General features: G+C 47.3%; 52 protein-coding genes (2 of these 52 cut by a window edge). 19 read left to right on the plus strand and 33 right to left on the minus strand.

Annotated features, from left to right (window positions below; translation table 11 throughout):
- On the plus strand, positions 1–781 hold the 3' portion of the coding sequence (locus tag RIG68_RS25005) for a DEAD/DEAH box helicase (RefSeq protein WP_201568434.1). It extends 437 nt beyond the left edge of the window; only the last 781 of its 1,218 coding nucleotides appear in the window; its start codon lies beyond the left edge, outside the window; the stop codon is at positions 779–781.
- Between the two features lie 2 nt (positions 782–783).
- Here RIG68_RS25005 and RIG68_RS25010 read toward each other — a convergent pair whose 3' ends face one another.
- Positions 784–1,167, minus strand: a complete 384-nt coding sequence (locus RIG68_RS25010) for a DUF3127 domain-containing protein (RefSeq protein WP_350096049.1) — start codon at positions 1,165–1,167, stop codon at positions 784–786.
- A gap of 332 nt (positions 1,168–1,499) precedes the next feature.
- Here RIG68_RS25010 and RIG68_RS25015 point away from each other — a divergent pair, with 332 nt between their 5' ends.
- From RIG68_RS25015 to RIG68_RS25035, 5 genes are all read left to right on the plus strand, one after another.
- On the plus strand, positions 1,500–1,877 hold the full coding sequence (locus tag RIG68_RS25015) for an arsenate reductase family protein (protein WP_350128889.1): 378 nt from the start codon (positions 1,500–1,502) through the stop codon (positions 1,875–1,877).
- A gap of 81 nt (positions 1,878–1,958) precedes the next feature.
- Positions 1,959–2,108 (plus strand): hypothetical protein, encoded by a 150-nt coding sequence (locus RIG68_RS25020; RefSeq protein WP_193217925.1) that lies wholly within the window; start codon positions 1,959–1,961, stop codon positions 2,106–2,108.
- 7 nt (positions 2,109–2,115) lie between these two features.
- Complete coding sequence (locus RIG68_RS25025) at positions 2,116–2,580, plus strand: DUF2452 domain-containing protein (RefSeq protein ID WP_350128892.1); 465 nt, start codon at positions 2,116–2,118, stop codon at positions 2,578–2,580.
- A gap of 141 nt (positions 2,581–2,721) precedes the next feature.
- The gene (locus tag RIG68_RS25030) at positions 2,722–3,525 is read left to right on the plus strand and encodes a hypothetical protein (protein ID WP_350128897.1); all 804 of its coding nucleotides are present in this window, start codon (positions 2,722–2,724) and stop codon (positions 3,523–3,525) included.
- Positions 3,526–3,575: 50 nt separating this feature from the next.
- On the plus strand, positions 3,576–4,253 hold the full coding sequence (locus RIG68_RS25035) for a DUF7255 family protein (protein WP_350128900.1): 678 nt from the start codon (positions 3,576–3,578) through the stop codon (positions 4,251–4,253).
- On the opposite strand, the gene RIG68_RS25040 is transcribed toward RIG68_RS25035, so the two are convergent.
- Both RIG68_RS25040 and RIG68_RS25045 read right to left on the minus strand, forming a co-directional pair.
- A complete protein-coding gene (locus RIG68_RS25040; protein WP_350129043.1) occupies positions 4,221–4,850 on the minus strand; it encodes a deoxynucleoside kinase in 630 nt (209 codons plus the stop codon). The two genes, RIG68_RS25035 and RIG68_RS25040, sit on opposite strands and share 33 nt — an antisense overlap.
- Before the next feature lie 102 nt (positions 4,851–4,952).
- Positions 4,953–5,912 (minus strand): ROK family protein, encoded by a 960-nt coding sequence (locus RIG68_RS25045; RefSeq protein ID WP_152000154.1) that lies wholly within the window; start codon positions 5,910–5,912, stop codon positions 4,953–4,955.
- A 122-nt stretch (positions 5,913–6,034) separates the two neighbouring features.
- On the opposite strand from RIG68_RS25045, the gene RIG68_RS25050 reads away from it, so the two are divergent.
- Entirely contained in the window at positions 6,035–7,003 is a 969-nt protein-coding gene (locus tag RIG68_RS25050; RefSeq protein WP_152000155.1) for a YheT family hydrolase, read from the plus strand.
- 170 nt (positions 7,004–7,173) lie between these two features.
- On the plus strand, positions 7,174–7,374 hold the full coding sequence (locus tag RIG68_RS25055; RefSeq protein WP_152000156.1) for a hypothetical protein: 201 nt from the start codon (positions 7,174–7,176) through the stop codon (positions 7,372–7,374).
- Between the two features lie 34 nt (positions 7,375–7,408).
- On the opposite strand, the gene RIG68_RS25060 is transcribed toward RIG68_RS25055, so the two are convergent.
- The 7 genes from RIG68_RS25060 to RIG68_RS25090 all read right to left on the minus strand — a co-directional run bounded on the left by RIG68_RS25060 (position 7,409) and on the right by RIG68_RS25090 (position 14,866).
- A complete protein-coding gene (locus RIG68_RS25060) occupies positions 7,409–8,329 on the minus strand; it encodes a sugar phosphate isomerase/epimerase family protein (RefSeq protein ID WP_350128903.1) in 921 nt (306 codons plus the stop codon).
- 98 nt (positions 8,330–8,427) lie between these two features.
- On the minus strand, positions 8,428–9,720 hold the full coding sequence (locus RIG68_RS25065) for a Gfo/Idh/MocA family protein (RefSeq protein WP_152000158.1): 1,293 nt from the start codon (positions 9,718–9,720) through the stop codon (positions 8,428–8,430).
- A gap of 92 nt (positions 9,721–9,812) precedes the next feature.
- Complete coding sequence (locus RIG68_RS25070) at positions 9,813–11,663, minus strand: gamma-glutamyltransferase family protein (RefSeq protein ID WP_350128906.1); 1,851 nt, start codon at positions 11,661–11,663, stop codon at positions 9,813–9,815.
- Between the two features lie 91 nt (positions 11,664–11,754).
- A complete protein-coding gene (locus RIG68_RS25075; RefSeq protein WP_350128909.1) occupies positions 11,755–12,201 on the minus strand; it encodes a hypothetical protein in 447 nt (148 codons plus the stop codon).
- A 61-nt stretch (positions 12,202–12,262) separates the two neighbouring features.
- The gene (locus tag RIG68_RS25080; RefSeq protein WP_350128912.1) at positions 12,263–13,216 is read right to left on the minus strand and encodes an aldo/keto reductase; all 954 of its coding nucleotides are present in this window, start codon (positions 13,214–13,216) and stop codon (positions 12,263–12,265) included.
- A complete protein-coding gene (locus tag RIG68_RS25085; protein ID WP_350128914.1) occupies positions 13,213–14,148 on the minus strand; it encodes a DUF6807 family protein in 936 nt (311 codons plus the stop codon). Before RIG68_RS25085 ends, RIG68_RS25080 begins: the two co-directional genes overlap by 4 nt.
- Before the next feature lie 238 nt (positions 14,149–14,386).
- Positions 14,387–14,866, minus strand: a complete 480-nt coding sequence (locus RIG68_RS25090) for a hypothetical protein (protein ID WP_350128917.1) — start codon at positions 14,864–14,866, stop codon at positions 14,387–14,389.
- Positions 14,867–15,070: 204 nt separating this feature from the next.
- On the opposite strand from RIG68_RS25090, the gene RIG68_RS25095 reads away from it, so the two are divergent.
- Both RIG68_RS25095 and RIG68_RS25100 read left to right on the plus strand, forming a co-directional pair.
- The gene (locus RIG68_RS25095) at positions 15,071–16,141 is read left to right on the plus strand and encodes a Gfo/Idh/MocA family protein (protein WP_350128920.1); all 1,071 of its coding nucleotides are present in this window, start codon (positions 15,071–15,073) and stop codon (positions 16,139–16,141) included.
- A gap of 82 nt (positions 16,142–16,223) precedes the next feature.
- Positions 16,224–16,964 carry a hypothetical protein gene (locus tag RIG68_RS25100; protein ID WP_350128923.1) on the plus strand — a complete coding sequence of 247 codons (741 nt, stop codon included), beginning with the start codon at positions 16,224–16,226 and terminating at the stop codon, positions 16,962–16,964.
- Between the two features lie 7 nt (positions 16,965–16,971).
- Here the strand turns inward: RIG68_RS25100 and RIG68_RS25105 are convergent, their stop codons facing one another.
- From RIG68_RS25105 to RIG68_RS25145, 9 genes are all read right to left on the minus strand, one after another.
- Positions 16,972–17,673 carry a carbohydrate-binding family 9-like protein gene (locus RIG68_RS25105; protein ID WP_350128926.1) on the minus strand — a complete coding sequence of 234 codons (702 nt, stop codon included), beginning with the start codon at positions 17,671–17,673 and terminating at the stop codon, positions 16,972–16,974.
- 83 nt (positions 17,674–17,756) lie between these two features.
- On the minus strand, positions 17,757–18,407 hold the full coding sequence (locus RIG68_RS25110) for a ClpP family protease (protein WP_350128929.1): 651 nt from the start codon (positions 18,405–18,407) through the stop codon (positions 17,757–17,759).
- A gap of 1 nt (position 18,408) precedes the next feature.
- Positions 18,409–18,684, minus strand: coding sequence for a hypothetical protein (locus tag RIG68_RS25115; protein WP_350069410.1), 276 nt, complete (start codon positions 18,682–18,684; stop codon positions 18,409–18,411).
- Positions 18,665–19,234, minus strand: a complete 570-nt coding sequence (locus RIG68_RS25120; RefSeq protein ID WP_350128932.1) for an RNA polymerase sigma factor — start codon at positions 19,232–19,234, stop codon at positions 18,665–18,667. Before RIG68_RS25120 ends, RIG68_RS25115 begins: the two co-directional genes overlap by 20 nt.
- 70 nt (positions 19,235–19,304) lie before the next feature.
- Complete coding sequence (locus RIG68_RS25125; protein ID WP_350128935.1) at positions 19,305–21,035, minus strand: cellulase family glycosylhydrolase; 1,731 nt, start codon at positions 21,033–21,035, stop codon at positions 19,305–19,307.
- Complete coding sequence (locus RIG68_RS25130; RefSeq protein ID WP_350128938.1) at positions 21,032–22,120, minus strand: bile acid:sodium symporter family protein; 1,089 nt, start codon at positions 22,118–22,120, stop codon at positions 21,032–21,034. Before RIG68_RS25130 ends, RIG68_RS25125 begins: the two co-directional genes overlap by 4 nt.
- 74 nt (positions 22,121–22,194) lie before the next feature.
- A complete protein-coding gene (locus RIG68_RS25135; RefSeq protein WP_350128941.1) occupies positions 22,195–22,953 on the minus strand; it encodes a DUF8737 domain-containing protein in 759 nt (252 codons plus the stop codon).
- Between the two features lie 87 nt (positions 22,954–23,040).
- Positions 23,041–23,985, minus strand: a complete 945-nt coding sequence (locus RIG68_RS25140; RefSeq protein WP_350128944.1) for a helix-turn-helix domain-containing protein — start codon at positions 23,983–23,985, stop codon at positions 23,041–23,043.
- A 56-nt stretch (positions 23,986–24,041) separates the two neighbouring features.
- Entirely contained in the window at positions 24,042–24,803 is a 762-nt protein-coding gene (locus tag RIG68_RS25145; RefSeq protein ID WP_350128947.1) for a creatininase family protein, read from the minus strand.
- A gap of 174 nt (positions 24,804–24,977) precedes the next feature.
- Here RIG68_RS25145 and RIG68_RS25150 point away from each other — a divergent pair, with 174 nt between their 5' ends.
- Positions 24,978–25,469, plus strand: coding sequence for a DinB family protein (locus RIG68_RS25150; RefSeq protein ID WP_350128950.1), 492 nt, complete (start codon positions 24,978–24,980; stop codon positions 25,467–25,469).
- Positions 25,470–25,527: 58 nt separating this feature from the next.
- Here the strand turns inward: RIG68_RS25150 and RIG68_RS25155 are convergent, their stop codons facing one another.
- From RIG68_RS25155 to lhgD, 5 genes are all read right to left on the minus strand, one after another.
- On the minus strand, positions 25,528–26,268 hold the full coding sequence (locus RIG68_RS25155) for a copper homeostasis protein CutC (RefSeq protein ID WP_350128952.1): 741 nt from the start codon (positions 26,266–26,268) through the stop codon (positions 25,528–25,530).
- A gap of 14 nt (positions 26,269–26,282) precedes the next feature.
- Positions 26,283–26,723 carry a PIN domain-containing protein gene (locus RIG68_RS25160; RefSeq protein ID WP_350128955.1) on the minus strand — a complete coding sequence of 147 codons (441 nt, stop codon included), beginning with the start codon at positions 26,721–26,723 and terminating at the stop codon, positions 26,283–26,285.
- Positions 26,701–26,943 (minus strand): UPF0175 family protein, encoded by a 243-nt coding sequence (locus RIG68_RS25165; protein WP_350128958.1) that lies wholly within the window; start codon positions 26,941–26,943, stop codon positions 26,701–26,703. Before RIG68_RS25165 ends, RIG68_RS25160 begins: the two co-directional genes overlap by 23 nt.
- 88 nt (positions 26,944–27,031) lie before the next feature.
- Positions 27,032–28,126 (minus strand): ThiF family adenylyltransferase, encoded by a 1,095-nt coding sequence (locus RIG68_RS25170; RefSeq protein ID WP_350128961.1) that lies wholly within the window; start codon positions 28,124–28,126, stop codon positions 27,032–27,034.
- A 71-nt stretch (positions 28,127–28,197) separates the two neighbouring features.
- Positions 28,198–29,394, minus strand: a complete 1,197-nt coding sequence (lhgD, locus tag RIG68_RS25175) for an L-2-hydroxyglutarate dehydrogenase (protein WP_502880695.1) — start codon at positions 29,392–29,394, stop codon at positions 28,198–28,200.
- A gap of 140 nt (positions 29,395–29,534) precedes the next feature.
- Between lhgD and RIG68_RS25180 the strand changes: the two genes are divergently transcribed.
- Positions 29,535–30,812 (plus strand): acetyl-CoA hydrolase/transferase family protein, encoded by a 1,278-nt coding sequence (locus RIG68_RS25180; RefSeq protein ID WP_350128964.1) that lies wholly within the window; start codon positions 29,535–29,537, stop codon positions 30,810–30,812.
- A gap of 2 nt (positions 30,813–30,814) precedes the next feature.
- On the opposite strand, the gene RIG68_RS25185 is transcribed toward RIG68_RS25180, so the two are convergent.
- A complete protein-coding gene (locus tag RIG68_RS25185; protein WP_350069448.1) occupies positions 30,815–31,102 on the minus strand; it encodes a DUF6958 family protein in 288 nt (95 codons plus the stop codon).
- Positions 31,103–31,501: 399 nt separating this feature from the next.
- On the opposite strand from RIG68_RS25185, the gene RIG68_RS25190 reads away from it, so the two are divergent.
- Genes RIG68_RS25190 through RIG68_RS25200 form a run of 3 tightly spaced genes read left to right on the plus strand, consistent with a single transcriptional unit; the run spans position 31,502 to position 37,198 of the window.
- A complete protein-coding gene (locus tag RIG68_RS25190; RefSeq protein WP_151997002.1) occupies positions 31,502–32,632 on the plus strand; it encodes an efflux RND transporter periplasmic adaptor subunit in 1,131 nt (376 codons plus the stop codon).
- Between the two features lie 10 nt (positions 32,633–32,642).
- Positions 32,643–35,816 (plus strand): efflux RND transporter permease subunit, encoded by a 3,174-nt coding sequence (locus RIG68_RS25195; protein ID WP_151997001.1) that lies wholly within the window; start codon positions 32,643–32,645, stop codon positions 35,814–35,816.
- Positions 35,817–35,836: 20 nt separating this feature from the next.
- Complete coding sequence (locus RIG68_RS25200; RefSeq protein WP_350128967.1) at positions 35,837–37,198, plus strand: TolC family protein; 1,362 nt, start codon at positions 35,837–35,839, stop codon at positions 37,196–37,198.
- Between the two features lie 77 nt (positions 37,199–37,275).
- On the opposite strand, the gene RIG68_RS25205 is transcribed toward RIG68_RS25200, so the two are convergent.
- Positions 37,276–38,637, minus strand: a complete 1,362-nt coding sequence (locus RIG68_RS25205) for a D-alanyl-D-alanine carboxypeptidase (RefSeq protein ID WP_350128970.1) — start codon at positions 38,635–38,637, stop codon at positions 37,276–37,278.
- 230 nt (positions 38,638–38,867) lie between these two features.
- Between RIG68_RS25205 and RIG68_RS25210 the strand changes: the two genes are divergently transcribed.
- The 4 genes from RIG68_RS25210 to RIG68_RS25225 all read left to right on the plus strand — a co-directional run bounded on the left by RIG68_RS25210 (position 38,868) and on the right by RIG68_RS25225 (position 45,583).
- Positions 38,868–39,944 (plus strand): N-acetyltransferase DgcN family protein, encoded by a 1,077-nt coding sequence (locus tag RIG68_RS25210; protein ID WP_350128973.1) that lies wholly within the window; start codon positions 38,868–38,870, stop codon positions 39,942–39,944.
- Positions 39,925–40,992 carry a mandelate racemase/muconate lactonizing enzyme family protein gene (locus RIG68_RS25215; RefSeq protein WP_350128976.1) on the plus strand — a complete coding sequence of 356 codons (1,068 nt, stop codon included), beginning with the start codon at positions 39,925–39,927 and terminating at the stop codon, positions 40,990–40,992. The genes RIG68_RS25210 and RIG68_RS25215 overlap by 20 nt, the downstream gene beginning before the upstream one ends.
- Before the next feature lie 63 nt (positions 40,993–41,055).
- A complete protein-coding gene (locus tag RIG68_RS25220; RefSeq protein WP_350128979.1) occupies positions 41,056–44,025 on the plus strand; it encodes a serine hydrolase domain-containing protein in 2,970 nt (989 codons plus the stop codon).
- Between the two features lie 148 nt (positions 44,026–44,173).
- On the plus strand, positions 44,174–45,583 hold the full coding sequence (locus RIG68_RS25225; protein WP_350128981.1) for a DUF1593 domain-containing protein: 1,410 nt from the start codon (positions 44,174–44,176) through the stop codon (positions 45,581–45,583).
- A gap of 57 nt (positions 45,584–45,640) precedes the next feature.
- On the opposite strand, the gene RIG68_RS25230 is transcribed toward RIG68_RS25225, so the two are convergent.
- The 7 genes from RIG68_RS25230 to RIG68_RS25260 all read right to left on the minus strand — a co-directional run.
- Positions 45,641–46,048 carry a nucleotidyltransferase family protein gene (locus tag RIG68_RS25230; RefSeq protein ID WP_350128984.1) on the minus strand — a complete coding sequence of 136 codons (408 nt, stop codon included), beginning with the start codon at positions 46,046–46,048 and terminating at the stop codon, positions 45,641–45,643.
- Positions 46,049–46,147: 99 nt separating this feature from the next.
- A complete protein-coding gene (locus tag RIG68_RS25235) occupies positions 46,148–46,546 on the minus strand; it encodes an RDD family protein (protein ID WP_350128987.1) in 399 nt (132 codons plus the stop codon).
- Positions 46,547–46,571: 25 nt separating this feature from the next.
- Complete coding sequence (locus tag RIG68_RS25240) at positions 46,572–47,390, minus strand: CPBP family intramembrane glutamic endopeptidase (protein WP_350128990.1); 819 nt, start codon at positions 47,388–47,390, stop codon at positions 46,572–46,574.
- Between the two features lie 23 nt (positions 47,391–47,413).
- Positions 47,414–53,161, minus strand: a complete 5,748-nt coding sequence (locus RIG68_RS25245; RefSeq protein WP_350128993.1) for an InlB B-repeat-containing protein — start codon at positions 53,159–53,161, stop codon at positions 47,414–47,416.
- A gap of 10 nt (positions 53,162–53,171) precedes the next feature.
- Entirely contained in the window at positions 53,172–53,585 is a 414-nt protein-coding gene (locus RIG68_RS25250) for a hypothetical protein (RefSeq protein ID WP_350128996.1), read from the minus strand.
- 342 nt (positions 53,586–53,927) lie between these two features.
- Positions 53,928–54,839 carry a PorP/SprF family type IX secretion system membrane protein gene (locus RIG68_RS25255; protein WP_350128999.1) on the minus strand — a complete coding sequence of 304 codons (912 nt, stop codon included), beginning with the start codon at positions 54,837–54,839 and terminating at the stop codon, positions 53,928–53,930.
- Between the two features lies 1 nt (position 54,840).
- Positions 54,841–57,671, minus strand: the 3' end of a protein-coding gene (locus RIG68_RS25260; RefSeq protein WP_350129002.1) for an Ig-like domain-containing protein. It continues 3,127 nt past the right edge of the window; the window shows 2,831 of its 5,958 coding nt (coding positions 3,128–5,958); the start codon falls outside the window, past its right edge; its stop codon occupies positions 54,841–54,843.

Consider the following 57,671-nt stretch of genomic DNA (forward strand, 5'->3'; position numbering starts at 1 on the left):
CAACCTCCGTCACCTGATCCTTGACGAGGCGGATAGAATGTTGGACATGGGCTTTATTGATGACCTGATCAAGATCGTCAACATGCTTCCGGCTAAACGCCAGAATCTGATGTTCTCTGCTACTATGCCACCAAAGATCAGGACGCTCACCGCCCAAATGCTGAACAACCCGGTGGAGATAAGCATAGCTATCTCGAAGCCAGCTGAGAAGATTTTTCAGGCTGCTTTCTCGGTCTACAATCCTCAGAAAAATTTGCTGCTTAGCCATATTCTGGACGCCAGGCAGCTACCCCGAATACTGATATTTTGCTCACGCAAAACTACAGTGAAAGAGCTCGACAGACAGCTGCGAAAAGACGGTAGGAAAGTGGAGTCCATTCACTCGGATCTTGAGCAAAATGAAAGGGAGTCCGGCCTATTGAAATTCCGTAACAAGGAGATCAATATTCTAATCGCTACAGACGTGCTGAGCAGGGGTATTGACATCGAGAATATCAACCTTGTTATCAACTACGACGTGCCGCAGGATCCGGAAGATTATGTGCACAGAATTGGCCGGACGGCAAGGGCAGAAACGGATGGTATTGCGTTCACCCTGGTGAATGAAGATGACCAGAGAAAGTTCAGCCGGATAGAGAATCTTATTGGCAAGAGCATACGCATGGTGAAGCTTCCGTCGTCGATAGGTGAGGGACCAGTGTATGATGCTAAGCACCCTAAAAGCTCTCCGAGAGAAAGAGGCGGAGGAGGCGGGGGTGGCCGAAGGAAGGTAAGACGATAACCTTAAAACGGAAGATCGTCGTCCTCTGATGAGGCACTCAGCCATTCCGGTTCTTCCGCCGGTGGGGGTGCCTCTCCCGAAGGAGAACTACCTGTTGCAGCCTGGGCACCGACCGGCAAAATCCTCCACGCCTGAAGGGAATTAAAGTACTTCACTTCACCCTTAGGGTCGGTCCATTTTCTACCCTTCAAATTAAAGTGTACTTCAATTTCCTGACCCGGCTCAAAGTCATTGATCAGGTCACACTTGTCTTGAATTAACTCGAACTTAACGTACTCTGGATACTGGGGGTTCTCCGCAAATTCCACAACAAATTCACGCTTTTTGAAAGAGGCCGTTACGTTAGCTGTTTCACTTTTTTCGAGAAGCTTTCCCTTGATATCCATAAGTCAGTTGTGTTTAGCCACCAAAGGTAGCCACTATCTTGAATGAGGCCAATTTGAATTGAAAAAAATGATGTTTGTCATTATGTCATACATTAAAGTATTGACTACGAAGAGTTATCATATTCATTTATTAGCGAGTGATTTAAGTGTTAGTATCTCAAGTAATATTAAGGTTGAATTTTTTTCTATTTTCACTGGGCAGTGCCTCTTTGAGAAAGTGAACATTTTCTGATTGTTTGACTAAAGTCATCCCTTTGCAGGCCCATTGCTGATCTTCATCAAGTTTAATGAAAGGGCCACCCTGTAACTTCGATGTCTGAATTACATGAACCATGGCAATGATAGAGGGCGGATCCAGCGAGATGATTTTTGTGTACAATAGCAAGCGTGATCTTGACAAGCAGGCGCTTGCCTACATCAGTGTTTTTTCTGACAAAATTGTGAAGCTGGACGTGCAGTCGTCGGTGCTGGAACGCTCATTTCTTGTTGACCTTTCATCCAGGCTTGGGGTGGGGTATCAAGACCTCGTAGATCATGAGTGCGAGCAGTTGAAGAGCCAGGAATACTACCTCCACCTGAGCACCCCGAAGCAGTACATTGACCTGATCGTGAAGCACCCCGATTACCTGAAAACCCCGGTGTTGATTTATGGTAACAAGGCCCATTTTATCTCAAAGGAAACTGACCTTCTACAGCTTTCATTTCTCTGAACCTTTCTGAATCTTTTTGTCAAGTTGACTAACTTTGAACATTCGATGTTGGAATGAAGTTAATCACAGCAAGAGGTAGACATGAGTAAGTCGAAGAAAATATTTCTGATAATAGCCGCCGTGTTTATGGTCATTATGATCATCATCGGTTGGGACATTTCGAGGAGGACGACCTTCCCTGGAGCTAAGTCTCACCTTAGAAATGAAGTGGCTCCGGGAGGTAATAAATAGCACGAAAATGGAAGCGGGAAAGAAGGTAGATATCGACAAGATCGATATGGAAAAGGAGGCGGAGAAAGTTGCTGCCAACCCTGGAATTCTTGCCTATCCGCATCATGCCGGAAGTGCCCTGGTAAAGCCCGAAGACCGGGGCAAAATAAAGGGCAGATCGGTGGCTGCCATGTACGAGCAAACTGACCGGGAGCTAAGTCAGATTTATGAGCAAATGCAGTTGCTCGCCAGGCAGGCGAAAGACATACAATCCAGGGTTGAAGTATCGGAACGAATTTACAAAGCGCACGTTAGTTTTGAACCCATCATCGGGAAGATTTATTATCTGTATTGCCGGGCCGACGGGGAAGATGTGCTGTCGATGATTTCTCCAACAGAGTGGGGAAGAAGCCAGCCATTTCAGCAATACATTTCAAAAGTGAAGCTCTTGAGTGACCATACCTGGGAGATATTAGAGTCTCGTATTGACTAGTTTTTTTTCGCTTGTTATAGGTAGCTGTTTTATGTTTGTTGTTGTATTGATGTCCACCTGTTAAAGATGGTTTGCTTCAGCCGGAGAGTTAGTGTGTTGGCTTGCCGTTTGTATAACCAGGGTGACAAAAGCCAATGAACTATGACCACTGCGTTTCGACCTTCTTGCTCTATCTTCCACATGTTTGTGTTCCTGATGATGGCAGGCTGTAGCGGCAAAGATGAAATGCCCGTCAACTGCTCAGTGTCAGGGCCGGCGATCAGTGTGGCATCCACAACTGCTCCTACCTGCAGCACTCCTGGAACTGTTACTATCGCCGCTTCTGGTGGTACTGAGCCCCTCACCTTTAGCATCAATGGACTCGATTTCCAATCAAGCAGTGAATTTGCCGGTCTCGCCCCTGGAACGTATACCTTGACTGTAATGGACGTCAATAAGTGTACAGCTACTACCTCGGTTGGGTTGACTGTGAAGAACGACTTAACGCTAAGTTTTACAGCAAATGTAGCCGGTTGTGAAGGCTCCGAAGGCTCAATTGAGTTTTCGGCTACAGGGGGTAGCGGCACATACTTGTACAGCATCGACGGTGAAAATTTTGTGGAGTCCTCAGTTTTTAGCGGCCTGGCCAGCGGAGAGTATTCAGTCGCTGTGAAGGACGGCTTTTGTGAGTTTCACACCAAGGCTATTGTGCCGTCCGGTTTAAGCTTCGATACGGCAATTTCTGCAATTATTAAAAATAAGTGCGCTGTGGATGGTTGCCATGTGACGGGAAGTCAGTTTCCTGACATGACGAGCTTTAAAGGCATACAGGACAACGCAAAGCAAATTGGGCTGAGAGTAGGAAACAGAGGAATGCCTCCGATGCAGGAGGGGATTGCTCAGCTGGAAGAAGATGAGATCGACAAAATCGTTTGTTGGGTGACTGATGGAGCCCCAAATAATTGACAGGTTTTCAATAAGCTGATGGTTTCGGGGCTGCAAAAAATTAAGGTGTTATGTCTAATGTCGTAGTAAGAAGAATAGAGATTTTTTTAGAAAGCGAGAAACTCACGTATGAGGCCGGGCTACAACCGGAAAAGCAGTGGCGTTTGTGGAAAAGTGATTTTCGGCAGCAGATAGAGGACACGTACAACAAGCTGGGTGGTCAAGCTCCTGATAGCCTTGCTGAGATAGAGGTGCCAGCTTACCCGATTGTGTTTGAAGGGAAGGCCATTGTGGGAAATGACGAGCTGGCCTACAACCGCTATGCCGCCGTTTGTCTTCGAGCGCCATTTTATTCAGACATCGATGGATTGAACGTGGAGGCGTTTCTTCGGTACTGTCGGCAGTTTGAAGTTGGTTGCAAGAAGGTTGGCCTTATTGCCGGTGTTTGGAGCAACCCCGTCAGCAACAAGCATTTTGGGGAGGCATCCGATCCCGGGGATTTTTTTGGAAACGGAAGCTCGGGTTGGAAAATGCTTGCCTTCCAACACCTGCTAAGAGACATGCTGGCCAGGCTGGAGGGGTATGAGGTTTTACACTTTTCGATTTACGACCAAATTATGTCAGGGGGGAAGCTACTGACAGTTGGTGAATTGATGAAGTCACCTTCAGGTGAACACTATGCCTCTTTTGTGAAGTATTTAAGGAGAAGGCTCGGATTACCGGCTGTCGCCGCTGAAAAGCCCGTGTAGTTCCAGGTCTATTTGATTAACGACATAGGAGAAGTCCTCGACTTTGGATACGAAGTCCAGGTTGTTTACATCAATCACCAACAACTTGCCGAGTTTGTAGCTCCCAATCCAATCTTCATAGTGTTGGTTGAGGGTTTTCAGGTAGTCGATGCGAATGGCGTTTTCAAACGACCTACCTCTTTTCTCTATTTGTGAAACAAGTTTGCCAATGTCTGCCTTCAGGTAAATTAGCAAGTCTGGTGGCTGCACATAAGTGATCATCAGTTCAAAAAGCTTGAGATAGCTCTCATAATCTCTTTCTGAAAAATGCCCTGAGCTATACAAGCTCTTAGCGAATATGTAAGCATCCTCGTATATGGTGCGGTCTTGCACAATAGATACCCTGGAGTCTCTTAATTCGTTAACCTGCTTGAAACGGCTGTTCAAAAAATGGATTTGAACATGAAAGGCCCACCTCTTCATATCGCTGTAAAAATCCTCGAGGTAGGGGTTTTCCTCGACGCTTTCAAGCTGCACTTTCCAGTTGTAGTGCTTACCAAGCTTTTCAGCAAGGGTGGTCTTTCCGGCTCCGATATTTCCGGATACAGCAATGTGCATTGGTGTCATATGCGTGCAAAAGTAAAGGGTTGGCAGGCACTCATAAAAACAAAAAGGCCGAAAATACTTCCGGCCCTTTTCTGTATGTGTAAGGATTCTTGTTTAAGGCGTTTCAAACTCTTTCCATACCAGTGCTGCTGCGCCGAGCACGGCCGCATTTTTATCCATAAGGCCAGAAGGAATGAGCTTCAATTTATTTTTAAAAACGGGAAACATGTTTTTTTCCATGTGCTCCAGCGTTGGTTTAAAGATGTAGTCTCCGGCCTTCACCAGACCTCCGAAAAGGAATATCGCTTCGGGGCTGGTGTGTACCATGGTATCTGCCAGTTTAATACCCAGTATTCTGCCTGTGTACTCAAAGGCTGCAATGGCAATCGGATCTTTGCGCATAGCTGCCTGGGTAATGAATTCAGCGGTTAGGTCGTCGAATGCAATAGCACGCAGTTCGCTTTTGTAAGTGTAATCCGCCAGGAGCTTAAAAACTGTGCGTTTGATCCCTGTAGCTGACACATAGGTTTCGAGACAGCCTTTTCTGCCACAGCCGCAATAGCGTCCGTTCGGGTTTACTATCACATGACCAAGCTCCCCTGCAAAACCATCGTGGCCGTATACCAGCTGGCCGTTCACAACGATACCACTTCCCAAACCTGTGCCCAGTGTAATGACGATGAAGTCCTTCATTCCCTTCGCAGACCCATACACCATTTCACCAATAGCAGCTGCGTTGGCGTCGTTGGTCATGACCATTGGGTATTTGAAGTATTTTTTGAAAATTTCCCCGAACGGGACAATTGTTCCCCAACGTATGTTTGGAGCGTGCTCTATCGTTTGCTTATAATAGTTGGCGTTGGGAGCGCCAATGCCTACACCTTTTATGTCTACATCGGGGAAGTTCTTGAGGGCTCCCTGAATACTTTCCTGAAGGTCTTTAAAGAATTCGTTGACATCGCCTTCGGCTCTAGTTGGGATCGATTTTTGAAATAATGTCTCTCCATCTTTGTCCACTAAACCAAACTTGGTGTTCGTACCGCCAATGTCAATACCGATGGCAATTTCTTTCATGAAAAGGGGTTGTTAGAGTTAAATTGCTAAGCAAATAGTTTTGAAAAATATGCAATGGAGGGCTCTTATAAAAACCTCTTCATGTATTTTTAAGCCGCAAACGATTTAGATGAGAATATTAGATGCCACTAATTTCCAAAAGTAGTTATAAGCGGCGGCCACCTTATCTTTTTAACCCCCACCTGGAAACAGTTGTCCCCTCCGCTTTTAGAAAAGTTAGAGGTGTAACCTACGACCGGGAAAGGGTGGAACTGGAGGATGGAGATTTTCTGGATGTGGACTGGTTGACCGGAGGTAGCGACAAATTGGTGGTGCTCACTCACGGTCTTGAAGGGAGCAGCGACAGACCCTACATTGCCGGGATGGCGAAGTACTTCGCAGCCAACGGCTGGGATGGGCTGGCATGGAACTGCCGCACCTGTGGTGGAGAGATGAACAGACTACCGAGGTTGTATCACCATGGAGCGACGGAGGATCTTTCGGCGGTTGTTGAGCATGGGTTGAAATCGGGCCACTACAGAAAGATTGCTCTGGTTGGGTTCAGTATGGGGGGAAGCATGAGTCTGAAGTATCTTGGTGAAAGAGGGAGCCAGGTCAGGGAGGAGATTATTGGCGCTGCTACCTTCTCGGTGCCTTGTAATTTATGGGACAGTGCTGTGCAACTCACCAGGAGGAGCAACAAATTCTACAAAGATCGCTTTCTCAATAAGCTAAAGGAAAAAATGAAGGTGAAGGCATTGAGGCATCCTGAGGTGGTAAATGCTACAGACATAGACCTCATCACGACCTTCGATGAGTTTGATGATAGATACACCGCACCTCTTCATGGTTTTAGCAGCCGGGATGATTTCTACCTGAAGGCTACATCTGACCAGTTTTACCCTGAACTGAAAAGACCTGCGCTTGTTGCAAATGCCCTGAATGACCCAATGCTGGGTGACAAATGCTACCCTTATGAAATGGCCAGAGAGAGTAGCTACTTGTATTTAGAAACGCCAAAGGTGGGAGGTCACGTAGGGTTTACACAGACTGGAGCCGAGATTTACTGGGCTGAAATGAGGGCATTAGAGTTTTTGGAGGCGATCAGCTAGCGAATCGGAGGGGCGGGAAATAGTTAAGAATGGGAGGTTACCTATATCCAAGCCAACGTGGCCCTGCGGACGCTTGAGCTATCGGTATCCAAGTGAGGCGTTTGAACATTCGGTGTTGTGGAACAAACTTTTTACTTGTATATTATCGTTAATAATGGAAGCCCTTCAACATGACAATAGAAGAGATAAATAAAAAAGTGGAGCGACTTCGAGTTGTAACAGACGCTAAACTGAAGTTTCTTCGTGATCATATGACCCTTCTCGATGAGGCCTTTAAAGAACTCTCTGATACACAAGACCAGGAACTTGATCTTGTGTATGCCAAGATCAAGGAAATTGAAGATAGAATGAACCGGCAAGGGCCTAAGTGAGTCCACGTTTTATCGTGGACTTTCCTTCCAACTTCTAAAGAGCAATGATTTTATCCATCAATTCGCTTATCTGTTGCAGCCGTTTTCTGTCGCCGCCATTCACTTCGGCACTCATCCAACCGCCTTTGTAGTCAATAGCCTCCAATGCCCGCATGACGGCTGGCCAGTTGTTGTCCCCTTCAAGCAACTCCACGTCGAAGCCCTTCCAGATGCCCTCATCGCTCTGCTTTTTGCGGCTGTATTCTTTCACGTCCAGCTTCATGATTCGCCTGTTCAATACTTTGATCCACTGCTCAGGCCAGCCATAACGCACCACATTCCCGATGTCGAAGTACCAGCCCACCATTGGGTCGTTAAGCTCGTCAATAAAGCGGGCGGCTTCCATTGGGCTTAGCAGGAAGTTATTCCACACGTTTTCGATGGCAATCTTCACACCGGTTTCATGCGCCCAAGGAATCATCTTTCTGATCTCATCCTGAGAGCGGCGGTAAGCATCGTCGTAGCTCGTTTCTGCGTTAACAACACCTGCTACCAGCAGTACTGTGGTGCCGCCGTAGTCCTTACAGTCCTGCAAGGCAGTTTTCATCGAGTCGGCACAAGCTTGTCTCACTTTAGGGTCGGCGTGGGAGATGGGGCTCTTCCAGTGCACCGAGTTGACCACGCCAGGAATTACCAAGCCAGTCTTGTCCCTGGCAGCAAGTACTTGTTTCTTGTCAAGGTCATTGGGACTGTCCAGTTCCACGCCATCATAGCCGAGGTCTTTCAGCATTTTGAACTTGTCCATGATAGACAGATCGTCCTTTACCATGCCCCACTTAAGGCTTTTTTTGATACTGACTTTTGCCAGCGCTTCTTTTTTAGCTGATGCAGACAAAGGATTGATTGCTCCTGATCCCAGAATGGCTGCAGAGGCAATCGCTCCGGTAGATTTCTTGATAAATTCTTTTCTGTTCATATTTTTTGGATCGGTGGGTGTTGCGGAAAAGAGAAACCTCCGAGGTTTGCCTTGCCTGAAACAAGCGACAGACTAACTCCGGAGGTTTTAGGTATTAGTTATGAAAACTGTGTAATGCCGGGCTGTGCCACTGGCGCATCTTCCCATTTGGTATCTTCGTCCACAGTGTCCGGACCGAGCTTCTCCTGAGAGTTCCAGGCCTGCTCATAGGTGATGGTTTGGCCTGTATAGGCAGCCATTCTACCCATTATGCCCAGCATAGTACTCTCCACCATCCTCTTTCCATCGTTCACAGGTTTACCTGCTCTGATCGCAGCAAATAGCTCGTCATGCTCCTGCTGATACATATCGTTGTCCTCCCCGTCATACTTCCAGCTTTCTTTGCCGGTGATGGTATGGCGGTTACGGATACAGTTTACCATGGCCGTACCTTCCGTGCCGATTGATTCCACGGCGTAACTATTGCTACAGTTCTTCTGCTGACGGCTGAAGTGGAAGCCTCTGGCTCCATTGTCATATTCGTAAACAAGTGCAAAGTGGTCATAAACGTTTCCAAACTCGGGTTCAACACGACTTTGACGTCCGCCAGTACCAGTTACGCTGGCCGGTAGCACATCACCCAGCGCCCACGACTGCATATCCACACTGTGGATAGCCTGCTCGATGAGGTGGTCTCCTGAAATCCAGGTGTGATACAACCAGTTTCTCATATCCTTGCGCAGCTTGGACCAGCCGGGTTGGGTATCACGCAGCCAAAGCGCACCGGTATTGTAGGTATTGTAAACAGTAGTTACCTCACCAATGGCTCCGTCCAATATTTTCTGGAAAGTGGCTCTCTTAGGCGTGTGGTACCTCCAGCAGAAGCCAGACATGATGTTGAGTTTCTTCTGCTCCGCCACCCTTACTGCTTCCATTACTCTTCTGGCGCCGGGAGCGTCTACCGCCATGGGCTTTTCGCAGAAAATATGCTTACCTGCATTGACAGCTTTTTCAAAATGTTCTGGACGGAAATAGGGAGGCGTGGTAAGTATCACTACGTCTATGTCTGTGGCATTGATTATTTTATCAGCGCCATCAAAACCAAGGTATTGTCTTGATTTATCCACCTTCATTTTATCCGGGTGGATTTTGGTCAGGTTAGCATGCGATTCCGTTAGCCGGTCATCAAACAGGTCGGCCATAGCTACCAGCACCACGTTGTCATCAGCTGCCAAAGCCTGGTTAGCAGCACCGGTGCCACGACCACCGCAGCCGATAAGGCCAACTCTCAGTGTTTTTGTGTCCAGAGGGTTGCCAAAGGCAGGCACTCTACTGAAAAAGGGCAGGGCAGAAGCGGCTGCCAGGGTTCCGGTATTCCTAAGGAAATCCCTTCTTGTTCTTTTATTGTCCATCTGTTTAATGGGTGTTTATTGATTATACATTCGTTTTACTAATATAGTCATTACTCTTCTGATGTGGTTATGATTAAGCTGGAAAGTGTAACCTACCACCCAATACCATAGTCCTCTCCATAATTACTCGATCCTCCCCAGAAGCTGCCATGCTTCCAGTCGAAGTAGATGGCGTTAATAGGCCCTGAGCTGCGGTCGTCGAAGCGAAGTTTGTAGCTCATCCTGATCAGCTCTTTTTGTACCCAGGGTGGTGTGTCGTTTCTCAGCAGAAGGGAGCCGGGAATACTTTCATGGTTGCCAAAAGAGCTGCTCACCTGGTAGCTGTTGATATTGGCGGCTTCCACTGCTTCCTGAATGGTCATGTCGAACTCCACCACGTTGAGGAACATCTGTAGTAGGTTCTGATCCTGCGTGTCGCCGCCCTGCACTGCGAAAGAGAGAAATGGTTTTCCGTCTTTCAATGCCATAGAGGGAGTGAGGGTCACCCTTGGCCTTTTCCCTGGCTCCACCACATTGAAAGGCCCTTCTTCTTCATTCAGCACAAAGCTTTGCATGCGCTGGCTCAGACCAATACCGGTATTCCCAGCAATGCAGGCGGGAATCCAGCCGCCGCTTGGAGTTACTGATACCACCCATCCGTCTTTGTCGGCAGTTTGCACTGAAGTGGTGCCAGCCAGGAAGCCTCTCATAAAGTCCTCGTAGGAATCAGGTGTAGAGAGTGAGGCCTGACTTTTTTGTTTCAGCAGCTCGCTGTACGGGTTCACCTTGCCTTCAAAAGGGTAAGGGTCACCAGGGCCAATCTTAGCGTCGTTCATTTCCCAGTTGATCTGTTTGATGCGCTCTTTGGCATACTCTTTTGACAAGATGCCTTTCATAGGCTCCTCCGGCCCGAAGTACGGATCGCCGTAGTAGAAATCACGATCTGAGAAAGCCATGCTCATCACCTGATAAAGTGTGTGGATATATTTGGCTGAGTTGTAGCCCATGCCTTTCAGGTCAAAGTTTTCCAACATGTTGAGCGACTGCAGCAGGGCAGGTCCCTGTGTCCACTGGGAAAGCTTGTACACGTCAATCCCCTTGTAGTTGACCATCATGGGCTCTTCTATCTTCACCTCCCAGTTGGCCAGGTCTTGCTCGGTAATCAATCCGCCCTGTTCCTGCGTGCCCCTGGCAATTTCTTTGGCAATGTCTCCTTTGTAGAAACGATCATAGGCAGCATAAATAGCTTCCTTTCTGCTTTTCTTCTTTTTTAGCGCTGCTTGTTCAGTTTCTACCAGCTTGGTAAGCATCGCCAACAGGTCTTTTTGCACGAAGATTTCTCCTGCCTCAGGCGCTTCTCTTTCTTCGCCGGGGTGGGTGAGGAACACTTTGGTGGAATACGGCCATTTTTTGATTTCACCTTTGCCCCGTTCAATAGCATTGGCTGTTTGAGCCTCAATAGGGTAGCCAGCGGCCAGTTCCATGGCGGGGGCCAACACCTCTTTCAGACTCATGGTGCCATACTCCGCCAGCATCACCATAATGCCGCCGGGAGTTCCTGGAGTAACGGCCGCCAAAGGCCCATATTCAGGAATGAACTCTAAATCTTTGTTTTTGAAAAACTCAGGAGTGGCACCCGTGGGGGCAACGCCAAGCGCATTGATGGCGATTACTTTTTTGGTGTTAGGGTTGTAAATCATGGCCTGGGTTTCGCCCCCCCAGCTAAGCACGTCCCACATGGTGCTGGTGGCAGCGATCATGGCGCAGGCGGCATCCACCGCATTACCACCTTTTTGAAAGGTCATGGCACCGGCGGTAGCAGCCAAAGGCTTGCCGGTAATGGCCATCCAATTCTTGCCGTGGAGAGGAGGTTTTTGTGTAGGCGGCGTATAGGCATTAAATACCTGCGCACTAGCGCTGAAAGTAAATGTGCACGCCAACAAAGCAAATAGAATCCTTTTCATAGCTATCGAGATTTAACTCAATGTAGCTATTCTCCTGATTAAATGCAGAAGGAATTATTTGGGTGGAGATATTGACTTTGGGTTTGGAAAACTAGAATGCCAACCCAAGCCCCAGGTACAGCCCTTCGGGTGCTCCTGATCCTGCTTTGATGACGAGCAGGCCTCCGGGTTTCTGGTACCTGTAACCCAGGTGCCCAACCAGGAAGAATTCTGAAAAGTCGCCCGTATTGTTAGAAAAATAGCCGATGCCCATGTCCGCATCCAGGTGGTGCGATTTTTTACCGTGAAGATATCCAGCTGCAAGCATCAGGTTTTTGCCATAGTGGTCGGGTGCATTGCTTTTCCCAACTGCAGCTTTGGCGTTGATCACACCCGATTTCAAAGTAATTAAACTGCGTTCGTAGCCTCCATTGTAATTGAAAATGCCGCCGTGAACATATACTGCATTCTTTTTCACAAGTGGCTTTTTGGCTTCCTGACCAATTAAGGTATTTGCGACCAACAACTGAAGAGCAGCGACAATTATCGTCTTTTTCATAGCTACATCATTGATACGAAGTAATCTCTCTCCACCGTGTTGCTAGTCGTCTACTTGCTGCTCACTTACCCCATAAATACTCCAGCGAATACGGCGACCCCGGGCTTGCCCACGTTTCTCCGTTGATATACCGGAAATTTAAGTCCAGGCCGGCAATGGTTTTTAGGTCATCAGCAGACAACTCAACAGAAGTTGACTCCAGGTTGTCTTTCAGGCGCTTTGGATTCACAGATTTGGGAATGGCCGAAGTTCCTCTTGTCACAGCCCAACTAAGGAGTACTTGGGCTGGCGAGCAGTTTTTTGCGACCGCTATTTTCTTGATCGCTTCACTCTCCAAAATCGCCGGGTCGCTTTCCTTGATCAACCTGGCCGGTCTGTCGGAAGAGCCAAGAGGAGAATAGCCTGTGACAACAATCTCATTCTTTTTGCAGTAGTCCAACAACTCATTTTGTTGCAGGTAGGGGTGCAATTCCAACTGATTGGCTTCTGGTATGATGGTAGCGCCCTCGCTTATTAATTTCAGGTTTTTGACATTGAAATTGGAGACCCCAATATGCCTGGTAAGCCCTTTTTTTACCACTTCCTCCATGCCCGACCAGGTAACGGTCAGGGGAAGTTGATCGATAGGAATAAAGTCGGCTGGTGAGGCGGGGAAACCGATTCCCTCTTGCAGCGCCACTGGCCAATGGATGAGATACAAGTCGAGATAGTTGAGCTGTAGATTTTTCAGGGTTACTTTCAGTGCTGGCTCTACCTGGTCTTTCCGGTGACTGTTGTTCCAAAGCTTGGAGGTGATCCAAAGGTCTTCTCTCTTCACTTCGCCACTTTTGAAAGCATCGGCAAAGGCAGTTCCAATTTCATCTTCATTGCCGTAAATATGGGCGCAGTCAAAATGCCTGTACCCTATCTTAATAGCCTCCATTACAGCTTTATAAACATCGCCGGGAGCAGCTTTCCAGGTACCCAGCCCAATGGCTGGCATTTGATCTCCATTCCTAAAATTTAAGTACTTCATTTCTTATCGATAAAGGTTTTGAATTTTTCTTCAATAGCATTTTGTGGCCATTCGGCCTTGTGAATAATCAACTTGTATCGCATGGTAACAGTTTCTCCATTAGCGATTTTAAAGAGTTTACGGCCCGGAAAGGCTGCGTTCTGCATGCTTTTCTTATTTCTCAATATCCAGCCATGCCACGACGTCATCTCCGTCGTATCAGTCATCATGGTGAATCCCGATTTTGTTTCTCCAAAGGTAGCAATCATATCGACCCAACCGCCCACCTGCATAGCCGGATCTGTGGGGGTCAAATCTCCCTTTACAGAACGGAATTTAATATCATCGGGAAGGATCGTTCTGGCAGAAAAGCCGCTATAGCCTTTGTGGTCTTCAGATCCACCAATCCACACATCGTGGCCATTGGCTGTAAGGCTGATGTCAAAGTCCATTTCCCGATAGTCTGATGTTGTCTTACAAACGGTGATCACAGTGTTTTCCTTAACGAACGTAATACTATCACCTTTCCATATCGTGTTCCAGTCAACTGCCACCTCCAATCTGGCTGCATTTTTTCCAGCGTTGGTATTGGCACTGGTCACTTTCCACTCAATGCCTTTGCATTCCCATCCGTCGCCGATGCGTTCGCCATCAACGATTAGCTGGTGCCAGGCCCAGAAGATGCCTCTTTGGTGCAGGTGGTCAGCCGGGAAGTCTTCCGTTAGCACTTCCTCGTTTAAGCCATAAAGAGGGTGCAAGTAGTTCGCTCGGGGGTATTTTCCGTCAAGCGATTTAGTTTGCTGTTGGTAAAAGTAGATGGGATGAGTGCCTTCGGTGAGGCTGATGCCTTCCGGGGTTTTGGTGAATTTAAAGGGTTGGGCAACTAAGTTGTTGGCGATAGAAAAAACCATTAAAATGGCAGGGCAAATTGTTTTAAAGTGTTGCTGTTTCACTATTCTAAATTGGTTAGACGACTATCGCTCTTAAGTCGGCCAGGCTCTGACCGCATCGGCGTGCCGTTTTTTAAATGACCTAGGTGGCCCCATGAAAAGTAAGCAAAAATCTTCGAAAAATTAAGGTATATGGCCACTCCTTTACGACACTCTGTTTTCAATGTTCTGTATTGAGTGACTAGCCTGCTACAATTGCAATCAAAATTTCAAATATCAAACCTGACTGCCGCCAGGCACGTCAGTCATTCTTTAATTCTTCTATCTGCTGCTGGTAGTCGAACTGTAGGTCTTCGTGTAGGGTGCTGAGCACCTTTTCTATCTTTTTGAGCTGGCTGTTGTAGAGGTTGTCAAGAGCAGTGCTTCGCTGAAAGGGCAGACCGGTCGCTTTCATTTGCTGGCAGAAGTAAATCCTGATCTCGACTTCAGTTTCTTTGAGCCCTGAGTACCGTATGTTTTTGTTGGCGAAACGCAGCGCTTTTCTAATGGTTTTTTTGGCCCAGTAGAGGTTGGTGTCGTTCAAAGTTGAAAGGCTTTCATCGATTCCCTCTTTTACTTCATCAATGAAGATAGCCTCATCGTGTGCTTTGAAAAGGAGGTAGGAGAGCAGCTCTTTGTTTTCTACTTTGTATTTACCCAGCCGAAGGATCACCTGCTGTAGCTGTTCGGGGTCTAGAGCCTGAAGTTCTTTTTTGATGTGAGATATGGAATAGGCAGACATTAGAAACGCAGTAATGGACTATTTGACGCCAATTTATTGCTAACAAACCAGATTGACCAGTTATCCTTTGCTTCTTTAGCCAAATCATCTCTTACTTTGAAAAGAGGACAAAAAAGTTTCTATTTAAAGCAGGTTTTGAACCCTCCAAGGGGTTTTGAACCCTTGGAGGGTTAATTGAAATAGCAAAATTACAACACCAAAGACATGAGCGATAAGTTGAGAGTATTAGTAGCCGGGTGCGGCAATATGGGGGCATCACATGCAAGGGCCTATCACAAGCTGGGCGATTTTGAAATTGTTGGCCTGGTAAGCCGTACGGCAGAAAGCCGGGAAAAGTTGAATGCAGAACTTGGCGGGGGCTACCCCTGTTATGCTGATTTTGACGAGGCCTTGGCGCTTGCTAAGCCAGACGTTGTTTCGGTCAATACCTACGCTGAAACCCACGTGGACTATACGCTGAAGAGCCTGAAAGCTGGCGCTCATGTATTTGTGGAAAAGCCCCTGGCTATTACGGTGGAGGAAGCGCAAAGCGTGGTAGACATGGCGAAGTCAGTGAATAAGAAAGTGGTGGTAGGCTATATCTTAAGAGTGCACCCGGCGTGGGCCAAGTTTGTGGAAATAGCACAAGGGCTGGGTAAGCCGCTCGTGATGCGCATGAACCTGAACCAGCAAAGCAATGGCAAGCACTGGCAAACCCACAAAAACCTGATGAATACCATGTCGCCGATAGTAGACTGCGGTGTGCATTATGTGGACGTAATGTGCATGATGACAAGGGCCAAGCCGGTCAGGGTGAGTGCTATTGGTGCCAGGCTGACGGATGAGATCAAACCAACGATGTACAACTATGGCCAGCTTCAGGTGACTTTTGACGACGGTTCAGTAGGCTGGTACGAAGCCGGCTGGGGACCGATGATGAGTGAGGTGGCCTACTTTGTAAAAGACGTGATAGGGCCGAAAGGCTGCGTGAACATAGTGGACGCTCCTAAGGGTGATGGCTCGCAGGACATTGACGGGCACAGCAAAACGGGCAGTCTGAAAGTGCATTATTCTGCTACCAACGACAAAGGTGAGTATGTGAATCCCGACCAGATTGTAGACACTTCCAGCGAACCCGACCACGACGGACTTTGTGAACTGGAGCAGCTGTATCTGCTCAAAGCCATCAAAGAAGACCTTGACCTCAGCGACCATTTGGACGATGCTGTTAATAGTTTGCGCATTGTGTTGGCGGCCGATGAGAGTTTTAGGACAGGGAAGACGGTGGAGTTGTAGGGGACAGGTATCGAATTGTCAGTATTTCTACATACCCTTCCGAACATATCGAAGAGGTGAATAAATTAATTGTTATAGCAACATGCCAAGTATCGTTTGGAACAGAGAGCCCCAAGAGGCAATGGATAATCCTTATGAGTACGGAGCTCAAGAGCAGTTTCAAAAAGAGGCGGAAAGGCTAACCAAAGAGCTTTTGGTGGTGCTCGGAGAAAGGAATGGTGAATTTAGCCTTGAAGAAACGACCTCCCGAAAAGCGGTATGGATGCTATTTATTGATGCGCTTGTTACATGCATTGATATTGTTGAATGTCTTAGAGTCAAACGACATCGACTAGTAGGTAAGCTTTTAAGAGATTTGGACGAATCAATTGACCTAGCCTTTCTATTCAATACAAATTCAAGCGCTGGGGATAAATTACTAACTAAGTGGTATAATGATGAAATTATCCCCCATCGTGAATATCGTAAGTTTATTAAAAGTGAAATCGATGACGACCTGTCAAAGGTCCTAAGCGAACTCTATTCCATGATGTCTAAACATGCTCACGGCACCTACAAGGTATTATTGTACAGTTACATACTGAGAGGAAAGAAAATGTTGGTGCATGATAGTAAATATGAAAGTGGGATACTTGTTCATCCGAAAACAATAGCGATGTATTACACCTTGGTGGCACACTACCTAAAAAAGTTAGCGAACGGATTGAGAACGTCTGGATTGATTGAGGAAAATATAATTAATTCTATTTGGAAATCTTCACTTGATGAGGCTACTGTCCCACGCAGGTTTGAAATCAAGAAGAAAAAAGGCCTCGACAATTAATTCTTAGTCACTCAAACTCAAAAGTCCCGTACATCTCATAATCATGGAAATTGGTGCGGATAGGCTGCCATTCCCAGCGGGTTGCCTTGCCGCTGTCGTAGTCGAGGCGGTACATGTTGGCTCTCCATTTCGTGCCACTTGTTGGAGGCACATTCTGTAGCGGGTTCAATAGCACATAGGGAATAAAAAACTGGGCTGTCCAGGCTTTTACGTCAGCTCCGCTTCGTTTTGGGCCACCTTCCACGGTTGTTACGTGCTTGGTTCTTCGTTCGTTGAAATAGTGCCAGGGCCTCCAGCCGAGGAATTTACCACCGTAGTTGGGCACAAGAATAGGTAGCTCGTAATTGAGAGGAGAAAGCTCATATTCGAAGTAAATAGGGCTTTTTTCATCAGTCCAGAGAAACACTTCTACCACATCTTCCTTGAACAAATCATCGAAATCCTGGGTCATGGTGGCGGTGAGCCTATTGTCTTCGCAGTGAAACAGGAAGTAGATGCCAGTTTCAGAGTACAAGACCTTGGCTTTGGTGTTATAGGTCACTCCGTTATCGCTTCTCTGAGGTATTTCTACCCAGCTGGCAGCGTCCCAGGTTTTGTCGGGTGTTTCTTTTACATCGAAGTCGGCCACCTTTTTGATGGTCAGGCTTCCGGGAGTTTGGGCGATGGCAGCGAGGGGCATAAGTATAAGTAGGGTGTAGAGTAGTTTCATAAGGTAAGCGGGTTGGGAAAGTAATATAGGGAGAGATGCGGAACCCTCCAAGGGGTTTGAAACCCTTGGAGGGTTATTGGAAACTATTTGGCGGATGCCAGGCTTACTTTAAGACCCTCTTTTTCCAGTACGACGATATCGTCTGTGCTGCCGAGTACCTCGTCGATGATGCCGTAGGACTTGGCTTCCAGTACATTGAGGTATTTGTCACGGTGGAAAAAGGCCTCAATTTCCTCCCAGCTATGACCTGTATGTTTGCCCATCAGGTGAAAAAGCTGCGTTTGCAGTCTTTCTTGCTCCCGGGTAGCTATGCGCACGTCTTCGGTGTAGCCCTGAGCACCGCCGCCTGTGGGGTGCATGTGAATGGTGGAGTGGGGCAGGGCATAGCGCTTGCCTTTGGCTCCGGCGCACAATAGAGCTGTTCCCATGCTGGCCGTTACGCCCACGGCGACTGTTGACACCGGTGCCTGTATCATCTGCATGGTGTCGTAAATGGCCAGACCTGCGTATACCACACCGCCGGGACTGTTGATATACAAATTGATCGGTGATTTCTGGTCAATGCTGTTGAGGTAGAGCAGCTGGGCTACGACCAGGTTGGCCGATACGTCGTCCACTTTGGTGCCCAAAAAAACGATGCGCTCTTTGAGCAAAAGGCTGAATATGTCGTAGGCCCGTTCCCCACGGCTATTGTTGTCAATCACCATGGGAACCAGATTGGCTTGAATGTTCATGTTATTGATCTTTATTGAAAATTTGATCGATCTCTCTTCGGAAATCTGTTTTGTCGGCAGCCTGGAAAAGCTTGCTGTCTATCATTTGTATCTCTTTTCTGAGCTGCTTTCTGCCATATAGCGTTACGACTTCCGAAATGATCTTTTGCAGCTTTACGCTGGCACTGAGCGATGGCTCCAAAAGCATCCTTGCTTCAAAAAGAAGAGTGGCGGCAATGCCCAGCTTCCCTTGCAGGTAGCTTTCTATTTGTGCTATTTCAGTCAGTGAAGTCCTCATATAGCCATCCTTTCGATTTTACTTCGTTTCTTACCCTTTCCATGCATTTGTACTTCTGCACCGTAGCTGAGCGCTCGCTGCCGAACCCGAACCTAGTGGCAACCTGCTGTATGGAAAGGCGGTCGTAGTAGAAGCTTTTGAGCAGATCCAGGCATTTTTGCCCAGCATTCTCCAGCAAGGTGAGCAGCTTCCTGGCCGAAAGGTGCTCATTGTTCATGTCAGGCACGTCCATGGATTGCTCCCAGTCTTCGAAGCTGACCTCTCCACTCTTTGCTTTTGCTTTCCTGATCCACAAATGTTTGCATATTCCGAGCAGGTAGGCTTTGCGGGAAATTTCAACGTGTAAATTGCCGCCAGCGAGTTTTTCATAAAAAAGGATCAGGGCATCCTGAAAAACGTCACGGGCGTCGTCCACGTCGCCGCCCATGCGATGCACAAACCTTGCTGCCGCTGGAAAAGCATCTTCGTAAAGTGCCTCAAAAAAGGCAGCCCTGTCGTCAAACAAAGTTTCCGCCGGACGCTTTCTTTGAAGAGTTGCAGTTGCTTCCATGTGTTGGTTTTTACTATAAGTGCAGAAATGAGGGAGAATATCACCTCATAGATAGAAAAAAAGTCCCAGGTTACTCTTTCACTACCCGAAAAGTGTAGCTGATTCCATTTTCCCTAAGCTTTAGTAAGTAAAGCCCCGCCGTAAGTTGGCTCACGTCAATTGATCTGCTGACCGGCTGAAACAACAGGTTGCTGATGAAGCGCCCCTGCATGTCGAACGCCAGCACCTCGTCGTAATTTCCAGTGCCGCTGATAAACAGATTAGCGGAGCTTGGGTTGGGGAAAACTGTGATACGTTCGCTCAACTCGTTCTCGGCTGAAGTGACCGAATTGAGAACCTCTTCTACCAAAATATCAGAGATGCTTACATCTACTACCGATTTACCCAGGTCAAATACCAATCTCGCCTGGTCGTCGGTGAGTTCGCTCATTGTGAAGGTAAAAATGAATCTCGTTTCTGTAGCCGATATGCTCACGCCATTGTATCCACTGTATGCCGTCCACGGATCGCCGTTTTTGCCAGCGTAGAAGGTAGCAGCCCGGGCTTCGTCTGCTTTGGCGCTAAAGCCTATCTGGTAGGTTTTTCCTTTAGTCAAGGCAATGTCATTTTTTGTTAGCTGAATATGCCAGCTTTCGTTGCCACCACCAGATATTGCCACCGTAAGCTTATCACCTGCGTTGTCCAATAGTGAGGAAGCACCACCCTGATTCACGACAACCCAGCCGTCCCGGCTGGAACTAAAATCACTTTGGTACACAACTTTGGTGTTGACTTGGGTAGGCTCCGGCAAAGGGTTGTGCAGCAGAGCATCTACCAGAGGTTCTAGAAACGATTTGTTGGCAGGATCGTAAACCCCGAACCCTGCGCTGAATTCCCAATAGGCCCAGCTCATGCCCTGCGACTCAAACCAGCGGGCCAGGTAGGTCGTCCACCGAACCCGTGAGTCGATATCGGCCGTGCTAAAGGCACCAAACTCACCAACATTGAATGGCAGGTTGCGTTCCTCAGCGAAAGCCTGGGCTACTTTGAATTCATTTACTATTGTCAACCGCTCGGCTTCTGTATCATTCCACTCAGTACCAAGCCATGCCTGGGTTTCGGGCCCTACCCAATCAGCGCCCTGATGGGTAAAATGGAAAGGGTTATAATAGTGGATGCTGAGAATGAGGTGATCGTCGTCTGGTACTTCCAATTGAGGAACGGCAGTAAGGCCACCGTACTCTGCCACACCCAATATCACGCTTCTTGTGGGATTACTTTTTCGGATTTCGGCCAGCGCTTTTGCAAAAAGATCGTTCCACAATGCTGGTGTTATCTCTCCATGTGGCTCGTTCAGTACTTCAAAGAGCACACTGTCCGGGTAGTCCTTGAAGTAGTCCGCTATTTGATTCCATTGTGAAAGAAATCTGGGCTCTTCCCGTGTCACGTTCTCAAAAAGCGAATCGTGGTGGTGCATATTCACGATGATGTGCAGCTTGTATTTGAGCGCAGTATCGACCACCGCCTGTATCCTTTGCAGAAAGTCGACGTTGACTGTGTATGGTGCGTCCACCATGCTTCGTTCTGGCGTTTCCCAGCGGACGGGCAGCCTCACATGCTGAAAACCAAGGTCTGCTATTATTTTGAAGTACTCCGGCTGCCATGGGTTGCTCCAGGCATCTTCGGTAGGCGCCTCAAAGGAGTTGCCCATGTTGATGCCTCGACCGAGTCTGTCGTTGACATCAAAGGAAGAAGCTGTTTGGGCGAAAACACCTTGTGTGAAAAGTAGCCAAACGGCTGCCGGAAGCAGAAGCCTTTTCATCTTGGATCTTCTTCGCCTGTTGGTTTGTCTCTCCACCAATTTGCCAGGATAGACCCCGTAATATTCATCAGTGAACCGAACACAGAAGGGCCGAGGCCCATGGTCGCTACTTTTCCCATTCCCTGGGCAATTCCTGAAGCAAGCCCCCCATTTTGCATGCCTACCTCAAAGGCGATGGTTCTACAGTCTCTTTCTGGTAATTTGATGGCTTTGCAAAGCTTGTAGCCAAGAAAGTAACCAGCTGTATTGTGTAGTAAAGCTGCAAAAACAAGTGTGACGCCAAAGGTGAGGAGAGCATCTCTACCTGAGGCAGTAATGATACTGATGATGATGGCTATGCCCGCCATTGACAAAAGTGGCATCGCTCTGTCTACCCAGGGTGCTTTTCCATGAAAAAGCTTGTTAAAGACCAGGCCGCCAATAATCGGGATGATCACAATTTTGACAATGCTCCACATCATTCCCCAGAATTCGATGGGAACATACTGCCCGGCAAGTAATTTCATCCACAAAGGGGTCATTAACGGCGCCAGCATGGTGGCTACGGCTGTCATTGTTACAGAAAGGGCCACATTGGCCTTGGCCAGGTAGGCCATTACGTTGCTGGCCAATCCGCTTGGAGCTGAGCCGATCAGTATAATGCCAGCGGCTATTTCTGAGGGAAAATTAAAAAGCTTGGCGATCCCAAACCCCAGGAGGGGCATAATGGTAAACTGGCACAGCAAACCAACGCCAACTCCCTTCGGCATTTTGACGACTCCTTCAAAATCTTTGATACTCATGGAAGTGCCCATGCCGAACATGATGATTTGTAGTAGAGGAACTATCAACGTGCCGAGCTTGAAGTCCCCGATTTGCTGAAACGGAGCAGGGTAGTACATGGCGGCAGCAACCGATGAAAAAATAACTACTGAGTAACTATAGCCTTTTGCTTTTTCACTTCCTCTGAATGCAAATGCCAACAACAGGAGGCCTATGATCAACAACGGCCCGCTGATCGGGGAGTCAAGCCCAATACCGGTAATGGCAGCGGCGATTAATAATGCTAAAGCAATAAATAGGGTGTAGGTATATGTCTTTTTCATAATGCAGAAATGGAATGAGTCAATTCATTCCATTTCTAAGATGCTGCGTATTTATCAAAAAGCCAAAGAATTGCTTACAGCATGGTTAAATCATTTTGTAAACGGGATTGAATTCCTTCTTTCCTGAAAAGAAAGACTTGACGCAGTGACAAAACATGAAGAGAAAAGGCAAGGGGCACAAGTATACCAGGCAGCAAAACGAAAGGGAAATTTGCCACAATTTCATTTGCCGGATCGTTCATAAAAACCCGAAAAGGGGTTGGCATAGAGAGCACAGCAATAATAACAATATTGAAGAGCAGAATCAATCCGGCGATGTTCCAAAAAATGGCGGCAGTTGTTTTGAATCTGTTTCCTCCAAAGCAGAAAAAACCCGCTGGGATAGCTGTAAGCCCGACCATGATGTCCCAGTTGCGCCCTTCAAAAGTCATTTGAACTGGCAGCAGATTTTGGATAAAGAGCATCCAAAGCAGTATTTCGACAGGTAAGCGGAAAGCTTGCAAATAGAAAAGCCAGGTGGGAGGTACTGCTTTCAGTACCTTGTCGAACCTCCCGAAAAGTGTGATAATGATGATTGACAGCATTGGCACCAGTGGCCCTATCAAAAGCCTTGGAGGAAGGGTTGCGAAATTCGAAAAGAACCCTGAAAGTGCGAGGTTGCTGACAGTGACGAGCCAAATGGAAACAATTAGGAGAAATTTCCAATGTCCCCGGTAATCAAGGTGCATGTGAGACTTAACGGTTTTCGCAATGCCCCAGGTAACCAGTCCGATACAAACAGCTGACAATACCACAAAATCGACAGCAGTGAAGACAAAAAATGATGTTTTCATTAGTTAATTAATTTGATTATACGGCAAAAATAGAGTGTGTGATGGCCATGAGAGATGACCATTATTGCTAAGTTTCTGGAAAGAAAACTAAGTGAGAAAGCCCTTGCGATATTGGCTTGGGTAGGCCCCAAAACGCTGGAAAAACAAGCGACTGAAGCTGGTGGCGTTCTCAAACCCCAGTTCAATAGCGATTTGGTTGATAGGTATGCTTTTCGATTTGAGCAGAGACGATGCTTTTTGCAACCTCAGTTGCTGAAGGTATTGATAAGGGGAACAACCGAAGCTCACCTTAAATAGCCGCAAAAAGTGGTATTTTGAAAGAAAAGCTTCATCAGCCAGCTTTTGGAGGTCAATCGTCTCTCCCTGATGGCTGTGAAGGTAATCAAGCGAATAGGAGAGTCGGCGATGAAGCTCAATCCGGGTAGAAGCTTTGGCGGCCGGTAGTTTCTGAACTTCCCGGAGTATTTGCCGGTGCTGACAAAGCAGGTACACCATCAACTGGTAGTTGTACTCGTCTAGCTTCAGGTTGCTCAAACAGCCATTTTTAAAGTCTGTGTAAAGCTGTTTTGTAATGCTCGCAAGAGCAGCATCTTTTTTGTAAAGTCGGTTGGCAAACCCAATGCTTTCTGCCGTCAGCCCGTATGAGTCATTGAGGATTTGATCTGCTGGTGAAATCAGCCCTGATAAAACTTGGTGTGAAAGATCTTCACCCAGATGGATATTGAGGGTTTCGGCGGGCTGGTTTGGCTCCACAGTCAGCGTATATTCCTGATTCTTGTTGGTAACGTAGAAAAAGTCGTCACTAATTGTGGCGGTAGGCCCGCCTGTCGAGCAATAGCTGGTGCCACTTATATTCATGAAAATAGAGATAGGCCCCTGCACGTCCGGCCGATAGACAGACGAAGCAGTGGCGTTAATGATGCAATTGGGCCACTTGGGTTTGATTAGCTTTCCTGACGCATCGGTCAATTTGATCTGCCCCGACACCATCGATTTTAGCCATTTAATATCAGGGAAATCTGATCGAATCATCTTTATTCACAGTGATTCAACAAAATACGAATTTTGCGAAATAATAGTTTTGAGTGTCATTCATAAAAATTCTCCCTATCGATTTGAGAGAGGTCTAACATTAATTTGCCCAGCTTCTCGGTGACATCTTTGAAAAAGCGAGCTCCCTTTTCCGCTGTTGATTTTTTTGGATTGCCAATACCTGTATCCACAGTTACTTTCGACCATTCCCTTTCTTTCCAGGCCCAACCTTCTTTGAATCCCTGAATGCGTGGTTTCTTGTCTTTTCCGTCGCCTGCCTGGTCGAGTGGTAGCACCAACTCTGGCCTCAAGTGCATAATGAGGCAGGTTTCCATCTCGTCGGCATGGTCACCAGCCTCTTCAAAGTATTGTTTTTTGTCCATTGACTGAAACCAATTGCAGGTGCTCAGCAGCATTTTAGGATATCTTACACCGAGCTCTCGTAACATAGTTTTGAAGTCGTTGCCGCCGTGGCTGTTGACGATCAGCAACTTGTAGATTCCCTGGCGGTTGAGTACCTCAATGATATCGTTGAGAATAGCCAACTGCGTGCTGGGGTAGAGGTTGATGTCAAGCTTGATGTCTGTTTGGCCGGTGTTTACTCCAAAGGGGATGGTGGGCATCACGGTCAGTTTTGCGCCAGCCTCCCAGGCGATGCGACCTGCCTCAGCGGCTATACTGTCGGCCTCGTACACGTCGGTGCCGTAGGGCATGTGGTAGTTGTGGGCCTCGGTGGCGCCCCATGGTAAAATGGCCAAATCGATTTGGCGATCCTTTATGTCTTTCCAATTGCACTCGGCTAGTAGGTATTGTTTCATAGGGTTGAAGCTAAGATTTCCGGTTTGATTATCAAAGTTGATTGTTGCCAGGGGCAGGGAAGAGGTGCTATTTTCAAACTTTTTTGTTTCTCTGAAGTGCACTGACAGACAGTTGTCAGTGGCTGGCTTTAGCTTGCTTTCATCAAAGAAATTTTAAAGCAAAAAATAAACGCTATGAATCAGATGACCACACAAATTGAAGCCACTGTTATGTCTCCAGCACAATTGCTCCAGCACTGGCAAGGGCATAGAAGCTTAACCCGCAGGGTGATTGAAGCATTCCCGGAAAAGGAGTTTTTTGAGTATTCCATTGGTGGCATGAGGCCTTTTTCGAAACTCGTCAGTGAGATGCTTGCCATTGCGGTGCCAGGTCTGAAGGAAATTGTTGCCGGCAAAACAACGCCCTTTAATGAAGAGCTGGAGTTTGAAGGGAAAAAAGAAAATGTACTGAAGGCATGGGATGAGTCTACAGAGCAAATTAACTCCTACTGGAAGCAGATTTCAGCAGAAAGGTTCCAGGAGCAAATCAAGCTTTTTGGGCAGTATGAGGGAACAGTGGTGTCCAACCTTTTCTATTTCATCGACAACGAAATTCACCACAGGGGACAGGGCTATGTGTATCTTAGGTCGCTGGGTATTCAGCCGCCGTTCTTTTGGGAGAGGTAAAACAACCATAGTGCGGCTGTCTCAACAAACCAATCAGGGCTTTTGAGACAGCCTTTTACTATTTTTTGGCACTTTCTGCTGACAGACGGATTTTTTTCACTCTTTCCGCACTTACCACCAGCTTCTGATACTCTCTCGGATCGTCTCCCATAGACACGGCGGGGTTTCTGAATGCCATGGGGCTGTCCACAAAACTCCTCCCTGAAATATGGATTTCTTTCGCACCGGTTGTTTTCACCAGATCAGCCACATTTTCTTCGCTGATACCAGCGCCAGGCATGATGATGATTCGGTCACCGGCTTTTTTTACCAGCTCCGCTAGCAATAGCCTGCCGTCGTAAACATTAGCCTGCTGCCCGGAGGTGAGTATTCTGTCAAAGCCAGCTTCAATGCAAGCTTCGAGCGCTTTATAGGGGTCATTGGTCATGTCGAACGCCCGATGGCATGTAACTTTTAGAGGCCTGGCCAGATGAATAAGCTCTTTGTTTCTTTCGGTATCCATTTCGCCATTGGCCTTGAGTATGCCAAAAACCACGCCATCTGCCCCCAACTTTTTTGCCGATTCAATGTCTTTTTTCATGACCTCAAACTCCTCGTCAGCGTAGAGAAAGTCGCCACCTCTGGGCCTGATCATGACGAACATAGGTATTCTCGCCTTTTCTTTAGTGGCCAAGATCATCCCAGCCGAGGGTGTGGTGCCTCCATCGCCAGGACTGTCACAGAGTTCGATGCGATTGGCACCACCTTCGATGGCATTGAGCACTGAGGTGATGTTGTAGCAGACTACTTCGATGTGCATGTTGAAAATAGTATTTAGCTTTGTAGTGATTTTAATAGGTCGTCAGATACTCTGAAATCGGTTTTTTTGATTTTTTCGACGACTTCAGGCATGTTTGGAATTAACCCTTTTCTACTGGCCAGTTTCAGCACGCCAAGAGTCCCTGTAAACATGATTCCTATTTCTTTCGCTACTTTTCTGCCTTTGAGTTCGTCGATAATAAGCAGAGAAGAGGGAGTTTCCATGATAAGGGCAATCGCTGATGCTTCACCTGCGTCAAGGAATGCTTTAAATATCTTTAGAGAATCTTCTTTTGGGTTGATTATTTGTACCCACTTAGGCAAAGGATGACCATATTCTTCGGCTATTGTGCGAGTGATGGTGATTGTTCCAAACAACTTGTAGAGAAGGCCTAGTTGTTCAATTTTTGTAAGCAGGATAAGACAACTTGTATCAACTACTGTGACCTTCTGCATTTTTCAAGTCATCTTCAAGTTCTTCTGATGGGTAATTGAAAAATGAGACCCCATACTCTCCAAGTAGTTCCATGAAGGTTTCTTTGGAATAGCCCACAATATCGGCGGCTTGGCCGAGAGTCAACTTTCCTTTTTCATACAGCCGTGCCGCAAGATACATTCTAGCATCCTTGTCATCGACGTCAACAGTATCAGGAAGTTGTATTGTCAGAGTTTTCATTATAAACAAAGTATGCTACTTGGTTACCTTTAGGCAAGATAACAAGTATTATGACCAATTCATCCATTTCGTTAAAAGCAAAGCGCACTTAGTACGTAGGCAAGGTCGGGTCAATCTCTTCAGCCCAGGCATGAATGCCTCCGATGAGGTTGTAAAGGTTGTCGAAGCCGTACCGTGATTGAAGCGCTTGAATAACCGAGGCACTGCGCCCTCCGTGGTGGCAATGAACTACCACCTGGCGGTCTTTATCGATCAAGTCCAGGTATTCCTGAAGCTCGCTCATGGGCATCAGTTCTCCACCCATATTCACGAGATCAAACTCATGCGCCTCTCTAACATCGATCAGCTGAAAATCGACGCCGTTTTTCTTCCACGAGTCGAGCTCCTGAACAGTTATTTCTTTCAAGTTTTCCTGATAGTTCTTAATTCCACAAAACGCATCGTAGTCGATAAGCTTAGTCACTTTGACCCTGGTGCCCTTTGGCTTTATTACCATCCGCTGCCGGGTATTGTCCCACGCCCCAAGCATTACTAGAGCACTGTCCAGCACTTCGCCTGATTGAGTAATGATTTTGAGTGCTTCTATGGCCTGCATAGTTCCAATAAGCCCTGGCAGAACACCAAGCACTCCCTCTTCTTCACAGGTTGGTACGGAGCCTGGTGCGGGTGGAGAAGGGTAGAGGTCTCTGTAGTTTGCACTTTCTTTTGTGAGGTTAAACACTGCCACCTGGCCTTCAAAACGATGGATCGCTCCATAGATATAAGGCTTGTCTGCCAAAAGACATACATCGTTCATGAGGTAGCGGGTAGGGAAGTTGTCGGTGCAGTCGATGGCCAGATCAAACCCGGCGACAATATCCAGTGCATTGGCGGAGGTGATTTTCTCCTGGTAAGCTACAAGTTCGATGGTGGAGTTGAGCGCCATTAGGTGGCTTTTGGCGGCTTCAGCCTTATTTTTGCCCACGTCGCTTTCTCTGAATACTACCTGTCGTTGCAGGTTGCTGATGGAAACGACGTCGTTGTCAACAATGCCAATCCGCCCTACGCCGGCTGCGGCAAGATATTGCAGGACAGGACAGCCTAATCCACCCGCACCAATTACCAGCACCCTGGCTTCAGTAATCTTTTGCTGGCCTGCAGGGCCTATTTCTTTCAGTGACAAATGGCGAGCGTATCTGGACATGGAAGAAAGTTATCGGTTAATAGTGAAAAGTAAAAGAGTATGCCTTAACCTAGCACTTTTCACTGCTGCGCTCAAAACCTCTTGAGAACAATATTCGATACAGTTTCTCCTATTGAAAGACTGGAGGTGGCTGCCGGACTGGGTGCGTTACACACGTTGACGGCAATGTCATTTTCCAGAATCAGGAAGTCGTCGAGCAGCCCACCATTGCGGTCGCAAGCCTGGGCACGCACACCCGCTCCGCCCGGTTCAAGATCCGACTCTTTCAAGTCAGGGAGGAGCTTTTGCAGGGCAGTAGTGAACGCAGTTTTGCTGAACGATCTGTACATTTCGCCAAAGCCTGTTTTCCAGTATTTCCAGGCCACTTTCTGAAATCCTGGCCAGGCCAGTGTTTCCGCCAGCTCAAAAAGGTTGATTTTCGACTTGCTGTAGCCTTCTCTTCTGAAGGCCAGCACCGCATTGGGGCCAGCTTCCACTTCGCCACCCACCATTCTGGTAAAGTGTACACCCAGGAATGGGAAATTGGGATCCGGCACCGGGTAAATCAGGTTCTTCACCAGGTACTTTCTTTCTTCTTTAATTTTGTAGTACTCACCTCTGAATGGCACAATCTTGATATTGACTTCCTGGCCAGTCATCCGGGCGATTTTGTCGGAATAGAGACCGGCGCAGTTCACCACCAGCTTCGTTTGGTAGGTGTCCTTATTGGTGACCACCGTGCAGCCCCCGGCTTCCTTTCTGATTTCCCTAACCGCTTCACTTATATGAATCTGACCATCATCCTTTCTTATCACTTCAGCTAGTTTGGCCGATACTTCTTTGTAGCTAATTATGCCAGTATAGGGTACCCAAATACCCTCAATGCCATTTACATAGGGCTCCTTTTCTTTTAGTTGCCCGGCGGTAAGCCGCTCATTTTTTATCAGGCCATTTTGTATACCTCTTTCGAACAGGTTGTTAAGCAGTGGCAATTCTTCTTTTGAAGTAGCCACTACAATCTTCCCGCATAGATCGTATTCGATGCCCTCGTTATTGCAAAAATCCAACAGCATGTTATACCCATTGATACAGTTCGTTGCCTTCAGACTGCCTGGCTTATAGTACAGGCCGGAATGAATGACGCCGCTGTTGTTGCCAGTTTGATGTGCTGCCAGCCTCGGCTCTTTTTCAATGAGCAAAACCTTAAGTCCGGGTCGTTTCTTTTTTAGTTGGTAAGCGGTGGCCAATCCCACAATCCCTCCACCAATGATCGTAATATCGTATTGCATGCTTTTCAGTTGATGTTGCGAATATAAGACTCAAAGGTGAATTATAACTGCATGATAATAATCAGTATACTTTGGGAGTGAAATCATCCTGACGTTTTGTAGTGGGTAATACTTTTGTGCCAACATAAATCATCTCAATCATGGAAAGGAAAGTTGTGAGTGCCGAGGAAGCGCTGAAGGTTGTAAAGTCTAATGACCGGGTTTTTATTCATAGTGTGGCTGCGGCACCCAAGATACTGATAGACGCCCTGGTGGCGAAAGCGCCCGAGCTAAGAAATGTGGAAATTATGCACCTGCACACCGAAGGGCCGGCTGACTATGCAAAACCTGAATATGCCAGCAACTTTCATGTTCATTCACTTTTTGTGGGTGCCAATGTGCGCAAAGCTACGCAGGAGCACAGGGCCGACTACATACCGATATTTTTAAGTGAGATTCCAAGGCTTTTCAGAGAGAAAATTCTCCCGATTGATGTGGCGCTTGTTTCGGTTACCCCACCTGACAAACACGGCTATTGTTCGCTCGGCGTGTCTGTTGATGCCACCCTGGCGGCTATCGAAACGGCCAAAGTTGTGATTGCGCAGGTGAATCCACTAATGCCACGCACTTTTGGAGATAGCTGCCTGCCCGTGAGCAAATTTCACTATTTGGTAGACGGAAAAGTGCCAATACATGAAGTGCCTTCGCCTCCTATTAGTGAAGTGGAGAAAAAGATAGGTCAGCACATCGCAGGTATGGTAGAAGATGGTGCAACGCTTCAAATGGGCATTGGAGCCATTCCCAACGCAGTACTTTCGCAGCTTACAAACCACAAACATTTAGGCATCCACACCGAAATGTTCTCCGATGGCGTGGTGCCACTGGTAGAATCGGGTGTGATCGACGGTAGTATGAAGGCCATTAACAGAGGCAAGATTGTGTCGACCTTTGTAATGGGCAGCAAGCTTACCTATGATTTTATCGACAACAACCCCTCGGTCAATCTTTACGATGTCGCTTTTGTTAACGATGTTGCTACAATCCGTCGCAACCCCAAGGTAACATCAATCAACTCGGCCATTGAGATTGACATCACAGGCCAGGTTTGCGCCGACTCCATTGGCACCCTACATTACTCCGGGGTAGGTGGGCAAATGGATTTTATCAGGGGAGCATCCTATTCAAAAGGAGGAAAGCCAATAATAGCGTTGCCATCGGTGACCGGGAGAGGTGAAAGTAAGATTGTACCATTTCTGAAAGAAGGAGCCGGGGTGGTAACGACCAGAGCCCATGTTCATTATATAGTTACCGAATGGGGAGTGGCCTACCTGTACGGAAAAACACTGCATCAAAGGGCTCGTTTACTGATCGATATAGCCCATCCCGATCACAGGGAGGCATTGGAGCGGAAGGCATTTGAAAGGTTTGGGAAGATATGATGTTAGCTTTTTAGCTGAATCTGATGGGGGCTGGTCTTGGGAACTCGTTCAATAATTCCTCTGGCCTCCATATCCAGCTTAACGGTAACGAAATACCACAACACTTTTCCATCGAATGAGTCTGTTAACTCCTTCACTGCCTGATCTGAAAGACTTTCGAACGTCCTGGGTTTTCCGTCTTTCAACTTCTTTGCTATGAAAGCATAAATCACGTCATATTTATGTTTCATAATATTGACACCCTTTTTACCCTGGGGGTGAAGCGTCAGAATTTTCTCTTGGTCATCCATTATTCGAAAGTTTGACAGTGGGTCGATGCCTTTGAGCCTCGTTCAATTTAGTTATTTGCAGAGGTTATATCAACAGTTGTAGTTACCAATTAGCCGGTAGTTCCGCTGGCAGCTTCCACTCTTCTATGAAATTTGGTAGAACTTCCCGATAATTTAGCCAATCGTCCGAAACCCGGAAAATTATCCGTATTTTGAACAACCTTTGCAAGCTTTTTGCGTCCGATAGACAGTGCGCTACAGCCTGCCGGCGTATTGCTTTCATTAATCCACAGCAGAAAACAAAGCCCACTCTGAGCGGGTTTATTTGAGAATAGAGCCTATTGTAAAGATTGAATCCATTGTTTGGCATTAGAAGGCCTTCACATACGTAAGTAAAATCATTTTGACCTATAAATTTCTATGTCTTTAAGAAGAAAACTCATTGCGTTTCTGGTTGTCGTGTTAATGGTGACTGGCTCCATTGGCCTTTACAGCTTTCTGGCGGCAAAAAAGGAACTACCCCCTGAAAAAGAAGCCCCCGAGGTTGTCAACTATGTGAAAGTGAGAGAAGTGGCTTTCCAGAACGTTGAAACGGAAGTCGAAGCCTATGGCAGGGTAGGTTCTTCGCAGCCCATCGATTTGTTGGCCGAAGTTGGCGGAAGGTTGATAATGGGGGACGTGCCACTGAAAGAAGGGCAGAACTTTAAGAAAGGTCAACTGCTTGTGAGGGTAAATGACGTGGAAACAAGGTTGAATCTCCAGGCGAGAAAAAGTAGCTTCCTTAACCTCATCGCCTCTATTTTGCCTGACCTTAAAGTGGACTACGCCAGCAGCTTTCCGGCATGGCAAACCTACTTTGCGAACATAAAAACAGATAGTCCGCTTCCTGAGCTTCCTGAAATAACAGACGTCAAGGAGAAGACTTTTTTGGCCACCAAGAATATTTTGAGTGAATTCTATTCTATTCGGGGACTTGAAGAGAACCTGAGAAAATACCATATGATTGCTCCTTACAACGGCAGTATTTCCGTAGTTAATATAGAGCCCGGCACTTATGTAAACCCAGGATCCAACATCGGTCGAATCCTCCGCACTGACGCCTTCGAAATTAAAGTGCCCATTGAAGCCAAGGACATTCAGTTTGTAGAGCTTGGCAAGCGGGTGAAGGTGATCAAGGGTGAAGATGAGTCGAACTCACTTACAGGAAGAGTGATCAGAATGACAGACTATATCGATCCTACTACACAGACATTCCATGTGTATGTGTCGGTGGAAAACAACCAGAAACAGGCATTGTATGACGGGCTGTATTTGAAGGTTGTGATTCCGGGTAAAATGGTTGATAACGCCATAGAGGTACCAAGAGGGGTGGTGAGAAACAAAGGAGAAGTCTTTGTGTATAACAATGGACAATTGGGTAGCAGAAGTGTTTCAGTGATCAAAAACAATCAAAATACTTATCTGATTACCGGACTGAAGGAAGGAGATTCGCTAGTGACCGAAGCTCCGCTGAATGCATTTGAGAAAATGAAAGTGGAAATCATTAAATAATCCAGAGGATATGAGAGCAATTTTATCATTCTTTATTAGGTATCCAATTTGGGCTAATGTAATACTGTTTGCAGTATTTCTTCTGGGGTTGGCCAGCTTCCTGACCATGAAGAAGTCGTTTTTCCCTGAGAGAACGCCGAACATGATTACTGTGTCGGTCGCCTATCCTGGTGCGGCTCCTGAGGAAATGGAGGAAGGTATTACTATTAAAATAGAGGAGGCCCTCAAGGGAATCGTTGGTATTGTGGAGGTGAGATCCGTGTCGAGCGAGAACTCGGCGTCCATCACCATTGAAACATCAACCAACTATGAACTTGACGAAGTTCTCACCGAAGTAAAAAACGCAGTTGACAGAATCAATTCCTTTCCGGTAGGTGCTGAAAAGCCCACGGTTTTCAAACAGCAGTCCACCAGCATGGCCTCTTTCCTGGGCCTCAAAGGCGATGTGCCATTAAGGGAACTTAAAATAATTGCGGAAAAAATTGAGGACGACCTTCTTAAGTCGGGGCTGATTACACAGGTAAGAGTGTCTGGTTTTCCTGACCTGGAAATATCAATTGAGGTGCCGGAGGAGAACCTTTCTCGCTATGGCATCACGTTTACGCAAGTAGCCAATGCGGTTCGTGTAAACAACCGTGACGTGTCGGGCGGTACCATCAAAACCTCTGAAGAGGAAATAAGGATACGGGCCAATGCCAAAGACTATGACCCGGAAGTGATTGGGAATATCGTTTTGAAGGCTAATGCCGATGGCACCCGGGTGCTGCTCAAAGACATCGGTACTGTTACGCTAGGTTTTGCTGACATCCCTAACAAGTATTATAGTAATAATGTGAGAGCTGTCAATATCTCGGTAAGTAAGTTGCCTGAAGAGGATCTTCTCGCTATTTCTGAGTATCTGGATAAGTACGTGGCAGATTTCAACGCCCAGAATCAGGGTGTAACTTTGTTCACAAACTTTGATTTCTACTCAATACTTGAGCAACGAATAGACCTATTGACGAGCAACTTTGTTCTTGGCCTCGTTTTGGTGATGATCACGCTAGGGTTATTCCTGTCATTGAGACTTTCGTTTTGGGTGGCTGCAGGCATCCCGATTTCTTTTCTGGCCATGTTTGTAGTTGGCAGCATTGCCGGCATCACTATTAACATGCTGTCACTATTTGGAATGCTTCTGGTAGTTGGGATACTCGTGGACGACGGTATTGTTATCTCCGAAAACATATATACCCATTTTGAAAAAGGAAAGACGCCCGAACAGGCGGCGGTAGATGGCACGTTGGAAATGATGCCTTCAGTGTTTACCTCGGTGGCCACGACTATGTTGGCTTTCGTAACGCTGATTTTCCTGGATAATGGTGGGTTCAGTTACGAAATGGCGGTGGTGGTAATTGCCTGCCTTGGCTTTTCGCTGGTAGAAGCTTTCTTAATCCTGCCTTCTCACCTGGCCTCCAAAGCCATTTTGTCAAAGAGAAAGCCGGACACATTGTATGACCGGTTCAGGACAACAATGGAGAAAGGCATTGACTTTGTTCGTTTCAGGCTGTACGGAAATTCCATTAAGTTTTTGGTTCAATGGCGTTGGATTGCAATGATGGGGCCATTGGTGTTTGTGATGATGGTAGTGGGGATGTCACAAGGCGGTTTGATAAGGTTCGAGTTTTTTCCGAGAACCCCTTTTGACGATTTGCAGGTGGATTTGATGCTCAAACCAGGCACCAGAGAAAACATTACCGAAGACTACCTGAGAAGATTTCAGGATCAGGTATGGGAAGTGCATGAAGAAATGAAGAAGGAGGCGGGCTTAACCGAACCGTTTTTCTCGTCAGTGGACATCATAATTGGCAGCGGCGCAAGCAGAACGAGCAGCGGCAGCCATGTGGGATATGTAGGGGTTAATTTTGAAGACCTGGAAGGTAAAAACATTTCAGCGTTTGAGGTTGCTAACCGAATTAGGAAAAAAATTGGCCCTATCCCGGAGGCTGAGAACTTTACAGTAGGAGCTGCCCAGCGATGGGGCAAGCCTGTTTCCATAGCGCTGAAAGGCAAGTATATTGACGAAATAGAGGAGGCAAAAACAGAGCTCAAGGAAAGCCTGAGAAGGATTGATCTGCTAAAGGATATTACCGACAATTCTGCGATAGGTCAGCGGGAAATAAAGCTTGAACTAAAGCCATTGGCTTATTTCATGGGCTTGAATCATCAGGATATTACTCAGCAGATACGTCAGGGCTTCTTTGGCGAAGAAGTGCAACGACTGATTATAGGCACCGACGAGGTGAGAGTATGGGTGCGCTACCCGGAAGAGGATCGGGTAAACGTCAGTCAGCTTGAATCGATGAAGATCAGAGCTGCTAATGGTTCTGAGTATCCGCTGTCACAGCTTGCCACCTATGAAGTGGAGAGAGGGGTGTTGAGTATCAACCGCTTCAACGGAAAGCGGGAGGTGAGAGTAGAGGCCGATTTGGCCAATAACAACACCTCGATGCCACCGCTGATAGAAAAGATTACAGCTGATATTATGCCACCCATCATGGCAAGGCATCCTTCACTGGAATACTCTTTCGAAGGTCAACAGCGTCGTGCATCGAGAGAACTTGATTCGGGAGCGGTAATCTTTGGGTTGTGTTTGATAGCCACTCTTTTGTTGCTTATGCTAACTACCCGATCTTATCTGCAACCGTTCATGATTTTCTCGCTCATACCACTGGGGTTCATTTGTGCCATATTCGGTCACTGGATTGAAGACAAAACGGTTTCTATTCTGAGCGCCTATGGCATGCTGGCATTGTCGGGTGTAATTATCAACGATGCTGTGGTGATGGTGGATCAATTCAACCGAAACCTCAAAGAAGGCATGAATATGCACGATGCAGTGATTGATGCTGGAATTAGTAGATTCAGACCTATTGTTCTAACATCGGCAACAACCGTAGCGGGGCTTTACCCTATCATTCTTGAGACAAGCTTCCAGGCCCAGTTCCTGATTCCAATGGCCATTTCTATTGCTTATGGTGTAGCACTGGGAACGCTGTTTATCCTTTTCTTCTTCCCGGTGTTTCTCATGGTGATGAACGATATCAGGGTGTACTCCAAGTGGTTGCTATTCGGTGGAGAGAAGCCAAACAAGGAAGAGGTAGAGCCGGCGGTGAAAGAAATGAAAAAGGGCTACGCCCTTAACTAATCATTGATCTAACAATTGTAATGAAGAAAATACTCTTAACGTTCGGGATGGCCTTGGTCATCCTGAACTCATATGCCCAGACAGAAGAACCAAAAATAACCGAGCTATCGCTTTCGGAGGCGATTGCCACCGGCCTGGACAATAACTTCTCAATAAAGATTGAAAAGCAAAATATTGATATTGCCACCCGTAACAACTCATGGGGGCAAGCTGGTTTGTATCCGTCTCTAACTTTCAATCTTTCACAGGGACTCGGAAGGAGCGAAATAGGCGAAAACCCATCAGCATTTGCCTATGGAGCGTTTCAGTCCAGAAACTTACAACCATCCCTAGCTCTGAGTTGGGGGCTATTTAATGGCTTCAATGTTAGGATAACTAAGGAAAGATTAGAGTTGCTGCAACAACAAAGTGTCGGAAATGCAACCGTAGTTGTAGAAACAAGTATTCAGGGGATGGTCGAAGCCTACTACACTGTTCGTTTACAAGAGGAACAGTTAAGAATTTTTGAGAGAAGTCTTCTGTTGTCCAAGGATAAGTATAACTACAGTAAGCTTAAGGGAGAGTTGGGTAGTGCAGTAACTTTTGATATTCTTCAGGATAAGAGTGCTTATCTAACAGACTCCTCTAACTATGTTACCCAACTTTTCAATGTTCAAAGTGCCAAAAGAAATCTTAATTTGTTGTTAGGTATTGATGTTGAGACAACTTATGAGTTGACCGATTCTTTGACTGTGGAAGTTCAACAATTCACCCTTGATGAATTGTATGCCCGCATGGTAGCTAACAACAGCAATCTTAAGAATCAGTACATTAATCAGGAAATTTTTAAGAGAGATATCGGGATTGCAACGGCTGCTATGTACCCTTCAGTATCACTTTCGTTGGGTGCAAACAAAAACTTTCAGGTTCAGAACACCACTCAAGCAACATTTAGAAGCGGTGAGCCGGGCAGGGCTGGAATTGAATCAGTTAACACTAACTACAACGCAAACTTTACGCTCAGCTTTACCATATTCAATGGAGGAAGAATTCGCAGGCAAATTGAGAATGCCAGGGTCAATGAGCAAATTGCTGCCATCAGGGTCGACGAACTGAAGCAAAGCTTGAAAAACAGTCTGATCAATACACTGGAGTTTTATCGCTTGCGGGCACGGCTGTACCAGATTGCCATTGAAAACAGACAAACTGCTGAGTTTAATTTGACACTGGGTGAGGACCGTTATCGTAATGGAACGATCAGCTCTTTCGACTTCCGTGACTTACAACTGAACTATTTGCGGTCAGCGCTGAGTGAACTTCAGACCAAGTATAACCTGGTAGAATCGGAAGTAGAACTAATGCGCCTTACCGGTGGTATTTTGGAAGAATACGAGACTGAATAACCACGAAGATTTTGATTTGAGATTTCTGATTTGAAATTAATGGTTCGCATAATTTCAAATCAGAAATCTCAAATTCCTCAATACTTGTCCCTTATAAACTCCAGCACTTCCTGCATTTGCTCTCTTATAGGGTTGGTGAACCCGGGGTAGTTGTTGTGCATAAAGCTAAAGATCAGCACCTTTCCTGAGTTGGTTTTAATAAACCCACTGAGTGAGTGCACGCCGCTTAAGGTGCCTGTTTTAGCGAAAACGTAAGGCTCCGCATCACCGGCATACCAGCGGCGTATGGTGCCAGCCTGGCCACCAATAGCCAGCGTCCTGAATAACTCCTTTTGTTCAACTAGCGTAGAAGTTTCCTCCAGCAAGCCCACCAGGCTTCGTGGCGTGAACATATTGTATCTCGATAGCCCAGAGCCATCATGCCAGATAGGTGCATCCGGCAAATTGCTGAGGTATTTGTTCTTTACAAACCACAAGGCATTGTTGCCGCTAAGTGTATCCCCAAACCCGGAAGAGCACATCACTAGGATCTGTTCTGCAATAAAATTATCGCTTGGCCAAAGCATGGCCTGATATACTTTTTGCGAGGGATAGCCTTTGAGGGTTTTCCATTGTAAACTATCCGGCTTGTAGCCAAAAATTACCGGCTTCTTTAACGTGTCTTGCAGCAGTTCCCTTCCCAGGGAAAAGGAGTATTTGAAAGGCACGTCTCTTTCCACTGTGTCCAGTTTTTCAGGTGTAAAAAACAGGTAGGAGTTGTAGCTAAGGTCTCTTTCTACCAATGTTCTTTGCTTTTCGAAAGGTCTCGCTTCCACAAACTGCTGAAAGAAGGGAGGGTTTACCTTGGGCGTCGTATCTCCCGGAAGCATGCTAAACCTCACGAAGTTGCCGTAGATAGGAAGGCCGGCTCTTTCAGGCTGATAGTAATACAGGTAGTCGTCCCACGACCACCCGGGCCCAAAAACAGGATCTTTGTAGTTCTCGGGCTGCCAAATCAGTGCTTTGCTGGTGTCTGATAGCAAGTCAAACGCCGGTTGATACTCGAAGTCGGGGTGCAGGAAAGTGGGATCGCCGGTGCCAGTGAAGAAAAGCGTGTCGTTGGCTTCGGCATACTTGAGGGCTGGGATGGAATCGCCGAGCAATCTGATGCCTGAGTAGTAGGTAAAAAGTTTGGTGTTGGAGGCGGGAGTGAAATACTTGTCGCCATTCTGATCGGCCAGATAAGTTTTCGTTTCAGGGTCATACAGCACAAAGCCAGTGAAATGATCGGCGAAATCTGGCGACTTCTTAACCATTTGTTTCAGCACCATTTTTTTGCTGATCACAAGTTGTGGCGAGCAGGAAAACTGGCTTATCACAAGCATCGCAATTAATGTAAACCACAGGTAGTCAAGGGGCTTCGACTTGTATATAGGCGACTCTGTACTTTTTCTTTTCATATGGTTTTTATAGCAGCTATCCTTACCATGACCCGAATAAATAATGCTTCAGTGAAAAATTCTAATTTATGAACGAAGAGTGTGGAATTTTAGTAAAATTGGTGCTTGCTAAGTTTGGCAATATATCGAATCTTCGCTAGCTGATTTTTCGAAGTCATTACCTGCTTACAAAATACAATTGACACCTATTACATTGAACAATCAAAAACCTATCTTCTATTTATAGTAAAATGCAATTAAAATCAATCGTATTGTCCAATGGCAGCTTCGATACGAAGTCGGCCAAAACTGCCCATGGGCTTATTAGGGGATCTGTAAGATATGATATCCTCGCTGTCATCGATCCGGTGTTTTTCGGCCAGGATGCGGGTACCGTGCTGGACGGCAGGGAAAGAGGAATTCCTATTTATAAGACCGTTAAAGACTTTTTACTCGCAGGCGGAAAGGCAGAAAATTGCGTTGTGGGCGTGGCTCCAAAAGGAGGTCAGCTGCCCAAATCAATGGAAGAAGATGTGGTGACAGCAATGGAAAATGGCATGGATGTCGTAAGTGGCTTGCATTCATTTCTCAACGACAACGAAAGGCTGGCTACGCTTGCAAAGGAAAAAGGCGTAACAATACACGATATCAGGCAGCCAAGGGAACGGAAATACCTGAAGTTCTGGACGGGTGACATATACAAAGTAAAGTCAGCCAAAATTGCAGTAATGGGCACCGACTGTGGCCTTGGGAAAAGAACCACCTCCAAATTCATTGTGGAAGCCATCCGTAAGGAGGGTATGATTTCAGAAATGATTTACACCGGACAAACGGGGTGGATGCAAGGCTGGAAGTACGGGTTTATCCTCGACTCCACTTACAACGACTATGTGTCTGGCGAGCTGGAAAATGCTCTCGTAACCTGTGACAGAGACCTGAACCCCGACCTGATGGTGATTGAGGGACAGGCAGCCTTGCGCAATATCAGTGGGCCATGCGGTTCCGAGTTTTTGCTTTCGGGCGATGTAGACGGTGTGGTTTTGCAACATGCCCCGGCCAGGGTTCACTACGACGGCTTCGAGTACCTGGATGCCAAGATACCCCCAATCACTGAGGACATTGCGCTGATAAAAATGTATGGCAAGGAAGTCATTGGTGTGACGCTCAACACAAGAGGCCTTACTATTGACCAGGCACTCCGGCACAAAGAGGAGTATGAGCAAAAATTGGGTATACCCGTGGCTTTGCCAGTGGAAAGAGGAGTGGATGACATTTTAGGACCAATAAGAGAGTTGATCAAACGAAAGAATGCGAATAAAGGAAATTAATATCCGCAAGGAAAACCTGGAACTGGCTAAGCCGTACTCCATTTCTTATAAAACCGTGGATTCGGTAGAAAACGTGATTGTGGAACTATTCGCAGACAACGGTATGGTTGGCATGGGCGTGGCCAATCCCAGTAAGTATGTGGTGAATGAGGATGTCAGTGAATGTTATAAAACTTTAACCTCCAGTGATCTCTCCTTTCTGAAAGGTTTCGACGTTTCGTGCTTTTGCGAACTGCTCAATGGAATACATTCCCATTTTGCTGCCAGTGCGGGGTCAAGAGTGGCACTCGATGTGGCCCTGCACGATCTATTCACACAATCACTGGGTGTGCCATTAGTTCACTTTCTGGGTGTTCACCACAAATCAATGGCTACTTCGGTCACCATTGGTATTATGAATATTGAGGAGACGCACAGAGAGGCAGATGACTTTATCAAAAACGGTTTTAAAATTTTGAAAGTCAAGCTGGGAAAGACTATCGAGGAGGACATAGAGCGGACAATTGCCCTGCGCAAACACATTGGCAACAAAGCTATGATCCGGATAGACGCCAACCAGGGATGGGATTTTGATGAGACCATCGAATTTGTAAGCGCAACAAAAGACCTCGATATTGAGCTGATAGAGCAACCGCTGAAGCAGTCGGCCATTGCTGAGTACCGCAAGTTTCCAGATTATGTAAAGAACCTGGTAGCTGCCGATGAATCACTGGTGGGTCCGGCAGATGCTTTCAGCCTGGCCAACAATCCCAAGGCGGCCGGTATCTACAATATCAAGCTGATGAAATGCGGGGGCATTCAACCAGCGAGAGAGATTGCCACCATAGCCAGGCAGGCTGGTATTGACCTGATGTGGGGCTGCAACGACGAAAGTATTATCAGCATTGCTGCGGGCTTGCATGTGGCCTTTTCTTGCCCTCACACAAAATATATTGATCTTGACGGCAGCCTTGATCTCGCCAAAGACGTGGTGTCGGGTGGCTTTGTTATCAAGGATGGCATGATGAGTTTGACAGACCAGCCCGGATTGGGCGTCAAGAAGATATAGCTAATAACTTTTGGCGACTAGCTGACTTCTAAGTAAAATTTTGACTTTTAGTAAACCTGATCAATGATGTTTAAAATCTACCTCCGAGCTATTTTTTTCTTTTCTCTTGTCCTTTGTCATTTCACTTTGGCTTATGCTCAGACTGCCATTCCCCGGCCCTTTGAGCAACTCAACGAGGTAGAGAAAGCCAGGGCATGGGTAGATTCGGTTTATTCCTCCCTGACACTTGATGAGAAAATAGGGCAGCTACTGATGATAGCAGCATATTCGAACAGAGACGATGCCCATACGCAGGAGTTGATCCGGCTGATTAAAGAGCGGCACATAGGTGGCCTGGTCGTATTTCAGGGTGGGCCAGTCAGGCAAATCAATCTGATCAACAAACTACAGAACGAAGCCAGGCTTCCCTTAACCATAGCTATGGATGCGGAGTGGGGTATAGGCATGCGGCTCGACAGCACGATGTCGTTTCCCTATCAAATGACGCTGGGTGCCATTGAAGACGTTACATTGATCGAACAAATGGGGCAGGCGATTGCACGACAGCTGAAACGAGTGGGAACATATGTCAATTTTGCACCGGTGGTGGATGTGAACAACAATCCTAACAATCCGGTGATCAACTACCGCTCCTTTGGAGAGAACAGGGAAGAAGTGGCCCAAAGAGGGCTTGCTTATGTGAAGGGGCTGGAAAGCCAGGGGGTGTTGGCCTCGGCAAAGCACTTTCCCGGGCATGGCGACACCGGTACCGACTCTCACTACGACCTGCCGGTTGTTAAGCATAACATGCAGCGGCTTGACAGCGTGGAGCTCTATCCGTTCAGAAAGCTGATCGAAGCCAAAGTCTCGGGCATTATGGTGGCCCACATGTCAATTCCGACGCTCGACGACACGCCCAATTTGCCGACTACGCTATCGAAGCCAGTGGTGACGGACTTGCTGAAAAACAAGTTGGGGTACAAAGGAATCATTTACACAGATGCCCTCAATATGAAAGGTGTGACGAAGTATCATGCCTCTGGCGAGCTTGAGAAAAAGGCTTTTCTGGCGGGCAACGATGCACTGGAGTTCGCTGAGGATGTGGATGTTGCTTTTGAGTACCTGAAAGCGGCAGTGACGAAGAAAGAGATCACAGAGCAACGTTTGGCAGAGAGTGTGAAAAAGATTTTGATGGGCAAATATGTTACAGGCATGACTCGCTGGAGTCCTTTGAGCACTGAGCACCTGTTCGAAGACCTGCACCGGCCCAGCGACGAATTGCTTAACAGAAGGCTGTTTGAGGAGTCTGTTACTTTATTGGAAAACAAGAACGATCTTTTACCTCTCAAGCGACTCGACTCATTGAAGCTGGCAAGCCTTAGCGTAGGAGTGGAGGCCATGTCTCCTTTCCAGCACCGACTGAATGATTATACTGAAATGCCTCATCTCGTATTGCCCAATGAGGCAACCCCAGCGCAGATAGAGGCAGTGAGGGACAGCCTGAAAAGCTACAACATGGTACTGGTGGGGTTACACTCCGGACTGAGGGCCAATAACCGTGAGGGAATGTCGGCGGATGTGCAGGCGTTTGTGAGAGCGCTTGTGGAAAGCAAAGGAACGGTGGTGGCGGCCATGAGAAACCCTTATACGCTTTCCAAACTCGACTGGGTATCAGGTGCCGGTGCTGTTTTTACAACATATCAGGAGCATGCCCTGGCCGAAGACATGGCAGCACAACTGATCTTTGGGGGCATAGGTGCCAAAGGGCACTTGCCAGTAGCAGTCAACGATCGATGGCCTGCTGGTCACGGACTGACGACAGAGGGTGGGGTGCGCTTTAAATTTACGTTGCCAGAAGAGCTGGGCATCAATAGCCAAACCCTTGAAACCCGCATCGACAGTGCTATGACGCTGGCCATAGAAAAAAAGGCATTTCCGGGTGGACAGGTTATGCTGGCAAAAGAGGGAAAGGTGTTCTTCCACAAAACCTATGGTTTTCATACCTACGACAGCCTGCTGGAAGTGAAGAAAACGGACATCTACGATCTCGCATCTGTCACGAAGATTACTGCGGCTCTGGCAGCCATCATGAAGTTGCACGATGATGGCAAGTTTGACCTGAACGCCAGGCTCAAAGACTACTATCCGTACTTTGGCTGGTCAAACAAGGCCAAACTGGAGTTTATTGATATTCTTACACACCAGGCAAGGCTTAAGTCATGGATTCCTTTCTATCAGTCGGCTTACAAGAAGGACAGCAGCTACAAACGCCACACGTTGTCGCTGACACCTTCGGCTGACTACCCGATCAAGCTCACCGACAATCTGTACGAGTACAAGGACTACAAAAAAACGCTGCTGAAGAAGATCAAAAAGTCGAAACTCAACCCTGAGCCCGGCTATGTCTATTCCGACATGAGCTTCTACCTGTACCCGGATATCGTAAAAACGTTGACTGGCACTGACTTTCAGGAATACCTTAATGCGAATTTTTATGATAGAATAGGAGGGACAACGCTCGGCTACAATGCCGGAAGGAAGTATTCCCTGGATCGCATTATTCCGACTGAGAATGATAACTACTTCCGTATGACGCAGCTGCATGGCGTTGTACACGATGAAGGTGCTGCTATGCTAGACGGTGTTTCTGGGCATGCAGGGCTTTTTGCTCGTTCCTACGACCTGGCTGCCATGTGGCAGATGTACCTGAATGAGGGTGCGTACGGCGGGGAGCGCTATATTTCGCCTCAAACGCTGGAGAAGTTTTCTGTTTGCCAGTTTTGCGAGGAGGGCAACCGCCGGGCCATAGGCTTCGACAAGCCGTTGATTGAATACAATAAGAGAAGCAGCAGCGTCGCCCGCCAGGCATCTCCGTCCAGCTTTGGACATTCGGGCTACACGGGTACTTTCGTGTGGCTTGATCCGGAATACGACTTCATGTATGTGTTCCTGTCCAACCGGGTGTATCCAACCAGAAACAGCACGGCCATCTACGACCTGGCTGTGCGACCAACGATCCATACGATAGTGTATGAGGAGATGGGGGTGAGGTAGGGCAGACAGACTTTAGCGTTCAGGAAGTGTCGTACATGTTGAAAAATCCGTCAGACCACGGCTAAGAAACATATACATACTTGAAGCTAAACTTCCCTGGTCTCAGCAATTTTTCTACATTAGGATTTGTAACCTACTCTTGCTACCCATGAAGTGTACTTTCTCTGCTCTGTTCACAGTATGTGCTTTTGTCGCCGCTGCTCAAACACCCCTCCAATTTGAAGCCCCGGAAAAGCAACGGGTTTTTGTTCTTACCGACATCACCAACGAGCCCGACGACCAGGAGTCGCTTGTGCGCTTGCTGGTGTATGCCAACGAATATGACATAGAAGGCTTGGTGGCCACCACTTCCACCCACCTTCGGGGTGCCGTGCGACCCGACAAAATTGAAGAGCTGGTTCGCAACTATGGCAAGGTAAAAGCCAATCTCGATAAGCATGCTGCGGGGTATCCTACCATGGACTACCTGCTCAGCGTGACTACCCAGCACCTGCCGCTGTTTCATATGGATGGAGTGGGCGAAGGAAAGGACAGCCCAGGCTCCGAGCTTTTGATCAAGGCAGTGGACAAGGCCGACGCCCGCCCGCTTTGGGTGTCGGTGTGGGGAGGGGCCAACTGTCTGGCGCAGGCGCTCTGGAAGGTGAAGGCCACCCGCTCAGAAGCTGAATTGAAGCAGTTTGTATCGAAACTTCGGGTGTACACCATTTCCGATCAAGACCAAACGGGGCCGTGGATCAGGCGTACCTTTCCTGGCATTTTCTACATCGTGGACCCCAGCAGCGACTCTTGGCTGGAGTACTACCAGGCCACCTGGACAGGTATTTCCGGTGACCGCTGGTACAAAAACGGCCCCATGCACGAGTTTGAACTGGTAGATAACCCGTGGCTGATGCAAAACATCCATGACAACCATGGCCCGCTTGGTGCCAACTACCTCGAAGTGATCTACATCATGGAAGGAGACACTCCGTCGTTTCTAGGCCTCATTCAAAATGGCCTTGGCTGGTACAAGAGCCCGGCATATGGAGGCTGGGGAGGTCGCTACGAGTTGTACCAATCGTATGGCGAGGTAGGCAAAATATGGACAAGCTCGGTTAGAAGTCAGGACGAGATGGTATTGTCCAACGGACAGAAGCACACCTCCAACCAGGCGACCATCTGGCGCTTCCGCAAAGCTTTTCAGCACGACTTTGCAGCTCGAATGGATTGGAACGTGGCAGATGACTATAAAAAGGCCAACCACAATCCGACAATAACCCTCAACGGGAATGCCGGAGACGCTTTAGCTTCAGCTAAAGTGAAGGCGGGAGAAACTGTGACGCTGTCTGCCAAAGGCACCTCCGACCCCGACGGCGACCAGATTCGCTATAAGTGGTGGGTGTACCGGGAAGCCGGAAACTTCGCCGGAGAGGTTAATCTTTTCAATCCTTATGGCGAGGCCATCAGCTTCGCTATGCCTGACCTGGCGGAAGGGCAAACGCTTCACCTCATTTTGCAGGTGGAGGACTCGGGAGAGCCGTCGTTGACGGCGTATCGGAGGGTGGTGTTGACGAATTAGGTCATAGTAAAACAATCTTCGACTACCTGCTTTTGAAGAAACGATTGTCCAGGCGTTTTAACGATTCTCGATCTCCTGTAGCTCTTTTCTCAATACCGGATGTCTTTCTGGATAATCTCCCAATCCACTGATTCGACGACGTATTTGCGCACCATGCCAGGCCACATACAGCATCACCTTAGTTTTATCGATCTCCTCTTTTAGCACGGGGTTTTTAACAGAAGAAACAGACAAAAGATCAACCCTTCTTTGAAACAACGCTTCAAGGGATTCAATAAGAGAGAAAAAATTGTCCGCATAGTTCAATAACTCAAGGGTTGTTGAAAACTGAACCATAAAGTCCAAATCACTTTCTGAATTGAATGTTTCTTTCGCAGCAGAGCCAAAGAGATAAAGGGTCTTCACATGGTGTATATGACAGACTTTTTCCAATTCCCGTAAATGGCTTTTAATCAACTGGTGCATAGACAAAGATAACTAGAAACTGTGATAGTGAGAGATTAACAAGCAGACACGAAAATCTCGCTCGCCACAAAGTTGCACCATGAGTATCTTGTGAAAATGTCAAGCTTTGTAAACAACCACTGAGCCAGCTACATAGTCGTGAATAGCCTTTCTTCTTTCATTTCCCATTACGGTAAGCAGAGAAATCCAGCCTAGCAATCCCTTGAGCAAAAATCTAACGATGGCGCTGGTAAATAGTATATTTTTCCGCTCGTCCGATTCTCTTTTTACTCTTATACCGGTAGTCATATGGCCAAGCGTCCCCCCAAAAAGACTTGTTAACAATGGATCGTAAAGGATGAATACGAAAATGACTACTGCAATTTTCACACTCTCAGGAACGTCGCTAAAAGCAGAAAATGCCATCGATGCTCCTACCATCATCAAAAGCAAAATTGCGCCATCCACTATGACAGCTTTTACTCTGGCTAAAACTCCGGGGTATTCTTGCTCTTCCATCGTTGGTATGCTCTGTTTGAAATCACTATGTAATTACCAAATCATCTCTTCTATCTAACCAAATATAGCCTAATACCAACACTCCCGCAGCCAAGCCCAGCAGACCGAAATAAGCCAGCTCACTTTCAATCACCTTTGAAAGATAGAGGCTATCCATGTCTTGGTCGACAAAAGCCATTACAGAGAAACCTATCAGGTTATTAAAGAAATGAAGAATTATCCCTGGTATTAGCGAATTAGTTTTAACATATATCCAACCAATGAGAACGCCAATCAGGGAAGCACTAATTGTTTGCCAGGGGTTCATATGTGCCGCACCAAAAATCATAGACGACCAGATAATTGCTTTCCAGGGGCTGTAATTTCTCAGAAAACCTTCCAGAACTACGCCGCGGAAAAATGCCTCCTCAAGCAAAGGAGCCATGATAACAATGGTGATAAAGGAAAAGATATTTGGTTGCATAAGAGCTTCGAACATCTTTTTGATTGACTCTGGCATCGGGATCAGTTCTGTGATTGGATCGATTAGCACGCTGAGGGCAAGTGTCATAATAAGACCGACGACAACTGTCATGAATGGCACTTTGCCATGCTTCCATTTTAACTCCCACAATCCCTGCGTTTTGATACGTTTTTTGGCTACGTAAATAATCCATACAAACGAAGCGCAATAGGCGAGAAGCGTTCCCGCAGACTTGAGCGTTGTTACGTTTTGAATATTCAGATGAAGTGCGGATATCACGCCAAGAGGAATAGCTGTTAATATGGAAATCAAAAACCATAGAACCAGCAGTCCAAAGGACTGTTTGATAGTAGGGTAGTAGGTTGGGTTGGTAGGCTCCATCTTTCAGCCAGTTCTTGGAAAAATTACTCCTTTATCACCCTGAATGACCTCTGCCTGCGTTCCGAGTCCTCCAGCTTGATCAGGTACATGCCGGGTTGTAAATCTCTCAGATCGAGGCTTTTGGACGTTGATCTTTGGATTTCCTTTCCGGTTAACTCGAAAACCAGGGCCTGAACAAAATCATCCATTTCAACGGTTAGGTAGTCCGTAACCGGGTTGGGGTAGATTGTTGCCAGTTCGGCTTCCCATTTCACGGAAGTAGATGGGTTGAATTCAAAATTGGCTACCAACGACCTGTTTCCTTCAGCAGCAAAGCTAAGGGCCGGATTGGTGCCTACTTCCGAACCATTTTCCGTCCAATTGACAAATTCAAAGCTTGCAGCGGGATTTGCTGTTAAGGTAACGGTCGTTCCAAAATTAAATGTGCCTGTACCTTCTACGGCACCTCCTTCAGTGGGACTTGCTGATGCTGTGACTTCGAAAGATTTGAGTTCAAAATTGGCGACGAGGTTTCTGTCGTTTGTAACCTCAAATTGGTAGAATAGGTTCTTATCCACCTCTTCGCCATTTTCAGTCCAGTTTACGAAGTTGTATCCTGTCGATGGTGTCGCTGTGACACCTATTAGTTGGTGGTATTTAAAGGAGCCACCGAGAACTTCGCCTCCCTCAATTGGGTTTGCTTGCACGGCTATGGTAAAGGTCTTAAGTTGGAAATTGGCACGAAGAATTTTCCCTTCTGATACCACAATGCTCAAAATAGGATCGGTCGAAATCTCTTTCTCTTCGTCAGGAAAGTGGGTAACCTCGGTCCAATTGACAAACTCATACCCCACAGCAGGTGTCGCAGTCAATGTGGCAGTTTCTCCGAAGTTATATTGCCCGGCTCCCGCAACAGTTCCTGTGCCTGCTTCACCGGCACCCGCAACTATAAAGAAGTACTGTTTTTCGAACTTGGCTACAAGATTCCTGTCTTTGCTAGCAGTGAAGCTATACTCCCCACCAGAGCCAACAGCAGATCCGTCTTCCTCCCAGCCTGAAAAACTATAGTGCTCCTCGGGCATAGCCAAAAGATCCACAGTTTCTCCATAGTTATAGCTGCCAGTTCCTGTTACTTTTCCTCCTTCTGATGGAGATTCCGTAGCCGAGATTGTAAACGACTGTATCTGAAAATTGGCAACCAGAGTTCTGTCAACTGAAGCAGTGAAGCTTAATGCTGTTTCGGTCGACACTTCTGTTCCGCTTTCTGTCCAGTTGACGAAGTTGTAACCTTCAGAGGCTGTGGCTGTCAGGTTAACCGCTGCTCCCGGACTAAAATCTCCCTGCCCCGTTACGGTGCCTCCCGCTGATGGGCTTGCAGTTGCGGCGATACCAATCACCTCCTCAAAGTTGGCGACAAGCGACCTGTCTCCGGTGGCGGTAAAGGTGAAGGTCGTTGTGGTGGCAACCTCAGAGCCTGCTTCAGTCCAGTTAATAAAGCTATAGCCAGCCTCCGGAGTGGCAATCAGAGACACTAACACACCGTATTCAAAAGTTCCCGACCCGGTTACACTGCCCCCTGTTGAAGGTAGGCCAGCAGCCGAAATAACAAACGACTGTATCTGAAAATTGGCGACCAGGCTTCTGTCAACTGAAGCAGTGAAGCTTAATGTCGTTTCGGTCGATATTTCTGTTCCGCCTTCTGTCCAGTTGACGAAGTTGTAACCCTCCGAGGCTGTTGCGGTCAGGCTAACCGTTGCTCCCGGGCTGAAATCTCCCTGCCCGGTCACACTGCCTCCCGCTGATGGGCTTGCAGTTGCGGCGATGCTAATCACTTCTTCAAAGTTGGCGACAAGCGACCTGTCTCCGGTGGCTGTAAAGCTATAAACAGCGTTATCCGAGACTTCTATTGCTCCTTCAGTCCAATCGAGGAAAGCATAACCTGCTGCTGCTGTCGCACTCACTTCTACGCTCTCATCTTCGTCATATACACCGGCTCCCGTTACTTCCCCACCTTCTTCAGGACTAGCTGCAAGCGAAATAGTGTATTCGATGAGCTCCTCGACAGTCAAAGATGTCGTAACCACGGTTTCTGGCTCATCATCGTCATTGCTGCTGATGGTAATGTCTGAAGTGTATGTGTCAGGTGTTAGGATTGCCGCATCGAAGGTGACAGTGATCAGAACTGATTCGCCTGCGCCAACGGTTCCAGAAATGGGGTCAACGCTAATCCAATCCTCTGCCGGTGCGATTGAAAAAGTAAGCTCGTTATCTCCCGTGTTCTGAATAGTAAATTCTTTAGACCCTGAACTTCCTTCTGTTACAGTTTGCATAAGGGAGGTAGGCGTGACTTCTATTTCCGGACTGCCTTCGCCCTCAGGTATATTGATATGAAATTCATGATTACTTGCTGTGCTGTTCTCATCGTCGAGAAGAAGGTAGTAGGTGGTGCCCTGTATCCACGATAGCGAACCGTAGGTGCCGGGGCTGTTAATATCATCAATACAGTTCCAGCCTCCCACACTTGAGCTGCAACTTGTGCCCCATGCGTAGTCGACATAGCCCGTGCCTGACGAAACGGTGATTGAGTAGTTTCCAGTATAAGGCGCAACAAAACTATAAACCTGCTCTACACCCGGTGTGCTCCAGTTACAAAAACCGTTGTTCCATTGCCCTGAACCCCCGCCAGCAAAAACGACGGAGTTGGCAGAGCCTGCCCCCGTTATTTCAATGGCCAACTCGCAAGGCCCCAATACAGGTTCACTAATGTAAAACTCGTGTGTGCCTGTGGATGTATTTGTGTCGTCCAGGAGAAGGTAATAGGTTGTCCCTTCCGTCCATGACATGGTGCCGTAGGTTCCTGGGCTATTTAGTTCTTCAATACACTCCCAGCCCGAGAGGTCGCACGATGTGTTCCATGCGTAGTCGACATATCCACTGGCTGCAGTCACAACCACGCTATATGTGCCTGTACTCGGAGCCGTAAAACTGTAGATTTGTTCGACCCCTGGACTGTAGAGGAAGCAAAGCTGTTCGTTCCAATACCCAGACCCCCCTCCGGTGTAGGTCGTCGTGTTTGTAGCTCCTGTGCCGGCGATTTCCACAACATTGTCGCAGGGTGAGACTGGTTCAGTTATATGGAAGGTGTGTTCTCCCGGATCAGTATCTTCATAATCCAGCAGAATATAATAGGTAGTACCCCCTGTCCACAGCATTTGTCCATAAGTCCCCGGCGACTCTACGTCCTCAATACATTCCCAGCCTGGCAGGCCGCAGGAAGTACCCCAGGCGTAATCAATCCAGCCACTGGCAGCGGTTACCTGAATGCTATAGGTTCCGGATGTCGGCGCAGTAAAGCTGTAGACCTGTTCGAGCCCAGGTGTGTCGTAGTTGCAGAAACCACTATTCCATTGTCCGGTTCCACTCCCACTGAATGTTTGATCGTTTTCGCTACCTGTTCCGGTAATTTCGACGATGCTTTCACAAACAGTTCCTTCGAGAAAGGGCCCTGAAATGTAAAATTCATGTGCTCCGACTTCATTGTCCTCGTCATCCAGTAAGAGATAGTAAGTGACTCCCTCTGTCCAAAAAAGAAAGTCGTAGGTGCCCGAAATGGCGATATCGTCGATACACTGCCAGCCCGATTCGCTACACGAAGTACTCCAGCCATAGTCTACATAACCGTCGGCGGAGGTTACCTCTATATTGTAGTATCCTGTAGTTTCAGGAGTGAAGCTGTAGATTTGCTCTATTCCCGGAGTCGACCAGTCGCAAAATTCAGTATTCCACAGCCCCGTGCCCCCGCCTGAATATATTTTGCTATTTCCAGAGCCTGTGCCAGCGATTTCGATGATGTTTTCGCAAGGTGTTGTTGGCTCATTTAAATAGAACTGATGCGAGCTTCCGGTGCCATCATCTTCGTCATCCAGCAGCAGATAGTATGTTTCTCCGCCAGTCAACGACATTGACCCATAGGTGCCAATAGCTTCAATATCACCGATACAAACCCAGCCAGTAGGCCCACATGCTGTGTTCCAGGCATAGTCTATGGTTCCGGTTGCTGACGTTATTTCGAGGCTGTAGAGGCCTGTGGAAGGAGCAACGAAACTATAGATTTGCTCAATCCCAGGTGCGGAACTCTCGCACAGAGCGAGATCCCAATCTCCCTCACCACCACCGGTAAAAGTTTCTGAATTTTCGCTTCCGGTACCAGCTATTGATATGGCATCTTCGCAGGGATTAGGTATATCACCCTGCAGCAGGGTGAACGAAACTTGCAAATCGTCTTCAACAATTGCAGACACCTGAATATTACTGACGCTACCCGAATATAGTTTGGCGTTTGGGTTAGATGTATCGTCAAACAACGTATTACTGCTCGTGCCAGGGTAGAGGTCGCCAGCATCTCCCCGGTTGGTTTCATTGTCAAGTCCGTTTAACCCATCCGCCTCTTCCAGGTCTACCAGTTTGTGTGTTTCATCACCATTAGTAGTTTGGTTGTCATCTATATGCCAAATGGCCAGCCCCTCTCCCGGTATGTAAGCGTCCTGGCCAGTCTTTTGGCGGTTTTCAAGCAAGAAGTATTCTTTCGGGTCGTTGGTGGCGATCTTATAAACTGTGGTGCTGCTAACTGAAGGGTCAAGGGAGTAATCACCGCTGCCAATGACGGTAGGGGTGATCCATTCCAATTGTGCCCGTGACCAGGCGCTCATGAAACCTGGTGTCCGTTCGTTATTTAGCCAGCCAGCACCTGCCATCAGTCCCCAATTGCCAATACCTTCCGAGTCTCCATTGGAGTCGTCGATGTCATATAAGTCGGGAAGACCAAGTCCATGCCCAAATTCATGGCAAAAAACGCCGATGCCGACCATATTTGTTGTTTGCCTTATCTCTGGATTGATCATGTAGTCATAGAGCGTTACGTCATCATAACTTCGTCCGTAGCTACCAGGTAGTGTCCATCTATGGCTCCAGATATATTCCGTTTGGCTACCTTCCTCAGCTCCAGGGCCAGCATGCACTATGATCACGCCATCGACAAATCCATCGCTGTCATTGTCATAAATGGAGAAATCAACGCCTGCCAACTCAGCAGCATCGATGGCTTCTCCAACAAGCTCTCTGGCGACATTGTCACCATTATCATCTCCGTAGTACTCATAGTTATTCTCTGCTTCATACCATCCAAAAACGTCTGCCTCCACATCTAACTCGTTATCAGAAACTTTCAGAAAATAGTCTCGGAAGCTTCCCGTACTATTATAGTTGACTTCGTTCATCATGTCATCGAAGTCTGTCCCGGTGTAGGTGTTGGCCAGGTCAGGGTATTTAATGAGAATGACCAACACTTTTCTGACCCCGGCGGTAGGGAAGGCGTACTTGATGCCTGGCGAGTTACTTTGATTGACATTCAACGGAGAGTTGCTTGAAGCAGATTTGCCTATCGCACCTCGTAAGTGTTTGGGTTGACTGTTTAGAAACGATTTGGAAGAAGTTTCCCGGGCTGATGGGTTTGAAGCTTTTGTACCAGATGGAGCTAACTTCCCATCTTTTAGCTCCGCATATTCATAAATGCCCCTTCCGTTTTTTACTACCGTGTAGCCATCCTCCGTTTCCGTGTGGTGGTTGGCCATATTGCCTTTGCCAACTACCCGCAGCTTAGAGTTGTCGGGTTGCGTGATTTCCACGGCGTAGGGGGACGCCGGACAGTTTGAAGGATCCAAACCTGACTGCGCACGGAGCTGTGAGACAAAAAATGTTGCGAGTAAAAAAATCAGTTTAAAGCTGGTTCTCATAATGATAATATTAGTGCAACTGGTTTCTTAAATGTGTGTCAATCCTTTTTAAAAACTGGACTTCTTCTGGCTTTCTTTGATCAGGATCGTTGGCTTTCACACCACTTAGCTCAAGTTTACCGCTTGATCCAGCGATGGCGTATTCATATATCTTCAAATCGTTTCTCAGGATGGTATAGCCGTCAATGGTTTCGGTATAAGGGTTTTGCCTGTTGCCTTTGCCCAATATTTGGATAGACGTATTGTCACTCTGTTGAATTGTTAATGCATAAGGGCTTGTGGTGCTACTTCCACCGCCGTCTTTTTCTGTGGTTTCAGAAGCACCAGCGTTTTGCGACTTGCATCCGGCGATTGTCATACCATAGATTAGGGTCAGTAAAAGGAAGACCTTTGAAAAAATCGTACCCGATAGTCTGTTGTTCATCGTTAATAAATCCTGATTACTAGTGTTCCCAGAAAAGATACCCCAGTAGATATTTAAAATTACACGAAGTCCAAGCTATACTATGGGTCAGCAGACTTGAGCTTTTGTTAAAAAAATCTCCGAAATGGAGTAGGCGTATACGCAAGGATGAATATACGCAATTCTACTAATTGGCATTATATTTTTTTGTAAAAATACAACAAAAGCCCGGAGCGAATATTTGACCCAGCTCTTGCATGTTTAGAGACTCTGTCCAGTTTGAGAAAGAAGATGTAGCTTTTTGAGTGATTTACAGGTATTTAGTTCTTTTTCTATGCAGATCAGAACTCCCGTTTTGGAAGGTTAATAATACCTCACCTTCGGTACCTGCTTGGCAAACAGACTGAGGTCATAACCCAGGGTAATTTCGTGGGTGCTAAAGCTGGAAGGAGCCAGACTGTTGGTGGCCAGCTCGCCAGAGTAGCCCAGCCTGATGCCGCCCTCGGCCATAAAGAAGACATTCAGGCCAACTGTATTAAAGCTCCTTGTGTAGAGACCGGCCCACACTGCATCCAGCATCAGTACGCTGGCTCCAAGATCAAAGGAGAGGGGAGTGTCGGCACTATAGCGCACGAGCGTCCATGCTTTTAGCTTTACCGCTTGTACTTTGTCGATGACCAGTCCACTGGAAACATACAGCTGGCGACTGTATCGTTGGCTGTTGCCACCGTCCAGGTTGTCTGTTACCTTCAGCAGCCTCGGCGCTGACAATCCCAGGTAAAAGTTTTTAGAGGAGAGGAAAATGCCAGTACCGAAATTGGGTTTCGAATAGGACTGCCCACTAAAGATGAAGTCCTCATCAGAGGGATCATCGGCATTCAACTTGCCAAAGTTGTAGTTAAGCGCATTCACTCCTCCCTGGAGTCCGAACGACACGCTGTAGGTGCTGTCGAGCTTTATTTTGTAAGCCAGAGCCAGGTTGATATCAGTTTTTTCAATGACTCCAATATTGTCGTGTTGTACAGAAACACCAAGCCCTACCTGATTATCGACCAGGGAGGTATTCCCTGAAAAAAGCAATGTTCTCGGGGCTCCTTTTAAGTTGCCCCACTGGCTCCGGTAGTGCAAATCGAAGCTGGTGATATCGTTTACACCCGCATAAGAAGGGTTGAAGAAAAGCTGATTGAGCTGATACGTGCCCATGAGGGCATCCTGCTGAGCATGGCAATATTCAGTAATCAGGTACAAGACCGATAGCAATACTAGCCTTTTCATATTATCTTCTTAAGTGTAAAAAGCCTGTCAGTTTTTCTCCCGAGGCCTGAATAAGATAGAAGTACGTGCCTTCCACCAGGTTGAGGCTGCTCCCTACATTGGAGCGTCCCTCAAACCGGGCATTTGAGTCCTGATTATCGTAGTTGGATACCTCAAACACCTTCACGCCCCAACGGTCGTAGATTTCCACGGAATTACCCGGGTGACTTTCGATGTTGGCTATTTTGAGAAATTCGTTTTTGTTGTTACCATTGGGCGCTACAGCATTGTAGACGATGATCTCGTCGCCATTTTGCCCTACAACTGGCTCCAATACCGTTAAAATGGCTACCTCGCTGACCAGACTGCCGCAGTCATTGGAAATAGTACATGAGTAGTTTCCCTGGCTATCGTGACCTACAGCAGCTACAACAAGTTCAGCACTTGTTTCTCCTTCCAGGTTTCTCAGGTCTTTTTGCCATTGGTAGGTTATGTTATCGCCGGAGGCCGTGACCGAGAAGGAGGCTGGCTCACCCACTTCCACCGACTGGTCGGCAGGCTGGGAGGTGAATGCTGCTTCTTGTAGCAGGGAAATTGCCACTGGTACCCGGGTGCTCTCACAAGTGCCATCGCTAATGGCAACGTAGTAAGTAGCATCGGAAGACAGCGCAGGAGTGACCAACGTACTATTGACTTGATTGGGAATGCCAGCGCCGCCAGTGGCTACCTCATACCATCGGTAGCTTCCATCGGTGCCTCCGGTAGCTGTAAGAGTTGCACTTTCGTCAGGGCATGTGCTTACTTCGACAGCGGTTGGTGGCGTGACGCCAGAGCCAATCTCGACGGTAACGGGTGTTCGGCTGCTTTCGCAAGTTCCGTTGTTGATAGCAACGTAATAGCTGGTGGTCGCCGATAGGATGGGAGTCGTGAAACTGCCGTTTACCTCACCGGGAATAGCGATTCCGGCTGTTTCCACGTCATACCAGCGGTACTCACCTTCCGCACCGCCAGAGGCAGTAAGGGTGGCACTCCCCGGCGCACAGATAGAAACATCGGTCGCTGTTGGAGGTGTCACGGTTGGATTGATGTCAGCAGTTACGGCCGTTCGTGCACTTTCGCAGGAACCATCGTTAATGGCGACGTAGTAAGTGGTGGTAGCTGAAAGAGCGGGAGTGGTGTAAGTACTATTTATTTCTCCATCGAAAGCTATGCCGCCTGTCTCAGCATCATACCATCGGTATTGGCCGTCAGTCGCACCTGAAGCTGGCAAAGTAGCGGCTCCTGATGCACAAAGTACCGCATCGATAGTGGAAGGTGCGGACGGGGGTGAGTTTACAGTGACCACCACAGCAGTCCTTGCGCTTTCGCAAGTTCCATCGTTTATAGAGACATAATAGGTGGAAGTGGCCGAAAGGGCAGGAGTAGTGTACACGCCGTTGGTTTCTCCACTGAATGCTGTGCCCCCGCTGTCAGCGTCATACCATCGGTATTGCCCATCGGCACCTCCAGTGGCAGTCAAAAGAGCAGCCTCATTAACACATACGGCGACATCAGAAGCTAACGGAGCATCCAGTGTAGCATTGAGTGTGGCGGTTACAGGAACTCTTTCGCTCTCACAAGAACCGTTGTTGATTGCTACATAAAATGTAGTTGTTTCGGAGAGCTCGGGAGTGATGAAGGAGCTATTCACCTGCCCAACAATGGCAGTGCCGCCTGTTTCAACATCATACCAGCGATACTGGCCAGCTGTGGCGCCAGAGGCGGTGAGTGTTGCGCCTTCGGTTGTGCAAGTGCTCGCACCTGTAACGGTCGGTGGCGTCAACGGACCAATAGTCAACGTGGCGCTTCCCGAAAAGTCATCAATGATTGTATTACCAGAGACTTTGCATCTGTAAGTTCCTATGCCAAAATCGCCTGTTGTATTGATGGAAAGGGTGGGGGTGGTTACTCCGGAGTACCCTCCGGTATTTGATATATCTTCATAAAATGAACTAGACGTATTCAACTTCTGCCACTGAAAGTTATAAGGGTCTGTTCCAAGTACTGAGGTTGCGAATGTGGTAGTAGAGCCTGTGCAGGCAAATTTATTGATGGGTTCGGCGCTGAAACAAACCGTGGGTACAGATGGACTGACTTTTCGGACAAAGAAGTCAGTGCCATTGACATTATTCATTTCAAAAGTGCATTCGCTGGGGTCAAAATCGACATGACGGGCAAAGCCGCCCACCTGGTACACGTCGCCTACCGAGTTGACAGCCAGGGAGCCTGGACTGGCAGAAGTGAATCCCCCGCTAATTCTTCGCATGGCGATTACCCATTTAAAGTTACCATCTGTATCAAGCTTGAGTGCGAAAGTGTTCAGGAACAGTCCTGTACTTTCCTCATTGGCCTCAAGGGGGCCGGGATCAAAATCAGTGGTGCCCTGAAAGTAACCTGTGGAATACACATCTCCGGCGGGGTCAGTGAATATTTCTCCCATCAAAACTGAGTTGAGCCAGGTTGTAAAGGATGCTCCCCAAACAAAGTTGCCACCTGGATCGAGTTTGATCAGATAAGTGGCTGCTGACCCACTTGATGTTACATTGAATGTGCCAGGTCCTGGATCTATGTCAATGGTGTTGTTAAACCCTCCAGTTGCATAAACATTGCCATCGTTGTCTACTGCAATGCTATTCCCGGCACCTCCAGGAATAAGATGATGGTTTTGGTATTCACCAGCGGTGTTTAGCTTCAGAATGTAGGCTGCACCATCGGTAAGAGTTTCAATGGCCGTCCCTGCTCCCGGATCAAAGTCCACCGTGCCTGGCCCATACACTCTGCCACTGATATAGAGGTAGGTTCCGTCAAAAGCAA

This window comes from Imperialibacter sp., from assembly GCF_040222385.1.
Classification (GTDB): Bacteria; Bacteroidota; Bacteroidia; order Cytophagales; family Cyclobacteriaceae; genus Imperialibacter.

Excerpts from the sequence above, each read along its gene's own strand:
- RIG68_RS25010 (WP_350096049.1), bottom strand. The coding sequence starts at position 1,167 with ATGGATATCAAGGGAAAGCTTCTCGAAAAAAGTGAAACAGCTAACGTA.
- RIG68_RS25015 (WP_350128889.1), top strand. The coding sequence starts at position 1,500 with ATGGCAATGATAGAGGGCGGATCCAGCGAGATGATTTTTGTGTACAAT.
- RIG68_RS25020 (WP_193217925.1), top strand. The coding sequence starts at position 1,959 with ATGAGTAAGTCGAAGAAAATATTTCTGATAATAGCCGCCGTGTTTATG.
- RIG68_RS25025 (WP_350128892.1), top strand. The coding sequence starts at position 2,116 with ATGGAAGCGGGAAAGAAGGTAGATATCGACAAGATCGATATGGAAAAG.
- RIG68_RS25030 (WP_350128897.1), top strand. The coding sequence starts at position 2,722 with ATGACCACTGCGTTTCGACCTTCTTGCTCTATCTTCCACATGTTTGTG.
- RIG68_RS25035 (WP_350128900.1), top strand. The coding sequence starts at position 3,576 with ATGTCTAATGTCGTAGTAAGAAGAATAGAGATTTTTTTAGAAAGCGAG.
- RIG68_RS25040 (WP_350129043.1), bottom strand. The coding sequence starts at position 4,850 with ATGCACATTGCTGTATCCGGAAATATCGGAGCCGGAAAGACCACCCTT.
- RIG68_RS25045 (WP_152000154.1), bottom strand. The coding sequence starts at position 5,912 with ATGAAAGAAATTGCCATCGGTATTGACATTGGCGGTACGAACACCAAG.
- RIG68_RS25050 (WP_152000155.1), top strand. The coding sequence starts at position 6,035 with ATGCCACTAATTTCCAAAAGTAGTTATAAGCGGCGGCCACCTTATCTT.
- RIG68_RS25055 (WP_152000156.1), top strand. The coding sequence starts at position 7,174 with ATGACAATAGAAGAGATAAATAAAAAAGTGGAGCGACTTCGAGTTGTA.
- RIG68_RS25060 (WP_350128903.1), bottom strand. The coding sequence starts at position 8,329 with ATGAACAGAAAAGAATTTATCAAGAAATCTACCGGAGCGATTGCCTCT.
- RIG68_RS25065 (WP_152000158.1), bottom strand. The coding sequence starts at position 9,720 with ATGGACAATAAAAGAACAAGAAGGGATTTCCTTAGGAATACCGGAACC.
- RIG68_RS25070 (WP_350128906.1), bottom strand. The coding sequence starts at position 11,663 with ATGAAAAGGATTCTATTTGCTTTGTTGGCGTGCACATTTACTTTCAGC.
- RIG68_RS25075 (WP_350128909.1), bottom strand. The coding sequence starts at position 12,201 with ATGAAAAAGACGATAATTGTCGCTGCTCTTCAGTTGTTGGTCGCAAAT.
- RIG68_RS25080 (WP_350128912.1), bottom strand. The coding sequence starts at position 13,216 with ATGAAGTACTTAAATTTTAGGAATGGAGATCAAATGCCAGCCATTGGG.
- RIG68_RS25090 (WP_350128917.1), bottom strand. The coding sequence starts at position 14,866 with ATGTCTGCCTATTCCATATCTCACATCAAAAAAGAACTTCAGGCTCTA.
- RIG68_RS25095 (WP_350128920.1), top strand. The coding sequence starts at position 15,071 with ATGAGCGATAAGTTGAGAGTATTAGTAGCCGGGTGCGGCAATATGGGG.
- RIG68_RS25100 (WP_350128923.1), top strand. The coding sequence starts at position 16,224 with ATGCCAAGTATCGTTTGGAACAGAGAGCCCCAAGAGGCAATGGATAAT.
- RIG68_RS25105 (WP_350128926.1), bottom strand. The coding sequence starts at position 17,673 with ATGAAACTACTCTACACCCTACTTATACTTATGCCCCTCGCTGCCATC.
- RIG68_RS25110 (WP_350128929.1), bottom strand. The coding sequence starts at position 18,407 with ATGAACATTCAAGCCAATCTGGTTCCCATGGTGATTGACAACAATAGC.
- RIG68_RS25115 (WP_350069410.1), bottom strand. The coding sequence starts at position 18,684 with ATGAGGACTTCACTGACTGAAATAGCACAAATAGAAAGCTACCTGCAA.
- RIG68_RS25120 (WP_350128932.1), bottom strand. The coding sequence starts at position 19,234 with ATGGAAGCAACTGCAACTCTTCAAAGAAAGCGTCCGGCGGAAACTTTG.
- RIG68_RS25125 (WP_350128935.1), bottom strand. The coding sequence starts at position 21,035 with ATGAAAAGGCTTCTGCTTCCGGCAGCCGTTTGGCTACTTTTCACACAA.
- RIG68_RS25130 (WP_350128938.1), bottom strand. The coding sequence starts at position 22,120 with ATGAAAAAGACATATACCTACACCCTATTTATTGCTTTAGCATTATTA.
- RIG68_RS25135 (WP_350128941.1), bottom strand. The coding sequence starts at position 22,953 with ATGAAAACATCATTTTTTGTCTTCACTGCTGTCGATTTTGTGGTATTG.
- RIG68_RS25140 (WP_350128944.1), bottom strand. The coding sequence starts at position 23,985 with ATGATTCGATCAGATTTCCCTGATATTAAATGGCTAAAATCGATGGTG.
- RIG68_RS25145 (WP_350128947.1), bottom strand. The coding sequence starts at position 24,803 with ATGAAACAATACCTACTAGCCGAGTGCAATTGGAAAGACATAAAGGAT.
- RIG68_RS25150 (WP_350128950.1), top strand. The coding sequence starts at position 24,978 with ATGAATCAGATGACCACACAAATTGAAGCCACTGTTATGTCTCCAGCA.
- RIG68_RS25155 (WP_350128952.1), bottom strand. The coding sequence starts at position 26,268 with ATGCACATCGAAGTAGTCTGCTACAACATCACCTCAGTGCTCAATGCC.
- RIG68_RS25160 (WP_350128955.1), bottom strand. The coding sequence starts at position 26,723 with ATGCAGAAGGTCACAGTAGTTGATACAAGTTGTCTTATCCTGCTTACA.
- RIG68_RS25165 (WP_350128958.1), bottom strand. The coding sequence starts at position 26,943 with ATGAAAACTCTGACAATACAACTTCCTGATACTGTTGACGTCGATGAC.
- RIG68_RS25170 (WP_350128961.1), bottom strand. The coding sequence starts at position 28,126 with ATGTCCAGATACGCTCGCCATTTGTCACTGAAAGAAATAGGCCCTGCA.
- lhgD (WP_502880695.1), bottom strand. The coding sequence starts at position 29,394 with ATGCAATACGATATTACGATCATTGGTGGAGGGATTGTGGGATTGGCC.
- RIG68_RS25180 (WP_350128964.1), top strand. The coding sequence starts at position 29,535 with ATGGAAAGGAAAGTTGTGAGTGCCGAGGAAGCGCTGAAGGTTGTAAAG.
- RIG68_RS25185 (WP_350069448.1), bottom strand. The coding sequence starts at position 31,102 with ATGGATGACCAAGAGAAAATTCTGACGCTTCACCCCCAGGGTAAAAAG.
- RIG68_RS25190 (WP_151997002.1), top strand. The coding sequence starts at position 31,502 with ATGTCTTTAAGAAGAAAACTCATTGCGTTTCTGGTTGTCGTGTTAATG.
- RIG68_RS25195 (WP_151997001.1), top strand. The coding sequence starts at position 32,643 with ATGAGAGCAATTTTATCATTCTTTATTAGGTATCCAATTTGGGCTAAT.
- RIG68_RS25200 (WP_350128967.1), top strand. The coding sequence starts at position 35,837 with ATGAAGAAAATACTCTTAACGTTCGGGATGGCCTTGGTCATCCTGAAC.
- RIG68_RS25205 (WP_350128970.1), bottom strand. The coding sequence starts at position 38,637 with ATGAAAAGAAAAAGTACAGAGTCGCCTATATACAAGTCGAAGCCCCTT.
- RIG68_RS25210 (WP_350128973.1), top strand. The coding sequence starts at position 38,868 with ATGCAATTAAAATCAATCGTATTGTCCAATGGCAGCTTCGATACGAAG.
- RIG68_RS25215 (WP_350128976.1), top strand. The coding sequence starts at position 39,925 with ATGCGAATAAAGGAAATTAATATCCGCAAGGAAAACCTGGAACTGGCT.
- RIG68_RS25220 (WP_350128979.1), top strand. The coding sequence starts at position 41,056 with ATGATGTTTAAAATCTACCTCCGAGCTATTTTTTTCTTTTCTCTTGTC.
- RIG68_RS25225 (WP_350128981.1), top strand. The coding sequence starts at position 44,174 with ATGAAGTGTACTTTCTCTGCTCTGTTCACAGTATGTGCTTTTGTCGCC.
- RIG68_RS25230 (WP_350128984.1), bottom strand. The coding sequence starts at position 46,048 with ATGCACCAGTTGATTAAAAGCCATTTACGGGAATTGGAAAAAGTCTGT.
- RIG68_RS25235 (WP_350128987.1), bottom strand. The coding sequence starts at position 46,546 with ATGGAAGAGCAAGAATACCCCGGAGTTTTAGCCAGAGTAAAAGCTGTC.
- RIG68_RS25240 (WP_350128990.1), bottom strand. The coding sequence starts at position 47,390 with ATGGAGCCTACCAACCCAACCTACTACCCTACTATCAAACAGTCCTTT.
- RIG68_RS25245 (WP_350128993.1), bottom strand. The coding sequence starts at position 53,161 with ATGAGAACCAGCTTTAAACTGATTTTTTTACTCGCAACATTTTTTGTC.
- RIG68_RS25250 (WP_350128996.1), bottom strand. The coding sequence starts at position 53,585 with ATGAACAACAGACTATCGGGTACGATTTTTTCAAAGGTCTTCCTTTTA.
- RIG68_RS25255 (WP_350128999.1), bottom strand. The coding sequence starts at position 54,839 with ATGAAAAGGCTAGTATTGCTATCGGTCTTGTACCTGATTACTGAATAT.